The organism is Methylobacterium sp. Leaf108 (assembly GCF_001423265.1).
GTDB lineage: Bacteria > Pseudomonadota > Alphaproteobacteria > Rhizobiales > Beijerinckiaceae > Methylobacterium.
Genome location: NZ_LMND01000035.1, coordinates 1 through 55,912, shown reverse-complemented (window position 1 = coordinate 55,912; position 55,912 = coordinate 1). Strand labels below are relative to the sequence as shown.

General features: G+C 70.3%; 51 protein-coding genes and 2 pseudogenes (1 of these 53 cut by a window edge). 27 read left to right on the top strand and 26 right to left on the bottom strand.

What is annotated here, in order from left to right:
* Positions 1-1,263, bottom strand: partial view of a dihydroorotase gene (locus ASF39_RS19050; RefSeq protein WP_056286857.1) — the 5' portion only. Its footprint begins 81 nt before the window's first position; only the first 1,263 of its 1,344 coding nucleotides appear in the window; its start codon is at positions 1,261-1,263; the stop codon falls past the left edge of the window.
* Between the two features lie 4 nt (positions 1,264-1,267).
* Entirely contained in the window at positions 1,268-2,212 is a 945-nt protein-coding gene (locus ASF39_RS19045) for an aspartate carbamoyltransferase catalytic subunit (RefSeq protein ID WP_055883010.1), read from the bottom strand.
* A 307-nt stretch (positions 2,213-2,519) separates the two neighbouring features.
* Between ASF39_RS19045 and topA the strand changes: the two genes are divergently transcribed.
* Entirely contained in the window at positions 2,520-5,288 is a 2,769-nt protein-coding gene (gene topA / locus ASF39_RS19040) for a type I DNA topoisomerase (RefSeq protein WP_056286855.1), read from the top strand.
* 194 nt (positions 5,289-5,482) lie between these two features.
* Here the strand turns inward: topA and ASF39_RS19035 are convergent, their stop codons facing one another.
* Positions 5,483-5,683, bottom strand: coding sequence for a hypothetical protein (locus tag ASF39_RS19035; RefSeq protein WP_056286853.1), 201 nt, complete (start codon positions 5,681-5,683; stop codon positions 5,483-5,485).
* Positions 5,684-5,903: 220 nt separating this feature from the next.
* Between ASF39_RS19035 and ASF39_RS19030 the strand changes: the two genes are divergently transcribed.
* Entirely contained in the window at positions 5,904-7,892 is a 1,989-nt protein-coding gene (locus ASF39_RS19030; protein WP_056286848.1) for a PhoX family phosphatase, read from the top strand.
* A 117-nt stretch (positions 7,893-8,009) separates the two neighbouring features.
* On the top strand, positions 8,010-10,199 hold the full coding sequence (gene parE, locus ASF39_RS19025; RefSeq protein ID WP_082494685.1) for a DNA topoisomerase IV subunit B: 2,190 nt from the start codon (positions 8,010-8,012) through the stop codon (positions 10,197-10,199).
* Between the two features lie 251 nt (positions 10,200-10,450).
* Here parE and ASF39_RS22485 read toward each other — a convergent pair.
* Positions 10,451-10,668: pseudogene (locus tag ASF39_RS22485) on the bottom strand (porin family protein); the annotation flags it as partial.
* A 1-nt stretch (position 10,669) separates the two neighbouring features.
* A pseudogene (locus tag ASF39_RS19020) lies at positions 10,670-11,046 on the bottom strand (porin family protein); the annotation flags it as partial.
* 1,145 nt (positions 11,047-12,191) lie between these two features.
* Here ASF39_RS19020 and ASF39_RS19010 point away from each other — a divergent pair.
* Positions 12,192-13,832, top strand: coding sequence for a DEAD/DEAH box helicase (locus tag ASF39_RS19010; RefSeq protein WP_056286842.1), 1,641 nt, complete (start codon positions 12,192-12,194; stop codon positions 13,830-13,832).
* 150 nt (positions 13,833-13,982) lie between these two features.
* Positions 13,983-15,053, top strand: a complete 1,071-nt coding sequence (locus ASF39_RS19005; protein WP_055883441.1) for a GGDEF domain-containing protein — start codon at positions 13,983-13,985, stop codon at positions 15,051-15,053.
* A 6-nt stretch (positions 15,054-15,059) separates the two neighbouring features.
* Here the strand turns inward: ASF39_RS19005 and ASF39_RS19000 are convergent, their stop codons facing one another.
* Complete coding sequence (locus tag ASF39_RS19000; RefSeq protein ID WP_056287186.1) at positions 15,060-15,437, bottom strand: iron-sulfur cluster assembly accessory protein; 378 nt, start codon at positions 15,435-15,437, stop codon at positions 15,060-15,062.
* Positions 15,438-15,588: 151 nt separating this feature from the next.
* Between ASF39_RS19000 and ASF39_RS18995 the strand changes: the two genes are divergently transcribed.
* Positions 15,589-16,185 carry a Uma2 family endonuclease gene (locus ASF39_RS18995; protein WP_056286834.1) on the top strand — a complete coding sequence of 199 codons (597 nt, stop codon included), beginning with the start codon at positions 15,589-15,591 and terminating at the stop codon, positions 16,183-16,185.
* 18 nt (positions 16,186-16,203) lie between these two features.
* On the opposite strand, the gene ASF39_RS18990 is transcribed toward ASF39_RS18995, so the two are convergent.
* The 7 genes from ASF39_RS18990 to ASF39_RS18960 form a co-directional block, all read right to left on the bottom strand.
* Positions 16,204-16,584, bottom strand: a complete 381-nt coding sequence (locus ASF39_RS18990; RefSeq protein ID WP_055883435.1) for an SUF system Fe-S cluster assembly protein — start codon at positions 16,582-16,584, stop codon at positions 16,204-16,206.
* Positions 16,585-16,693: 109 nt separating this feature from the next.
* Positions 16,694-17,938 carry a cysteine desulfurase gene (locus tag ASF39_RS18985; RefSeq protein ID WP_056286830.1) on the bottom strand — a complete coding sequence of 415 codons (1,245 nt, stop codon included), beginning with the start codon at positions 17,936-17,938 and terminating at the stop codon, positions 16,694-16,696.
* Positions 17,939-18,157: 219 nt separating this feature from the next.
* Positions 18,158-19,480 carry a Fe-S cluster assembly protein SufD gene (sufD, locus tag ASF39_RS18980; RefSeq protein WP_056286829.1) on the bottom strand — a complete coding sequence of 441 codons (1,323 nt, stop codon included), beginning with the start codon at positions 19,478-19,480 and terminating at the stop codon, positions 18,158-18,160.
* Between the two features lies 1 nt (position 19,481).
* On the bottom strand, positions 19,482-20,234 hold the full coding sequence (gene sufC, locus ASF39_RS18975; RefSeq protein WP_055883424.1) for a Fe-S cluster assembly ATPase SufC: 753 nt from the start codon (positions 20,232-20,234) through the stop codon (positions 19,482-19,484).
* Positions 20,235-20,290: 56 nt separating this feature from the next.
* Positions 20,291-20,548: a hypothetical protein gene (locus ASF39_RS18970; protein ID WP_055883421.1), complete on the bottom strand. Its 258-nt coding sequence runs from the start codon at positions 20,546-20,548 to the stop codon at positions 20,291-20,293.
* Between the two features lie 10 nt (positions 20,549-20,558).
* A complete protein-coding gene (sufB, locus tag ASF39_RS18965) occupies positions 20,559-22,028 on the bottom strand; it encodes a Fe-S cluster assembly protein SufB (RefSeq protein ID WP_055883419.1) in 1,470 nt (489 codons plus the stop codon).
* Between the two features lie 69 nt (positions 22,029-22,097).
* Complete coding sequence (locus ASF39_RS18960) at positions 22,098-23,270, bottom strand: cysteine desulfurase family protein (RefSeq protein ID WP_056286826.1); 1,173 nt, start codon at positions 23,268-23,270, stop codon at positions 22,098-22,100.
* A 273-nt stretch (positions 23,271-23,543) separates the two neighbouring features.
* On the opposite strand from ASF39_RS18960, the gene ASF39_RS18955 reads away from it, so the two are divergent.
* On the top strand, positions 23,544-24,200 hold the full coding sequence (locus ASF39_RS18955) for an alpha/beta hydrolase (protein WP_055883415.1): 657 nt from the start codon (positions 23,544-23,546) through the stop codon (positions 24,198-24,200).
* 10 nt (positions 24,201-24,210) lie between these two features.
* Here the strand turns inward: ASF39_RS18955 and ASF39_RS18950 are convergent, their stop codons facing one another.
* The 4 genes from ASF39_RS18950 to ASF39_RS18935 all read right to left on the bottom strand — a co-directional run bounded on the left by ASF39_RS18950 (position 24,211) and on the right by ASF39_RS18935 (position 29,944).
* Positions 24,211-24,645, bottom strand: coding sequence for a type II toxin-antitoxin system VapC family toxin (locus tag ASF39_RS18950; RefSeq protein ID WP_055883412.1), 435 nt, complete (start codon positions 24,643-24,645; stop codon positions 24,211-24,213).
* The gene (locus ASF39_RS18945; protein WP_055883408.1) at positions 24,642-24,935 is read right to left on the bottom strand and encodes a type II toxin-antitoxin system Phd/YefM family antitoxin; all 294 of its coding nucleotides are present in this window, start codon (positions 24,933-24,935) and stop codon (positions 24,642-24,644) included. Before ASF39_RS18945 ends, ASF39_RS18950 begins: the two co-directional genes overlap by 4 nt.
* Positions 24,936-25,148: 213 nt before the next feature.
* Positions 25,149-29,204, bottom strand: coding sequence for a Pls/PosA family non-ribosomal peptide synthetase (locus tag ASF39_RS18940; protein ID WP_056286823.1), 4,056 nt, complete (start codon positions 29,202-29,204; stop codon positions 25,149-25,151).
* Positions 29,205-29,347: 143 nt separating this feature from the next.
* Positions 29,348-29,944, bottom strand: coding sequence for a histidine phosphatase family protein (locus ASF39_RS18935; protein WP_056287184.1), 597 nt, complete (start codon positions 29,942-29,944; stop codon positions 29,348-29,350).
* 121 nt (positions 29,945-30,065) lie between these two features.
* Here ASF39_RS18935 and ASF39_RS18930 point away from each other — a divergent pair, with 121 nt between their 5' ends.
* Entirely contained in the window at positions 30,066-31,085 is a 1,020-nt protein-coding gene (locus ASF39_RS18930) for a polyphosphate kinase 2 family protein (protein WP_244472475.1), read from the top strand.
* Between the two features lie 25 nt (positions 31,086-31,110).
* Here the strand turns inward: ASF39_RS18930 and ASF39_RS18925 are convergent, their stop codons facing one another.
* The 4 genes from ASF39_RS18925 to ASF39_RS18910 all read right to left on the bottom strand — a co-directional run bounded on the left by ASF39_RS18925 (position 31,111) and on the right by ASF39_RS18910 (position 35,109).
* Entirely contained in the window at positions 31,111-32,184 is a 1,074-nt protein-coding gene (locus tag ASF39_RS18925) for a hypothetical protein (RefSeq protein ID WP_056286820.1), read from the bottom strand.
* Between the two features lie 105 nt (positions 32,185-32,289).
* Positions 32,290-33,132 carry an enoyl-ACP reductase FabI gene (fabI, locus tag ASF39_RS18920; RefSeq protein WP_055883400.1) on the bottom strand — a complete coding sequence of 281 codons (843 nt, stop codon included), beginning with the start codon at positions 33,130-33,132 and terminating at the stop codon, positions 32,290-32,292.
* A 173-nt stretch (positions 33,133-33,305) separates the two neighbouring features.
* Entirely contained in the window at positions 33,306-34,253 is a 948-nt protein-coding gene (locus ASF39_RS18915; RefSeq protein WP_056286817.1) for a DnaJ C-terminal domain-containing protein, read from the bottom strand.
* A 346-nt stretch (positions 34,254-34,599) separates the two neighbouring features.
* Positions 34,600-35,109: an RT0821/Lpp0805 family surface protein gene (locus ASF39_RS18910; protein ID WP_082494683.1), complete on the bottom strand. Its 510-nt coding sequence runs from the start codon at positions 35,107-35,109 to the stop codon at positions 34,600-34,602.
* Positions 35,110-35,240: 131 nt separating this feature from the next.
* Here ASF39_RS18910 and pdxH point away from each other — a divergent pair, with 131 nt between their 5' ends.
* The 7 genes from pdxH (at position 35,241) to ASF39_RS18875 (ending at position 40,772) form a co-directional block, all read left to right on the top strand.
* Positions 35,241-35,882, top strand: a complete 642-nt coding sequence (gene pdxH, locus ASF39_RS18905) for a pyridoxamine 5'-phosphate oxidase (RefSeq protein ID WP_082494713.1) — start codon at positions 35,241-35,243, stop codon at positions 35,880-35,882.
* Positions 35,883-36,043: 161 nt separating this feature from the next.
* A complete protein-coding gene (locus ASF39_RS18900) occupies positions 36,044-36,766 on the top strand; it encodes an SDR family oxidoreductase (RefSeq protein ID WP_055883387.1) in 723 nt (240 codons plus the stop codon).
* Positions 36,759-37,841 carry a hypothetical protein gene (locus ASF39_RS18895; protein ID WP_056286812.1) on the top strand — a complete coding sequence of 361 codons (1,083 nt, stop codon included), beginning with the start codon at positions 36,759-36,761 and terminating at the stop codon, positions 37,839-37,841. The genes ASF39_RS18900 and ASF39_RS18895 overlap by 8 nt, the downstream gene beginning before the upstream one ends.
* A 5-nt stretch (positions 37,842-37,846) precedes the next feature.
* A complete protein-coding gene (locus tag ASF39_RS18890; RefSeq protein ID WP_082494712.1) occupies positions 37,847-38,299 on the top strand; it encodes an NUDIX hydrolase in 453 nt (150 codons plus the stop codon).
* Positions 38,296-38,760 carry a TIGR02301 family protein gene (locus tag ASF39_RS18885; protein ID WP_056286805.1) on the top strand — a complete coding sequence of 155 codons (465 nt, stop codon included), beginning with the start codon at positions 38,296-38,298 and terminating at the stop codon, positions 38,758-38,760. The genes ASF39_RS18890 and ASF39_RS18885 overlap by 4 nt, the downstream gene beginning before the upstream one ends.
* 186 nt (positions 38,761-38,946) lie before the next feature.
* The gene (locus ASF39_RS18880; RefSeq protein WP_055883370.1) at positions 38,947-39,201 is read left to right on the top strand and encodes a hypothetical protein; all 255 of its coding nucleotides are present in this window, start codon (positions 38,947-38,949) and stop codon (positions 39,199-39,201) included.
* Between the two features lie 128 nt (positions 39,202-39,329).
* Entirely contained in the window at positions 39,330-40,772 is a 1,443-nt protein-coding gene (locus ASF39_RS18875; protein ID WP_082494682.1) for a M23 family metallopeptidase, read from the top strand.
* A 115-nt stretch (positions 40,773-40,887) separates the two neighbouring features.
* Here ASF39_RS18875 and ASF39_RS21945 read toward each other — a convergent pair whose 3' ends face one another.
* The gene (locus tag ASF39_RS21945; protein ID WP_056286802.1) at positions 40,888-41,157 is read right to left on the bottom strand and encodes a hypothetical protein; all 270 of its coding nucleotides are present in this window, start codon (positions 41,155-41,157) and stop codon (positions 40,888-40,890) included.
* Positions 41,158-41,340: 183 nt separating this feature from the next.
* Positions 41,341-42,237 (bottom strand): ATP-binding protein, encoded by an 897-nt coding sequence (locus tag ASF39_RS18865; RefSeq protein WP_056287175.1) that lies wholly within the window; start codon positions 42,235-42,237, stop codon positions 41,341-41,343.
* Between the two features lie 213 nt (positions 42,238-42,450).
* Here ASF39_RS18865 and yajC point away from each other — a divergent pair, with 213 nt between their 5' ends.
* The 8 genes from yajC (at position 42,451) to ASF39_RS22605 (ending at position 49,448) form a co-directional block, all read left to right on the top strand.
* Positions 42,451-42,786 (top strand): preprotein translocase subunit YajC, encoded by a 336-nt coding sequence (gene yajC / locus ASF39_RS18860; protein WP_055883457.1) that lies wholly within the window; start codon positions 42,451-42,453, stop codon positions 42,784-42,786.
* Between the two features lie 78 nt (positions 42,787-42,864).
* Entirely contained in the window at positions 42,865-44,472 is a 1,608-nt protein-coding gene (gene secD, locus ASF39_RS18855) for a protein translocase subunit SecD (protein WP_055883358.1), read from the top strand.
* A gap of 132 nt (positions 44,473-44,604) precedes the next feature.
* A complete protein-coding gene (secF, locus tag ASF39_RS18850) occupies positions 44,605-45,549 on the top strand; it encodes a protein translocase subunit SecF (protein ID WP_056286798.1) in 945 nt (314 codons plus the stop codon).
* Positions 45,550-45,557: 8 nt separating this feature from the next.
* The gene (locus tag ASF39_RS18845; protein ID WP_055883350.1) at positions 45,558-45,944 is read left to right on the top strand and encodes an MTH938/NDUFAF3 family protein; all 387 of its coding nucleotides are present in this window, start codon (positions 45,558-45,560) and stop codon (positions 45,942-45,944) included.
* Positions 45,941-46,825, top strand: coding sequence for a phytoene/squalene synthase family protein (locus ASF39_RS18840; protein ID WP_055883347.1), 885 nt, complete (start codon positions 45,941-45,943; stop codon positions 46,823-46,825). The genes ASF39_RS18845 and ASF39_RS18840 overlap by 4 nt, the downstream gene beginning before the upstream one ends.
* A gap of 127 nt (positions 46,826-46,952) precedes the next feature.
* Positions 46,953-48,674 (top strand): L-lactate permease, encoded by a 1,722-nt coding sequence (locus tag ASF39_RS18835; RefSeq protein ID WP_055883343.1) that lies wholly within the window; start codon positions 46,953-46,955, stop codon positions 48,672-48,674.
* A gap of 99 nt (positions 48,675-48,773) precedes the next feature.
* On the top strand, positions 48,774-49,301 hold the full coding sequence (locus ASF39_RS18830) for a GNAT family N-acetyltransferase (RefSeq protein ID WP_056287172.1): 528 nt from the start codon (positions 48,774-48,776) through the stop codon (positions 49,299-49,301).
* A 15-nt stretch (positions 49,302-49,316) separates the two neighbouring features.
* Positions 49,317-49,448 (top strand): hypothetical protein, encoded by a 132-nt coding sequence (locus ASF39_RS22605; RefSeq protein ID WP_277996108.1) that lies wholly within the window; start codon positions 49,317-49,319, stop codon positions 49,446-49,448.
* A 16-nt stretch (positions 49,449-49,464) separates the two neighbouring features.
* Here ASF39_RS22605 and trmFO read toward each other — a convergent pair whose 3' ends face one another.
* The gene (trmFO, locus tag ASF39_RS18825; protein WP_244472474.1) at positions 49,465-50,889 is read right to left on the bottom strand and encodes a methylenetetrahydrofolate--tRNA-(uracil(54)-C(5))-methyltransferase (FADH(2)-oxidizing) TrmFO; all 1,425 of its coding nucleotides are present in this window, start codon (positions 50,887-50,889) and stop codon (positions 49,465-49,467) included.
* 105 nt (positions 50,890-50,994) lie between these two features.
* Entirely contained in the window at positions 50,995-51,969 is a 975-nt protein-coding gene (locus ASF39_RS18820) for a S1C family serine protease (protein WP_055883335.1), read from the bottom strand.
* A 304-nt stretch (positions 51,970-52,273) separates the two neighbouring features.
* Here ASF39_RS18820 and ASF39_RS18815 point away from each other — a divergent pair, with 304 nt between their 5' ends.
* From ASF39_RS18815 to otnI, 3 genes are read left to right on the top strand one after another with little or no spacing between them, the layout of a single operon-like run.
* Entirely contained in the window at positions 52,274-52,825 is a 552-nt protein-coding gene (locus ASF39_RS18815) for a sigma-70 family RNA polymerase sigma factor (protein ID WP_056287169.1), read from the top strand.
* On the top strand, positions 52,822-53,523 hold the full coding sequence (locus ASF39_RS18810; protein ID WP_056286793.1) for an anti-sigma factor: 702 nt from the start codon (positions 52,822-52,824) through the stop codon (positions 53,521-53,523). The genes ASF39_RS18815 and ASF39_RS18810 overlap by 4 nt, the downstream gene beginning before the upstream one ends.
* A gap of 36 nt (positions 53,524-53,559) precedes the next feature.
* A complete protein-coding gene (gene otnI, locus ASF39_RS18805) occupies positions 53,560-54,351 on the top strand; it encodes a 2-oxo-tetronate isomerase (protein WP_056286791.1) in 792 nt (263 codons plus the stop codon).
* 48 nt (positions 54,352-54,399) lie between these two features.
* On the opposite strand, the gene ASF39_RS21540 is transcribed toward otnI, so the two are convergent.
* Entirely contained in the window at positions 54,400-54,957 is a 558-nt protein-coding gene (locus ASF39_RS21540) for a hypothetical protein (RefSeq protein ID WP_156648552.1), read from the bottom strand.
* A gap of 287 nt (positions 54,958-55,244) precedes the next feature.
* Here ASF39_RS21540 and ASF39_RS18795 point away from each other — a divergent pair, with 287 nt between their 5' ends.
* Positions 55,245-55,727: a superoxide dismutase family protein gene (locus ASF39_RS18795; RefSeq protein ID WP_244472489.1), complete on the top strand. Its 483-nt coding sequence runs from the start codon at positions 55,245-55,247 to the stop codon at positions 55,725-55,727.
* Positions 55,728-55,912: the final 185 nt, after the last annotated feature.

The window sequence follows — 55,912 nt, the reverse complement described above, 5'->3', positions numbered from 1 at the left end:
GCGGGCCTCGTCGAAGGGCGAATTCTTGGAGCGCGACTTCAGGCGCCGCTTGTCGAGGACGTAGGGCACGTCCGGGTCGATCAGCACGAGGTCGGCCGGCGCCCCGACCGCGAGGCGCCCGGCCTCGCGCCCCAGAAGGCCCGCGGGCGCGGTGGCGAGGGCGGCGAGCAGGCGCGGCAGGGCGACGTCGCCGGTATGGACGAGGCGCAATGCCGCCCCGAGCAGGGTCTCGATGCCGAGCGCCCCGTCGGCGGCTTCCGCGAAGGGCAGGCGCTTGGTCTCCACGTCCTGCGGGTTGTGGTCGGAGACGATCACGTCGACCACGCCCGCGTTGAGGGCCGCCACCAGGGCGAGGCGGTCGTGCTCGTGGCGCAAGGGCGGCGAGAGCCGGCAGAAGGTGCGGTAGTGGCCGATGTCGCCCTCGTTGAGGACGAGGTTGTTGATCGAGGCGCCGCAGGTGACGGGCAGGCCGTCCTCCTTGGCGCGGCGCACGATCTCGACCGAGTCGGCACAGGAGATCATGGCGGCGTGGTAGCGCGCGCCGGTGAGGCGCACGAGGCGGATGTCGCGCTCCAGCATCACCGTCTCGGCCTCGCGCGGGATGCCGATGAGCCCGAGCCGCGAGGCCATCTCGCCCTCGTTCATCACGCCCTCGCCGACGAGGTCGGGCTCCTCCACGTGCTGCATGATCAGCGCCCCGAAATCCCGGGCGTAGGTGAGGGCGCGGCGCATCACCTGGGCGTTGCGCACCGCCTTCAACCCATCGGTGAAGGCCACCGCACCCGCCTCCTGCAGCAGGCCGAACTCGGTCATCTCCTGGCCCGCGAGGCCCTTGGTGATGGCGGCGGCCGGCAGCACGGTGACGCAGGCGGTGTCGCGCGCCCGGCGCAGGACGAAGTCGACGATGGCCGGCCCGTCGATCACCGGGTTGGTGTCGGGCATGCACACCAGCGTGGTGACGCCGCCCGCCGCCGCCGCCGCGCTGGCGCTGGCCAGCGTCTCGCGGTGCTCGGCGCCGGGCTCGCCGACGAAGGCGCGCAGGTCGATGAGGCCGGGGGCGAGGACGTGGCCGGCGCAGTCGATCTTTTGGAACCCCTCCGGTGCATCGGAAGCGGCGCCCCAGGTGATGTCCGCGATGCGTCCGTCGCGCACGAGGAGGTGGCCCGGCCCCTCTCGGCCGGTGGCCGGATCGACGAGGGTCGCGTCGGTGAGGAACAGGTCGCGACGCTCGTCGACCGGTGGGGTCTTGCTGAAAAGGGCCATGGCGTTATCCGTTCGGCAGATGCATCGCCAGCGCTTCCAGCACGGCCATGCGCACGGCCACGCCCATCTCGACCTGTTCGCGGATGAGCGATTGCGCCCCGTCGGCGATGTCGGAGGAAATCTCGACGCCCCGGTTCATGGGTCCGGGATGCATCACCAGGGCGTCGGGGGCGGCGAGCGCCAGCTTCTCGGCGTCGAGGCCGAAATAGCGGAAGTACTCCTTCACGCTCGGCACGAACGAGCCGTTCATGCGCTCGCGCTGCAGGCGCAGCATCATCACGATGTCGCAGCCGGCCAGCCCCTTTCGCATGTCGGTGAAGACCTCGACGCCGAAGCGGTCGATGCCGGTGGGCAGCAGCGTCGAGGGGGCGATGACGCGCACCCGGGCGCCGAGCGCCTGCAGCAGGATGATGTTGGAGCGTGCGACCCGGCTGTGCAGCACGTCGCCGCAGATCGCGATCCTCAGCCCCTCGATCCGGCCCTTGTTGCGGCGGATGGTGAGCGCGTCGAGGAGGGCCTGGGTCGGATGCTCGTGGGCGCCGTCGCCGGCGTTGACGACCGCGCAATCGACCTTGCGGGCCAGGAGATGCACGGCGCCCGCCGCATGGTGGCGCACCACGATGATGTCGGGGTGCATGGCGTTCAACGTCGCGGCGGTGTCGATCAGGGTCTCGCCCTTCTTCACCGAGGACGAGGCCACCGACATGTTCATGACGTCGGCGCCCAGGCGCTTGCCGGCGAGTTCGAACGACGACTGCGTGCGCGTCGAGGGCTCGAAGAACAGGTTGATCTGGGTGCGCCCGCGCAGGGTGGTGCGCTTCTTCTCGACCTGGCGCGACAAGGCGACGGCGTCGTCGGCCCGCGCCAGCAGCGCCTCGATGTCGGGCCGGCTCAGGCCCTCGATGCCGAGGAGGTGGCGGTGGGGAAAGGCGGGTGCGGGGGCGGTCATGGCCCGCCGATGGCTACAGGCGGGGCCGGGCGCCCGCAAGCCGGTCACGTCCGGGATCGGTCCCGTGTCCGCTGCCGCGGAACCGTGGCGGGACGGGCCGTGGAACCGCCACGTCGCACCCCGGCCGGGGCGGCGCGCATTTGACATCGCGAAAGCCTTCACCCACTTCATCGCGGCGCAAGGTCCCGGGCGTCGAGGGTGCCGCGCCCTTCCGCATCATGTCTGACGACCTTCGATTCGCCGAAGTCTCGACTCGGCGGAGAAGAAGGCTCGGACCGGGACGACATGACGAGAGGCTGAATCCGACATGAAAGTCGTCGTCGTCGAGTCGCCGGCCAAAGCCAAGACGATCAACAAGTATCTCGGTCGCGACTACGAGGTGCTGGCCTCGTTCGGCCATATCCGCGACCTGCCGGCCAAGGACGGCTCGGTGGATCCGGAAGCCGACTTCCACATGCTGTGGGAGCTCGACGACCGCGGCTCCAAGCGCGTCTCCGAGATCGTGAAGGCCCTCAAGGGCGCCGACGGGCTGATCCTCGCCACCGATCCGGATCGCGAGGGCGAGGCGATCTCGTGGCACGTGGTCGAGGCGCTCAACCTGCGCAAGGCGCTCAAGGGCATGCCCGTCGAGCGGGTGACCTTCAACGCCATCACCAAGGCGGCGGTGGACACCGCCATGCGCAACCCGCGCCAGATCGACCAGGCGCTGGTGGACGCCTATCTCGCCCGCCGGGCGCTCGACTACCTCGTCGGCTTCAACCTCTCGCCGGTGCTGTGGCGCAAGCTGCCCGGCGCGAAATCCGCCGGCCGCGTCCAGTCGGTGGCCCTGCGCCTCGTCTGCGAGCGCGAGCGCGAGATCGAGAGCTTCAAGCCCCGCGAATACTGGTCCCTCGTCGCCACCCTGGTGACGCAGGAGGGCGCGGTGTTCGAGGCCCGCCTCGTGGGCGCCGACGGCAAGCGCATCCAGCGCCTCGACGTCGGCACCGGCGAGGAGGCGGCGGCGTTCAAGCGCGACCTCGAACTGGCGACGTTCCAGGTCGGCAGCGTCGAGGCCAAGCCGGCCAAGCGCCACCCCTCCCCGCCCTTCACCACGTCGACGTTGCAACAGGAGGCCTCTCGAAAGCTCGGGATGGCCCCGGCCCAGACCATGCGGGCGGCGCAGAAGCTCTACGAGGGCGTCGAGATCGGGGGCGAGACGGTCGGCCTCATCACCTACATGCGGACCGACGGCGTCGACATGGCGCCCGAGGCCATCGCCGACGCGCGCCGCGTCATCGGCCGGGAATACGGCGAGCGCTACCTGCCGAACGTTCCGCGCAAGTACAGCGCCAAGGCCAAGAACGCGCAGGAAGCCCACGAGGCCGTGCGCCCCACCGACATGGGCCGCCTGCCCAAGACCGTGGCGCGGTACGTCGATGCCGAACAGGCAAGACTCTACGACCTGATCTGGACCCGCACCGTGGCGAGCCAGATGGAATCGGCCGAATTGGAGCGTACCACCGTCGACATCGTGGGGTCGGTGGGCCTGCGAAAGATCGACCTGCGCGCTACCGGCCAGGTGGTGAAGTTCGACGGTTTCCTCACCCTCTACCAGGAGGGCAAGGACGATGAGGAGGACGAGGACGGCAAGCGCCTGCCGCCGATGAGGGCCGGCGACCCGCTCAAGCGCGAGCGCATCGTCTCGACCCAGCACTTCACCGAGCCGCCGCCGCGCTTCTCCGAGGCCAGCCTCGTCAAGCGGATGGAGGAGCTCGGCATCGGCCGTCCCTCCACCTACGCCGCCATCCTGCAGACCCTGCGCGATCGCGAGTACGTGCGCATCGACAAGAAGCGGCTGGTGGCCGAGGACAAGGGCCGCCTCGTCACGGGTTTCCTCGAGAGCTTCTTCAAGCGCTACGTCGAGTACGACTTCACCGCCGACCTCGAGGGCCAGCTCGACCGGGTCTCGAACGCCGAGATCGACTGGCGCGAGGTCCTGCGCGACTTCTGGCGCGACTTCTCCGCCGCCATCGGCGGCACCAAGGAACTGCGCGTCACCGAGGTGCTCGACGCCCTCAACGACCTGCTCGGCGCCCACATCTTCCCGCAGAAGGCGGACGGCTCGAACCCGCGCACCTGCCCGACCTGCGGTTCGGGGCAGCTCTCGCTCAAGCTCGGCAAGTTCGGCGCCTTCGTCGGCTGCTCGAACTACCCCGAGTGCAAATACACCCGCCAGCTCGCGGCGGCCTCCGTCGACGGCGAGGGCGAGGGGTCTTCCGAGAACGGGGCTCAGCCGGGCACGCGGGTGCTCGGCAACGATCCCGTCACCGGGCTGCCCGTCACTTTGCGCGACGGGCGTTTCGGTCCGTTCGTGCAGCTCGGCGAGGCCTCCACCGAGAAGGATGCGGCCAAGCCCAAGCGGTCGTCGCTGCCCAAGGGCCTGAGCCCGTCGGCGGTGGATCTGGCCAAGGCCCTGGCGCTCCTGTCCCTTCCACGGGAGGTGGCGCGCCACCCGGTGAGCGGCGAGCCGATCCTGGCCAACCTCGGCCGGTTCGGCCCCTACGTGCAGCACGGGAAGATGTACGCCAACCTCGGGCGCGACGACGACGTGCTGGAGATCGGCGCCAACCGCGCCATCGACATCATCGTCGCCAAGGAGCAGGGCGGCGGCCGGCGCGGACCCGCCTCCGACCCCGGCCGGGCGCTCGGCGACCACCCCGAGACCGGTAAGGCGATCGTGGTGAAGTCGGGCAAGTACGGCCCCTACGTCACCGACGGCACCACCAACGCCACCCTGCCGAAGTCGCTCTCGTCCGACGAGATCGCCCTACCCCAGGCGCTGGAACTGATCGCCGCCCGCGAGGCGGCGGGCGGCGGCAAGAAGAAGGCCCCGGCCCGCAAGACGGCCACCAGAAGTGCGGCCGGCAAGGCCCCCGCCAAGACCCCGGCCAAGAAGGCGCCTGCGAAGAAGCCGGCGGCCAAGGCTGCTACGGCCAAGGCTGCCAAGCCCGAGGCCGAGGCCGCCGAAGCGGCGCCCAAGGCCACCACCGCCCGCAGGCCTGCGGCGAAGAAGCCGGCGGTGCGCAAGAAAGCGTGAACGGACGGGGCGCCCGGCTTCACCGGGGTGCCGCGAGACGACCTACCGTCCCGATCGGTCTCGGAGCCTTCGCCAATGTCTGCGGAGGCTGACCCCTTTTGTCCCCGGAGATATCCGGCTCGCGACGGGACGCACCCTCGTCCGGGTTGGTCGTTGCCGGCCGGTCGAGCCGCTGCCTTCGACAGGAGTCTGGATCAGCCGAGGATGAGGAAGACGCCGTAGCTCGCTATGAAGCCGGAAACCGAGAGGGCCGACAGGGTCAGCAGGCGCCTCGGCGTTCCGGCCGCGCCTTCGTCCTGGCCGTATTCCGGTGGGGCGAAGGCATGCCCGGCCGCAGCCGCCGTGCGCATCAGGTCGTCGTGACGGGCCGTGCTGAGTGCTGCCGACGGTGCCATGCCATCCCCCGCTCACGGTCCTGGACTACCTGGGGATGACGCGAACGGTCGAGCTTTGTTCCCAGGCCTTCCCTCATCGTGATGACCTTCCCTGCGAGGCCATCCTTCCGACCCGGCGTCATCGCACTGCCACGCAGGCGGGATACGCGGCAGGGTCGCACCGACGACCATCGCACCGGCCATCGCAGACCCCATTGGCCCGACCAAGACGGAGCCGACCATGACCGACTCGTCCCGCACCCGTTCGCAGGCGGCCGAAGACGCCGAGGACATCGGCACCAACCTTAGCCCCAACTCGACCTTCGGCGACGTGGTGGCCGCCCGCTTCGATCGGCGCGACCTGCTGCGGGGGCTGCTCGGCGTCGGCGCCATCGCGGCCGTGGTGACGCCGCGCGCGCTCGCGGCCGGCAGCGCGCGGGCGGCGGACGGTGCGGCGGCCTCGCCGTTTCCGTTCAAGGAGATCGCCGCCGGCTCTGACGACCGCCATCACGTCGCCGAGGGGCACGATGCCGACGTGCTGATCCGCTGGGGCGATCCGGTCCTGCCCGGCGCGCCGGCCTTCGACCCGCGCAACCAGTCGGCCGAGGCGCAGGGCCGACAGTTCGGCTACAACAACGACTTCGTCGGGTATTTCCCGATGCCGGGGGCGGTGGACCCGGCGGCGCACGGCCTGCTGGTCGTCAACCACGAGTACACCAACGAGGAGCTGATGTTCCCCGGCCTCGGCCGGCAGGACATCAAGAGCGTCGCCCTGGCCGGGATGACGGCCGACCTCGTCGGGATCGAGATGGCCGCCCACGGCGGCTCGGTCATCGAGGTCCGGAAGGTCGACGGGACATGGCGGGTCGTGCCGGATTCGGCCTACGCCCGCCGCATCACCGCCACGACGCCGATGACGATCGCCGGCCCGGCCGCGGGCGCGGACCGGATGAAGACGGGCGCCGATCCGGACGGCCGCACCGTGCTCGGCATGATCAACAATTGTGCCGGCGGCACAACGCCTTGGGGGACGTGGCTCACCTGCGAGGAGAACATCAACTACTACTTTTCCGGGACCCTCGCCGAGGGCTCGCCGGAGGCCGGGAACCACAAGCGCCTCGGCATCCCCGGGAACGCCTACGCCTGGGGCCGCTTCGACCCCCGCTTCGACGTGGGCGCCGAGCCCAACGAGGCCAACCGCTTCGGCTGGGTGGTGGAGATCGACCCCTTCGACCCCGCCAGCGTGCCCAAGAAGCGTACCGCCATGGGCCGGTTCAAGCACGAGGGGGCGGCCGGCATCGTCTCGAGCGCCGGCCGCTACGTGGTCTACCAGGGCGACGACCAGCGCTTCGACTACGTCTACAAGTTCGTCACCGCCGACGCGGTCGCCGCCGATGCATCGGCCAACCGCGACATCCTCGACCGCGGCACGCTGCATGTCGCCCGCTTCGACGCCGACGGGCGCGGCACCTGGCTGCCTTTGGTGTTCGGCCAGGGCCCGCTGACCCCGCAGAACGGATTCGCCAGCCAGGCCGACGTGCTGATCCAGACCCGCCTCGCGGCGGATGCGCTCGGCGCCACCAAGATGGACCGGCCCGAGGACGTCGAGGCCAACGCCAGGACGGGCAAGGTCTACGTCATGCTCACCAACAACGCCTCGCGAAAGCCCGACGACGTGAACGCCGCCAACCCGCGCGGCGACAACCGCTTCGGCCACATCGTCGAACTCACCCCCGACGACGGCGACCATGCCGCCCCCGGGTTCGCCTGGGAGATCCTGGTGCGCTGCGGCGATCCTGCGATCGCGGCGGTGGGGGCGACCTTCTCCTCGGCCACCACCAAGGACGGCTGGTTCGGCATGCCCGACAATTGCGCGGTGGATTCACAAGGGCGGCTCTGGGTCGCCACCGACGGCAATTCCGCTTCCCGCACCGGGCGCAACGACGGCATCTGGGGACTCGAGACCGAAGGGGCGGGACGCGGCACCGCCAAGCACTTCTTCCGCGTGCCCAACGGCGCCGAGATGTGCGGCCCCTATTTCACCCCCGACGACACCACCTTCTTCGTGGCCGTGCAGCACCCCGGCGAGGCCGACGAGGACGATCCGAAGGCCAAGCCCGCCACCTTCGAGGCGCCCTCGACCCGCTGGCCCGACTTCGACGAGGGCATGCCGCCGCGCCCGGCGGTGGTGGCGATCACCCGGCGCGGGGGCGGCCGGGTCGGAAGCTGAGGCGCCGTCGGGAGGACGTTAACGGAAACGGCGCAAGCTGATCTAAACCGTGAAGTGGCCCGCCCCGCCCCGGGTGCGCCGCTTCACGTTTCCGTTTCGTTCCAGTATGGTCGCGCGATGACTCAACGTGAGACGCCCCGTCAGGCTCCCCAGGCCGAAGCCGTCGGCCGGCCGGTGGATCTCTTCGCTCCGGCACCCCCGCGCGCCCGGTCGCCGGCGGCCGCCCGCACGCCGTTGCCCAAAGCTCCGCAGGACGGCAAGGTTTCGCAGGACGGCAAGGTTTCGCAGGACGGCAAGGCTCCGCAGGACGGCAAGGCTCCGCAGGACGGCAAGGCTCTGTTGGACATAAAGGCTCCGCAGGACGCGGCGGAAGCCGGCTACGACGCCTCCTCCATCGAGGTGCTGGAGGGGCTGGAACCCGTCCGGCGCCGGCCGGGCATGTACATCGGCGGCACCGACGAGCGCGCCCTGCACCACCTCTTCGCCGAGGTGGTCGACAACGCGATGGACGAGGCGGTGGCGGGCCACGCCAGCTTCATCGAGGTCGAACTGGAGGAGAGCGGCCACCTCGTGGTCACCGACAACGGCCGCGGCATCCCCGTCGACCCGCACCCGAAGTTTCCGGGCAAGTCGGCGCTGGAGGTCATCATGACCACGCTGCATGCCGGCGGAAAGTTCGATTCCAAGGTCTACGAGACGTCCGGCGGGCTGCACGGCGTCGGCATCTCGGTGGTCAATGCCCTGTCCGACCTCCTCGAGGTCGAGGTCGCCCGCGGCCAGACCCTCTACCGCCAGACCTTTTCGCGCGGGCACGCGCAGGGCGGCCTGGAGACGGTGGGCCGGGTGCAGAACCGGCGCGGCACGCGGGTGCGCTTCCACCCCGACGCGCAGATCTTCGGCGCCCTCCGGTTCGACCCGCGCCGGCTGTTCAGGATGGCCCGCTCCAAGGCCTACCTGTTCGGCGGCGTCGAGATCCGCTGGCGCTGCGCGCCCGCCCTTCTGGAGGGGATCGACGACGTCCCGGCCGAGACCGTGCACCGTTTCCCCGGGGGCTTGCGCGACTATCTCGCCCGCGATCTCGAGGGCAAGGAACTCGTCACCGACGGGATCTTCTCGGGGAAGGTCGCCAAACCGGGAGGTCACGGCTCCCTCGAATGGGCGGTGGCCTGGATGGTCGTGGACGACGGCGTCTCGGCCTCCTACTGCAACACCATCCCCACCGCAGAGGGCGGCACCCACGAGAGCGGCCTGCGCGTCGCCCTGCTGCGGGCGCTGCGCGAGCACGCCGAGCGGGTCGGCCAGGCCAAGCGCATGGCCCATGTCACCACCGACGACGTGATGGCCACCTGCGCCTCGATGCTCTCCGTCTTCATCCGCGAGCCGGAGTTCCAGGGCCAGACCAAGGACAAGCTCGCCACGGTGGAGGCCTCGCGCATCGTCGAGACGGCGATCCGCGATGCCTTCGATCATTGGCTCGCCGCCTCCCCGGCCCAGGCCAACAAGCTGCTCGACTGGGTGATCGACCGGGCCGAGGAGCGCCTGCGCCGCCGCCAGGAGAAGGAGGTCGCGCGGAAATCCGCCACCCGCAAGCTGCGCCTGCCGGGCAAGCTCGCCGATTGCTCCAAGGCCGGCATGGCCGGCTCGGAGATCTTCATCGTCGAGGGCGATTCCGCCGGCGGTTCCGCCAAGCAGGCCCGGGATCGGGCGAGCCAGGCGATCCTGCCGCTGCGGGGCAAGATCCTCAACGTGGCGAGCGCCAGCCGGGACAAGATGGGCGCCAACCAGCTCATCTCCGACCTGACCCAGGCGCTCGGCTGCGGCACCGGCTCCGCCTACCGGGGCGAGGACCTGCGCTACGAGAAGGTCATCATCATGACCGACGCCGACGTCGACGGCGCCCATATCGCCTCGTTGCTGATCACCTTCTTCTACCGGCAGATGCCCAAGCTCATCGACAAGGGCCACCTCTACCTCGCGATCCCGCCGCTCTACCGGCTGACCCACGGCGCCAAGACGGCCTATGCCCGTGACGACGCCCACAAGGCGCAGGTGATCAAGACCGTGTTCAAGGGCGCCAAGGTCGAGATCGGCCGCTTCAAGGGCCTGGGCGAGATGATGCCGGCGCAATTGAAGGAGACCACGATGGACCCAGGGAAGCGCACGCTCCTGCGCGTCGCGGTCCTGGAGGACGCCCGCGCCTCCACCGGCGACGCCGTCGAGCGCCTGATGGGCAACAAACCCGAAGCGCGCTTCGCCTTCATCTCCGAACGCGCCGCCTTCGCGGACGGGGCGGAACTCGATATCTGAGGCGCGCCGGAACACCTCTCCCCAGTCGTGGGGAGGGTGTCCCGATGCGTTGTCGTCCGACAACGAAAAAGCCCGGCCGCGAGGCCGGGCTTTTTGACGTTCTGTCGTCGAACCTCCCCCGCCGGACGTGCCGGCGAGGGAGCGTTCGGATCCTAGTAGGAGCCGAACTTGTAGTTCAGGCCGGCGCGGACGGCGACGAACTCGGTGCCGTTGCTGCGGTTGGAGAAGCCGGGCTGGCGGTAGNTCGGATCCTAGTAGGAGCCGAACTTGTAGTTCAGGCCGGCGCGGACGGCGACGAACTCGGTGCCGTTGCTGCGGTTGGAGAAGCCGGGCTGGCGGTAGGTGACGCCGTTGGTGTCGAAGGCGTAGACGCCGGCGTTGCGGTTGTTGTTCTCGAGGTTCACGTACAGGCCTTCGACCTTGAGCGTGACGGCCGAGGACTTGAAGAAGTTCAGGAAGGAGTCGGTGGNCGCCGGCGTTGCGGTTGTTGTTCTCGAGGTTCACGTACAGGCCTTCGACCTTGAGCGTGACGGCCGAGGACTTGAAGAAGTTCAGGAAGGAGTCGGTGGGGAGGGCGTACTCGATACCACCGCCGGCGGCGTAGCCGGTGCGGAAGTCGTCGTTGCCGCGGAAGCCGCCGAACGAACGCTCGTTGCTGCCGGCGCCGTAGGCGAAGCCGCCGGTGCCGTAGAACAGGACCTTGTCGAAGGCGTAACCGATGCGGCCGCGCACGGTGCCGAAGTAGTCGAGGCTGGCGGTGCCGCGGGGATCGACGAAGGTGACGCCGGGGGTGGCGGTGAAGCCGGGGGTCAGGATGGAGTTGGTGCGGTTACGACCGAAGTCGACGNCCGTAGAACAGGACCTTGTCGAAGGCGTAACCGATGCGGCCGCGCACGGTGCCGAAGTAGTCGAGGCTGGCGGTGCCGCGGGGATCGACGAAGGTGACGCCGGGGGTGGCGGTGAAGCCGGGGGTCAGGATGGAGTTGGTGCGGTTACGACCGAAGTCGACGTACTGGGCGTCGGCCTCGACGCCGACCACCAGGCCCGAGCCCGGGGTGAACTGGTAGTTGTAGCCGACCTGGCCACCGCCGGTGAAGCCCTCGTTGGAGCTGTTGGAATAGGCGACCTGCGACGGGCCCACACCACCGGTGACGAGGTTCGGGAACACGTTGTCGTAGACGTTGCGGTCCTGCTTGCCGGTGTCGAAGCCGTAGCCGGCGTTGATACCGAAGTAGAAGCCCGTCCAGGTGAAGACCGGGACCGGAACGAAGACCGGCGGCGCGGCGCGGCGCGGAAGGTCGGCGGCCGAAGCGACGGCGGTGAGGCCGGCCAGAACGGTCGAGGCGAGAAGCAGTCTTTTCATGGTGTCCACTGGTCCTGGGATTGGCGAAAGCCGCCGCGCTTGTAGGTCCTGGCAGCCGCGAGGTCTGTCGCTTTCCTGCAACAAGGCCTCTGATACGGCCTCACCCGTCAATGAACGGTAAAGGTTAGCCCCAGTTGGGCGATGGGCCTGACCGTCCGTGCGTTCGCGCACATCACGCCGATCTTCACGATCGCCGCCGTGCTACAGCCTGTCACACCGCTTGAATGCTTGCTTAAGTTAACGAATTGGCAGGATCGTGCTGGTCGGGACGCGTTTCCCCGGGGGGCGTGACATCTCCCGTCCGAGGTCGGCCTGTCGGCCGTGCGGGTCCGCATGACCGGAAGACCGGCCGGACGTGCCGGTCGCGGTCACCGGAGGGCTTGGCGCAAGGCCCTGCCGCAGATCCCGCTGCGGGAGAAATCGGCATGGGGAGGTTGCGGATAACCCCGTCCCGGCGGGCAGCGCCGATTGACACGCTGTCCCAAGGCTCTAGATGTCCACGCGATGCGCCCGTGCGGCGTTGGGCGAGGCCGACGACCGGGCCGGGGCTCATCGTCGCCATCTGTGACGCTACCCTCCGCGCCGGTCCCTCGATCCACTTCCCGCGCGCAACGGTTTTTTAGAACGATATGTCCTTTGCCGACCTCGGACTGAGCGACAAGGTCCTCCAGGCCGTCACCGCCGCCGGCTACACAGAGCCGACGCCGATCCAGGCCCAGGCCATTCCGCATGTGCTCGCCCGGCGCGACGTGCTCGGCATCGCCCAGACCGGAACCGGCAAGACCGCCGCCTTCACCCTGCCGATGCTGACCATGCTCGAGAACGGACGCGCCCGCGCCCGCATGCCGCGCACGTTGATCCTGGAGCCGACCCGCGAACTCGCCGCCCAGGTGGTGGAGAACTTCGAGCGCTACGGCACCAACCACAAGCTCAACGTGGCGCTCATCATCGGCGGCGTGTCGTTCGGCGACCAGGACGCCAAGCTGATGCGCGGCACCGACGTGCTGATCGCCACGCCCGGCCGCCTGCTCGACCATTTCGAGCGCGGCAAGCTCCTCCTCACCGGCGTCGAGCTCCTCGTCATCGACGAGGCCGACCGCATGCTCGACATGGGCTTCATCCCCGACATCGAGCGCATCGTGAAGATGGTGCCGTTCACGCGCCAGACCCTGTTCTTCTCCGCGACGATGCCGCCGGAGATCGAGCGGCTGGCCGACGTCTTCCTGCACAACCCGCAGCGGATCGAGGTGGCCCGGCCGGCCTCCACCGCCGCCACCATCGTCCAGAAGCTCGTGGCGGTGGGCGCGGAAGGTCACGAGAAGCGCGAGGTCCTGCGCAAGCTCATCCGCGGCGAGGCCGAGCTCAACAACGGCATCATCTTCTGCAACCGCAAGCGCGACGTGGCGCTGCTGCAGAAGTCGCTGGCCAGCCACGGCTTCAACGTGGCCGCCCTCCACGGCGACATGGACCAGCGCGCCCGCACCATCGCGCTCGACGGCTTCCGCTCCGGCGAGGTGCCGCTGCTGGTGGCCTCCGACGTGGCAGCGCGCGGCCTCGACATCCCGGCCGTGAGCCACGTCTTCAACTTCGACGTTCCGCACCACCCGGAGGACTACGTCCATCGGATCGGCCGCACCGGTCGCGCCGGCCGCGCCGGTCACGCCTTCACCCTGGCGAGCCGGGCCGACGAACGCTCGCTCCACGCCATCGAGGCGCTGATCGGCCAGCCGATCCCCTGGGCCGAGGGCGATCTCGCCACCCTGCCGGAAGCCACCGGCGAGGAGGCGGAGCCCCGCAGCCGCCATCGCGGCAAGGCCGCCGATGCCCCCCGGCGCGGACGAGGCGGCGCGGCCAAGCGCTCCGAACCTTCGCGCTCCGAACCTTCGCGGTCCGAGCCTTCGCGGTCCGAGTCCTCCGATGCCGACATGCCCCGCTCGTCCCGCGGTCGCCGCGCATCGAAGCCCAGCATCGAGGTCGTCGAGGCGCCGGCCGCCGACGTGCAAGCCGTCGCGGAGGTCGAGCGCGACCGCAAGCCCCGCGAGGCCCAGCCCCGCCGTCGCGAGGCCCAGCCCCGCGAAGCCCAGCAACCCCGCGAGCCACGGCCCGCGGCCGCCGCTCCCCGGCAGGAGCGTGTTCGCGACGAGCGCCGCCCCCCTGCCGCCGCCCGCCGCCGCAACGAGGATGAGGACGGCGATTCGCCGGTGGGTCTCGGCGCGCACGTGCCGGCCTTCCTGCTGAGGCCCGCGCCGGTCAAGCCGCGCAAGGACTGAGCGCGACCCATATCGCTCCCCGCCCGATGCGGCGGGGAGAAGCTTGGCCGGTCGCCTTAACGCGATCTCCACCATCGTCCCACATCCTGAGGTCGACTCGAGACACGGCTCACCAACGCGCCGGATCGTCGTCAGCGGATGGTCGAGCGGATGAGCAGCGCCCCCCATGGAGACCGGGAACGAACCTTCGCCCTGGCCGAGCGGGCGAACGAACTGATGCGCGATTACGGTTCCTCCGCCACGCCACGCGCCTACACGGTCTGGTACACCTACGTCGCGGGGGCGCAGCCCCTCATGAACGATGCCATCAAGCGTCTCACCGCGCAGCAGGGCAACCTCACCGACACCGACATCGACTCCCTCTACGAGACCTATCTCGACGGCCGCCGCCTCTCCACCGAAGCCGAGCGGACGAGCACCAACGTGCTCGCCGAGATCGAGGGCATCATGGAGGTGCTCGACCTCTCCCTCGGCTCGACCGCGCAGTACGGGGAATCGCTCAAGGCCCTGTCGATCGACCTCGACGGCTCCGGCCTCAACCGCACCCGCGTGCGCGAGATCGTGGCCGCCCTGGTGACAACCACCCGCGAGGTGTCGGCCAACAACCGCACCCTCGAGGCGCGCATGCGCGACAGCCGCGGCGAGATCGAGACCCTGCGCGAGGCGCTGGAGGCGACCCGGATCGAGAGCCTCACCGACTCGCTCACCGGGCTGGCCAACCGCAAGCACTTCGAGGATTCGCTGGGCAAGCTCGTGGAAGGTGCCGCCCGCCAGGGCGCGCCGGCCAGCCTCGTCGTGATCGACGTCGACTTCTTCAAGCGGTTCAACGATCTCTACGGTCACCTCACCGGCGATCAGGTGCTGCGGCTGGTGGCGATCGTGATGCGCGAGCACGTCAAGGGCCGGGCGACCCTGGCGCGCTTCGGCGGAGAGGAGTTCGGCATCCTGCTGCCCGAGACCGATCGCGCCGCGGCGGTGGAGATCGCGGAAAAGGTCCGCACCAGCGTGATGGGCCGCGAACTCGTCAAGCGGTCCACCGGCGAGTCGCTGGGTAAGATCACGATCTCGCTCGGGGTGGCGACCGCCCGCAGGGGAGAGACGCCGGCCTCGCTCCTGGAGCGGGCCGACATCTGCATGTTCCTAGCCAAGCGCGACGGCCGCAACCGCACGGTGGACGACACCGCCGCGCCCGAATCCCTCGACTTGCCCGACGTGGCCTGACGCCGGTCAGGCGAAGGCGCGCATCATCTCCGGATTGACCGGCGTGATCGCCACGGACTCGCCGCAGCCGCAGGCCGAGGTCTGGTTCGGGTTGTTGAACACGAACTGGGACGACAGCTTCGAGGTCTGGAAGTCCATCTGCGTCCCGAGCAGGAACAGCAGCGCCTTGGGGTCGACGAACACGGTGACGCCGCGATCCTCGACCTTGTCCTCGCCGGGGTTGGGGCCGTCGGCGTATTCCATCGTGTAGGACATGCCGGCGCAGCCGCCGTTCTTCACGCCGACGCGCAGGCCGGCGATGGGCCGGTCGGCATCGGCGATGATCGCCTTGATGCGGTCTGCGGCCGCGTCGGTCAGCGACAGGACCTGGAACTTGGAAGCCATGGTGTCTCTCCGGCAGCCGGGTTCAAGGTCCGGGCGGTTGAGGGTGATCGTCCATCCCGCAAGATAAGGATCGCGGATGGCGCGGTCCACTGCCGTGATGCGGCAGACGTCGCCGCCTTGTGGTATCGTCCACCCGTGGTGGGAGGACCTTATGGCAGACGCCGCGCGCCGAATCATGACGCCAGAGGAATTCTTCGCCTGGCAGCGCGACCAGGACGAACTCTACGAACTCATCGACGGCCATCCCGTACCCCGGCACCGCATGATGACGGGGGCGAGCCTGCAGCACGACCAGGCGACGGTGAACATCATCATCAGTCTGGGAACGCAACTGAAGGGCACACCCTGCCGGCCGACGACAGCCGATGTCGCGATCCGCACCAGCATCATGGACCTTCGACGGCCCGACGTGATGGTGGAATGCGCGGCTCTGGTCCCCGACACCTACGAGGCCCGGGAACCGAAACTCGTCGTCGAAGTGGCCTCGCCGTCGACGACGGCCGTCGACCGGGCGCGCAAGCTCGAAGAGTACAAGCGCCATCCGACGCTTGCCTACATTCTGCTCGTCGAGACGCTGAAGCCCCAGGCCCTGCTCTATGCCCGCCAGGGGGATGTCTGGGCGATTGCAACCTTCGAAGGCGTCGACGCGATCATCGACCTTCCCGCCATCGGCGCGCGGCTCGCGCTCGCCGAGGTCTATGAGGGTCTGACCTTCGCGCCGCGGCGCAACGTGGCGACGGGCGCCTGAGGCCGACCCTCGCGGCGGTCACCACATGTCCAGCGCGATCCTGGCCTCGTCGGACATGCGGCTCTGGTCCCACGGGGGATCGAAGACCATGGTGACGGCACAGGATTGGACGCCCGGCACGGCGGCCACCGCCGTCTCGACCCAACCCGGCATCTCGCCGGCCACCGGGCAGCCCGGGGCGGTCAGCGTCATGTCGATGGCGACCTTGCGGTCGTCGGCGATGTCGACCTTGTAGATCAGGCCGAGCTCGTAGATGTCGGCCGGGATCTCGGGATCGTAGACGCTCTTCAAGGCCGCGACGATGTCGTCGGTCAGGCGGTCGAGCTCCTCGGGCGGGATCGCCGAGGCGGTGGCGATGGCGGGGGTGTTGGCCCCGCCGGTGATGGCGGCGTCGCTCATGGTCCTGTCCTCGTGAGGTCGCGGATCGTTTGTCGATCCGCGCCGTCCGCCGCATGCGCGGCGGCGCGCTGTCGCGCGTATGGCGGGCCTGCCGCCGGGATGTCGAACGTCAGGCGAACATCATCTCGGCCTTGGCCAGGGCCTCGGCGAGGACGTCTACCTCGTCACGGGTATTATACAGCCCGAACGAGGCGCGACAGGTGGAGGTCGCGCCGAACCGGGTGAGCAAAGGCATGGCGCAATGGGTGCCGGCCCGGATCGCCACGCCGTAGCGGTCGATCACGGTGGCGATGTCGTGGGCATGCGCGCCCTTCATCTCGAAGGCGATGACGCCGCCCTTGCCCTTGGCGGTGCCGATCATCCGTACGGAGTTCATCGCCCCGAGGCGCTCCTGCGCGTAGGCGAGCAACGAAGCTTCGTGCGCCGCGATCTTTTCGCGGCCCAGGGTCATCATGAACTCCAGCGCCGCGCCGAGGCCCACCGCCTCGACGATCGCCGGCGTGCCCGCCTCGAACCGGTGGGGCGGGTCGTTGTAGGTGACGAAATCCTCCCCGACCGTGCGGATCATCTCGCCGCCGCCCTGGTAGGGCGGTAGCCGCTCCAGCCATTCCTTCTTGCCGTAGAGCACACCGATACCCGTCGGTCCGTAGACCTTGTGGCCGGTGAAGACGAAGAAGTCGCAATCGAGCGCCTTCACGTCGATGCGCCCGTGGACCGCGCTCTGGGCACCGTCGAGGAGCACCGGCACGCCGTGGGCATGGGCGATGCGCACGATCTCGGCCGCGGGCGTCACCGTGCCGAGCACGTTCGACATGTGGGTGATCGCCACCATCCTGGTGCGGGGCGAGAACAGCTTCTCGTACTCTTCGAGCAAGAAGTTGCCCTCGTCGTCCACGGGCGCCCACTTGATCACCGCACCGCGCCGCTCGCGCAAGAAGTGCCAGGGCACGATGTTGGAATGGTGCTCCATGATCGAGAGGATGATTTCGTCCCCCTCCCCGATCTGGCCCATCAGGCCCATGGACGAGGCCACGAGGTTGTAGGCCTCCGTGGCGTTGCGGGTGAAGACGATCTCGTCGGTGGACCCGGCGTTGAGGAACTGGCGCGTGGTCTCGCGCGCGCCCTCGAACCCCTCGGTGGCGGCGTTCGCCATGAAGTGCAGCCCGCGATGGACGTTGGCGTAGCCCGTCTCCATGCAGGCCACCATCGCGTCGATCACCGCGCGCGGTTTTTGCGACGAGGCCGCGTTGTCGAGATAAACCAGGGGCTTGCCGTAGACCTTCTGGGCGAGGATCGGGAACTCGGCCCGGATCGCCTGGACGTCGTAGGGGGCGGATGGAACGGGTGCGTTCATGTCTCGACTTTCCAAAACAGGAGTCGGGTGACGAACCCACCCTGTCCCTCATCCCGAGGCGCTGCAAAGCAGCCTCGACCGAGGGCTCCAGAACCCGCCGCGCGAACGGGGGACCTCCTGCGAGGCCTCCGCTGCGCTTGGGCACCTCAGGATGAGGTCGCGGGGTGGGTCGGGCATCCGCAGATCGGCCTCGCTTTCGAGGTCGGTCTGCGATTTTCTTTAGCCCCGCGCTTTCAGCCACGCCTCGACGGTGCCGATCAGCGCTTCGCGCGCGCCCTCGTGGCTCACCGACTCGATGGCGGCGCCCAGAAACGCCTGCACGAGCAGGCTCTCGGCTTCCGCCTTCGGCAGCCCGCGCTGCATGAGGTAGAACAGGAGGTCGTCGTCCAGGGCGCCGCAGGTGGCGCCGTGGCCGCAGGCGACGTCGTCGGCGAAGATCTCGAGCTCGGGCTTGTTCATCATCTGGCCCTCGTCGGACAGGATGAGGCAGGCCGACATCATCTTGCCGTCGGTCTGCTGGGCCGCCTGCTGGACGATGATCTTCCCCTGGAACACGCCGGTGGCGGCCCCATCCACCACGGTCTTGAACAGCTCGCGGCTGATTCCTCCGGTGGCGGCGTGGTCGGCGAGGAACGTGGTGTCGGCGAGCTGCTTGCCGTTGAGCATGGCAGCACCATTGACCACCGCGCGGCCATCGGCTCCCGCGAAGTTCAGGTAGACCTGATGGCGCGAGAGCACGGCGCCCACCACCACGTTGGCGGTCTCCACCGCCGAGGCGGCCCCGAGCTTGACCGACAGCGTCGACAGCGCCACCGCCTCGCGCCCTTCCGCGTTGAGGCGGGCGTGCCGGAAAGTGGCCCCATCGGCCACCACCACGTCGACGGCGTCGTTGAGCTGGTAGGCGACGCCGTCCGGTCCCTCGTGGCTCTCCAGGATCAGCGCCTCGGCACCCTCCCCCAACGTCACCAAGACCCGGGTGGCGGTGGAATAGGCGTCAGGCCCGGTGCCGACGAAGCGCAGGTGCAGCGGCGCCTCGACCTTGGCTCCGGCCTCCACCGCGATCAGCGCGCCATCCGCCAGGAAGGCGGTGTTGAGCTGATAGATCGCGTTCTCCGAGGCCTGGCGCACGGGCGTCAGCTGGTCGAGGAGGGCATGCCCCTCCGTGAGGGCCCGCGTCAGCGGCGTCACGGTGATGCCGGCCGGGATGCGTCCGAGGTCGGATTCCGCCTCGATCAGGTGTCCGTTGACGAACGTGAGCCGGACCGCCTCGATCCCCGCAAAGCCCTTGGCCTCGGCGGACGCCGCCTTGGCGACCTCGGCCGATGGCATTTCCGCCGGATGGGCGGCATCGCGGAACGCGGAGCGCAGGTCCGTATACTTGAAGGCTTCGACCCGCCGGGTCGGCAGGCCCACCGCCTCGAAGTAGCGGAACGCCTCCTCGCGGGCGATCGACACGCCCGTGGGGTACTTCATCTTCGTGGCTTCGAAGAGCTTCGACAGGCCGGTCTCGGCCGCGGTGCGGAGCGGAGTGATGTCGGCCATCTCAGGCGGCCTCGCCCGTGCGGTACTCGGCGTAGCCGGAGGCTTCGAGGGCCTTGGCCAAGTCCTTGTCGCCGGACTTCACGATGCGCCCCTGCGACATGACGTGGACCACGTCCGGCACGATGTAGTCGAGCAGGCGCTGGTAGTGGGTGATGACGAGGAAAGAGCGGCCCTGCGCGCGCAGCGCGTTCACGCCTTCCGAGACGATGCGCAGGGCATCGATGTCGAGGCCGGAATCGGTCTCGTCGAGCACGCAGAACTTCGGCTCGAGGAGCGCCATCTGCAGGATCTCCATGCGCTTCTTCTCGCCGCCGGAGAACCCGACGTTGAGGGCGCGCTTGAGCATCTCCTTGTTGATCTCCAGCTTCTCGGCAGCCGCGTTCACCTTGCGGATGAAGTCGGGGGTCGAGAGCTCGCCCTCGCCGCGCGCCCGGCGCTGGGCGTTGAGGGTCGCCTTGAGGAAGGTCATGGTGCCGACGCCGGGAATTTCCAGCGGGTACTGGAAGGCGAGGAACACGCCCGAGGCCGCGCGCTCGTCGGGGCTCATCTCGAGGATGTTGACGCCGTCGAGCAGGATCTCGCCGCTGGTGACCTCGTAATCCTCCTTGCCGGCGATGACGTAGGACAGGGTCGACTTGCCCGAGCCGTTCGGCCCCATGATGGCAGCGACCTCGCCGTCGTTCACGGTCAGATTGAGCCCGTTGAGGATCTGCTTGTCCTCGATGGCGACGGTGAGGTTCTTGATTTCGATCATTGAAGTTTAGTCCCGATTTCGATGCATGACGCCGACGCGCGAATGGGGTCGAAGCGTCAGAAGAATTTTTGAAGAGCCGCGATCACGGCGACAGCAGCGCCAATAATCGCACCAAGCTTCACGGTCATTCGGAGTTCGAGTTCACGCAACGATGCGTCGATCTCTTTCTTCAGTTCGTTCAAATCCGCCTTGGTGGCGGAGTCAGCAAGGATCATGTCCCGCGCCAACTCGGCATGAGCAATGGCCTGCTCGCGCCCGACACCCACCTGTTCGAGGCGCTGGGTGAACTTGAGGGTGTCGAACGCGAAGGCCATGGCGTCCTCGTCAGCCCACCGAGCCTTCGAGGCTGATCGAGATCAGCTTCTGGGCCTCGACGGCGAACTCCATCGGCAGCTGCTGCAGCACGTCGCGGACGAAGCCGTTGACGATGAGCGCGGTCGCCTCCTCGTTGGAGAGGCCGCGCTGCTGGCAGTAGAACATCTGGTCTTCCGAGATCTTCGAGGTGGTGGCCTCGTGCTCGAACTGCGCGGAGGAGTTCTTCGACTCGATGTACGGCACGGTGTGCGCGCCGCACTGGTCGCCGATCAGCAGCGAATCGCAGTTCGTGAAGTTGCGCGCGCCCGTGGCCTTGCGGTGCGCGGACACCAGCCCGCGATAGGTATTCTGCGAACGGCCCGCGGAAATCCCCTTCGAGATGATCCGGCTGGTGGTGTTCTTGCCCAGATGGATCATCTTGGTGCCGGAATCGACCTGCTGCATGCCGTTCGACACCGCGATCGAGTAGAACTCGCCCCGCGAATTGTCGCCGCGCAGGATGCAGGACGGGTACTTCCAGGTGATCGCCGAGCCGGTCTCGACCTGCGTCCACGAGATCTTCGAGTTGGCGCCGCGGCAATCGCCGCGCTTGGTCACGAAGTTGTAGATGCCGCCCTTGCCTTCGTTGTCGCCGGGGTACCAGTTCTGCACCGTCGAGTACTTGATCTCGGCGTCATCGAGCGCCACGAGCTCGACCACGGCGGCGTGGAGCTGGTTGTCGTCGCGCTTCGGGGCGGTGCAGCCCTCGAGGTACGAGACGTAGGAGCCCTTGTCGGCGATGATCAGCGTGCGCTCGAACTGGCCGGTGTCGCGCTCGTTGATGCGGAAATAGGTCGACAGCTCCATCGGGCAGCGCACGCCCGGCGGAATGTACACGAACGACCCGTCGGAGAAGACCGCCGAGTTGAGCGTCGCGAAGAAGTTGTCCGTCACCGGCACGACCGAGCCGAGATACTTCTTGATGAGGTCCGGGTACTCGCGAATGGCTTCCGAGATCGGCATGAAGATCACGCCGGCCTTCGACAGCTCGGCCTTGAAGGTGGTGGCCACCGAGACCGAGTCGAACACCGCGTCGACGGCGACCCGGCGCTCGGGGGCGATGCCCTCCAGCACCTCGACCTCGCGCAGCGGAATGCCGAGTTTTTCGTACGTTTTCAGAATTTCTGGATCGATTTCATCCAAGGACATGGCGGCAGGCCGCTTCGGGGCCGCATAGTAATAAATATCCTTGTAGTCGACCTTGTCGTAGGAGACGCGGGCCCAGTCGGGCTCCTGCATGGTCTGCCAGCGCTTGTAGGCGTCGAGGCGCCAGGCCAGCATCCACTCGGGCTCTTCCTTCTTGGCCGAGATGAAACGGATCACGTCCTCGGAGATGCCCTTCTCGGACTTCTCCATCTCGATGGTGGTCTCGAACCCGTACTTGTACTGGTCGAGGTCGATCGAGCGGACCCGGTCGATGGTTTCCTGCACTGCAGGCATGGGACGTCTCCTGACCGCCCCGGCTTCAAGGGCCGGGGGTTTGCAAACGGATGGCGTGGACGGCGGCGATCATGCCGCGCGACCCTGCCGGTGATATAGGGCGGCGATGAGCCGTTCTAAGGTGACAAGGGCGCGCGTGACGTCGCTTTCCACGCTGTTCCACCCGAGACTGACGCGCAGCGCCCCCGCGGCCAGCGCAGGGCCGACGCCCATCGCCGCGAGCACGTGGGAGCGTGCGACCTTGCCCGATGCGCAGGCCGAGCCCGACGAGACCGCGAGCCCGGCGAGATCGAGGGCGATGATCGCGGACTCCGCCGTGAGACCCGGCACGGCGAACTGAAGCGTGTTGGGCAGGCGTGGCGCGCCCTGGCCGAACACCACGAGGTCCGGCGCCAGGGCGTACAGGCCCGCCTCGATCCGGTCGCGCCAAGCCGGCACGACGTCCGCGTTCGCCGCCAGCCGTTCGCCCGCGAGCCGGGCCGCCACGCCGAGGCCGACGATCCCCGGCAGGTTCTCGGTGCCCGCGCGCAGGCGCCCTTCCTGACCGCCGCCGCGCAGGAACGGGCCGTCGAGGCCGACGCCGTCCCCGAGCACGATCGCCCCGACCCCCTTGGGGGCCGCGAACTTGTGGCCCGACAGCGTCAGCGCATCGAGACCCGCCGTATCGACCGGGATCTTGCCCACCGCCTGGACCGCGTCGCTGTGGACGAGGGCGCGCCCGTGGGCGCGGGCGAGCGCAATCACCGCGTCGAGGGGCTGGATCACCCCGGTCTCGTTGTTGGCGGCCTGGACGGAGACGAGCACGTCCTCGCCGCACCACTCCGCGAGCGCCGCTTCCAGCGCGTCGAGGCGGATGAGACCGGCGGCGTCCACGGGAATCACCCCGACCCGGGCGGGCGCGAAGCGGTGGCCGTGCAGGACGCAGGGGTGCTCGGTGGCGCCGATTAGGAGCCGGGTCGGGGCGATCCCGTCCCGGCGCACGAGGGCGCCGGACAGGACCGCGTTGGCCGCCTCGGTCCCGCCGCTCGTGAACACCACCCGCTTGGCGGCCGCCCCGACCAGGGCCGCCACCGCGGCGCGGGCCTCCTCCAGGGCGGCGCGGGCGGCGCGGCCCTCCGCATGGATCGAGGACGGGTTCCCGGGCATCGCCAGGGCGCGCGCCACCGCTGCCGCGACCTCCGGGTGAACCGGCGAGGTCGCGTTGTGGTCGAGATAGGCCCGGGGAAGACGGGAAGCCTGCATCGCGGTCCGAACCGACAAATCCTTGCTTTCGACCCCCGCGACCATGCTAAGGCCCGCGGGACACCACCGACGGTCCGTTTCTGCGGACATCGGCGACCGAACGGCCCCACGGACGGGGCCTGTCCAGTCTAGAACGATTCCAATCGTCTGGAATTATTCTAAGCGTGCTTTTAGGAACGTCGCCCCGCGAGTCAAGGCGGGGCGCCGCCGCGCCTCGCGTCCGGGCTACGGCGTCGTTCCCCGGCGGCGGCGACAGGAGTTGTGAGAAGAGCCATGCCCGAAGTCATCTTCACCGGCCCGGCCGGACGTCTCGAAGGACGCTACCAGGCCCCCAAGAGGAAGGGCGCCCCCATCGCCATCGTGCTGCATCCGCACCCGCAGTTCGGCGGCACGATGAACAACCAGATCGTGTACAACCTGTTCTACACGTTCGCGAACCGGGGCTTCGCGGCCCTGCGCTTCAATTTCCGCGGTGTCGGCCGCAGCCAGGGCAATTTCGACCACGGCACCGGCGAGTTGTCGGACGCGGCCTCCGCCCTCGACTGGGTGCAGGCGGTCAACCCCGAGGCGCGGGCCTGCTGGATCGCCGGCGTCTCCTTCGGCTCGTGGATCGGGATGCAACTCCTGATGCGCCGGCCCGAGATCGAGGGCTTCATCTCGATCGCGGCCATGGCCAACCGCTACGACTTCACCTTCCTGGCGCCTTGCCCCTCCTCGGGCCTGTTCGTCCACGGCTCCGAGGACCGGGTCGCCCCGGCCCGCGAGGTGATGCCGGTGATCGAGAAGGTGAAGACCCAGAAGGGCGTCATCATCGAGCACCAGATGGTGGAGGGCGCCAACCATTTCTTCGATGGCAAGGTCGACGAGTTGACCCAGACGGTGGACACCTACCTCGACAAGCGGCTGGGTCCGAAGGATCAGGTGGGGTGAACGACGGCGGTCAGGCCGGTGTGTCGCGCCAGGGGTTGAGCAGGACGGCGCCCGTCCGCGCGTAGTCACCCGTGTCGCGGGTGACGAGCGTGAGCCCGTGATGGATGGCCGTCGCCGCAATGATCAGGTCGGGCTGAGAGAAGGTATGGCCGGTCTTCCGGCCTTCCTCGACCAGAAGCCGCCACCGGAACATCACGTCCTCGGTGATCCCGAGAACCCGTCCCTCGAAAAGGGGCCGGACCTTCAACGCGAGCCAGTCGTTCAGCTCGGTCCGGCGCCCGATGTCGGCGACGCGCTCGATGCCGAAGCGGATCTCGGCGAGCGTTGCCGTGCTGACGTAGAGCCGGTGGAGGGGTTCTCCGGCGACGAAGGCGATCACCTTCGCTTCGGGCCTCGGGCGTCTCAACTCCGATAGGACGTTCGTATCGAGCAACCAGCCTGTCACAGGACCACGTCGCGTACGGGCATGACGGTCCGGTCCGGCTCGATATCGACCTCGCAGTGTGGTGAGGCCTGCATCGCGGCGACGAGCGCCTCGCCGGTGCGATCCCCCTTCAAGCTGTGAAACTCTTCGACGGAGATGACCACGACCTCGTCACGTCCATGCACCGTGACGTGTTGTGGACCTTCACTGCGAACGCGGCGCACGAGTTCGCTGAACCGGGCCTTGGCATCCTGTAGCGGCCAGCGCCCGGACTGGCGTACTGAATCGAAGGAGCCGAGCGATCTGGTCATAACGACCAGATTATCACGGCCCGGATGATCGGCCAACACGACGCCCTGGGGTCCGATCACCTCTCTCCCCGTCGCAGGACTGCGCGCTGTACCCGCTTGCCAGTCGCTCCAAAACCGTCTTTCGCCCCTGTGCCTGTATCGACCGTCATCATGTGACGGCACGGATCTGGTTCCGCCGATGGTGAGGCCACCCGTCCGCGGCTGGTCCGTCTCTCATGCCGCCCCGTGCACCACCGGCACCGCCGGCGCGCCCTCCCATTCCGAATGCGCGGGGATCGACTCGCCCTTCATGACGATGGTGAGCGGGCGCAGGCGTGCGTAGTCGCCGACCTTGGTGTCGTAGAGGACCGTCGAGAAGGCGCCGACCGAGACGCCCGTGCCGACCACCACCCGGCCGACCTTCATGATCCGGTCCTCGTAGAGGTGGGTCTGGAGCGCCGAGGTACGGTTGATCGTGCAGTAGTCGCCGATGGTGACGCAGTCGAACTCGGTGATGTCGGTGGTGAGCATGCACACGCCCTTGCCCACCTTCACGCCGAGCAGCCGCAGCATCCACGGCAGGAACGGGGTGCCCTGGAGGTGTTCGAGCAGCACCTTGCCGGCCAGCCCCCAGTAGAGCACCGCCACGGCCTCGGTGCGCATCGCCCACCACGACCACATCGGCTGCATGCCGGGCTTGTAGACGCCCATGAGCAGCCATTTCACCGCGATGACGGTGAAGGACTGGATGAAGGCGATGGCGACGCTGACCGCGACGAAGCTGACGGCGAGCCCGGTCCAGTCCTGCGCCAGGATCGCCGGGTAGAAGTAGAAGTCGATCGCCGAGATCGCCAGGGTGATGAACAGCATCGGCGAGAACGAGGTCGAGAGCGCCTCGAAGGCGCCGCGGCGCAGCTTGGGGCCCCACCCCGGCTCGTAGGTTTGGGCGAGCGAGCCGAGGTCGACCCGCTGGCGCGAGGGCAGCTTGATCGGTGGCGAGCCGAACCAGGTGTCGCCCGGCGCCATCATGGCGTTGGCCGGGGGCTTGGACTTGATGCCGATCAGCACGTCGTCGGGGATGATCGCCCCCGGCGGCACCACCGCGTCGTTGCCCACGAAGACGCGCGCCCCGGTGCTCACCTCGTGCAGGTGCATCCAGCCGCGGCGGATCTCCTCCTCGCCGAACACCACCTCGTCGGCGATGAAGTTGCGCGCGCCGATGTCGGCGAGGTCGTAGCGGCCGGCCAGATTGGTGGAGATCTCCGCCCCCTGCCCCATCCGGGCGCCCATCAGCCGGTACCAGGTCCGCATGTAGACGGTGGCGAAGAGCGAGGAGAGGGTCTCCAGCGTCACCTCGGCGGCCAGCGCCACCAGCCACTTGCGCAGGTAGAAGCCGCTGTGGATCGAGTGGGTGCCCGACGAGACCCGCGGCAGCACCACCCAGCGGATGCCCGCGATCAGGAGCACCGTGCCCGCCGTCATCAGCATGGCGGTGGGCCAGGTCAGCAGGGGCAGGTACCAGTGGTAGTCGATGTCGGTGAGCGTGCCGAGGGAATCGCTCATCTGGTCGAAGATGTAGAAGGCCGGGAAGATCGGCAGCAGGCCCACGGCCGGGATCGCCGCGAGGAGGAAGGCGTAGACCAGCGCGAAGCCGGCTCGGCGCCGGGCCGAGGCCGGCGCCGCCTCGGGCAGGGCGGAAGGGTCGGCCATGCCGACCTTGGCGCCGGGCGATCCGTCCCAGATCTCGGCCGGCCCGACCACCGTGCCGGTGGGGACCGTGGTGAGGTCGGCGATCTCGGCGTGGTCGCCGATCACCGTGCCGGGGCCGATGACGCAGGAGGTGCCGATGGCGACGTCGCGGCCGATGCTGACGGTGCCGATGACGAGTTCGTCGCCCACCACCTCGGCGTTGGCGACGACGAGGCGCCCGCCGAGCGACGCCCCGGCGCCGATGCTGAGGAGATCGGGCGCACCGACCTCGATGTCGGAGATCAGCGCGTCCCGGCCGATCCTGGCGCCGAGCAGGCGCAGGAACAGGACGATGGCCGGCGAGCCCTGCAGCCACTTGATGTGGACCAGCGGCACCAGGCGCTGAGTCAGCCACCAGCGGTAGTAGTAGACGCCCCAGAGCGGATAGCGCCCCGGCTTTGTGCGCCCGAGGATCAGCCATTTGGCCGCCACGGCGATGCAGGCGGTGACCGCGTTGATGCCGACGTACACCAGCAGCATCACGGCGAGTTCGCCGAAGAATCCCATGCCGCCGCCGGTGAGCAGCAGGTAGGTGACGAAGATGCCGAGCCATTGCGCGGTGGCGAGCGCGATGACGAAGGGCAGCGCCGCGGCCTGGGCCAGCCCGCACAGGGCGCGCCGCAGGAGGGGCGGCGGCGCGAAGGACAGGTCGCGCGCCGCCATCTGCGTACCGGCCCCGCCGGTGCGGACGATCAGCGCGTCGGCGATCGCCCGCAGGGTACGCCGGGCATAGACGTCCTGCAGGGTGATCGCGGCCAGAGCCGGCGCCTCGCGCACGGCGCCCACGAAGCGGGCGGCCAGCAGCGAATGGCCGCCGAGGTCCGTGAAGAAATCCGCCTCGAACGGGATCGCCTGGTTGCCGAAGACCTGGGTCGCGGCCGCCAGCAGGGCGGCCTCGGTCTCGTTGGCGGGCGGCTCCTGCTCGCCCGAGACGTCGGCGACGGTCAGGGTCGCTGCCCGCAGGGCCTTGCGGTCGACCTTGCCGGAGGTCAGGCGCGGCAGCACCTCCACCACCTCCACGTGCCCGGGCACCATGTAGGGCGGCATCTGCTCTAAGAGCGTCCGGCGCAGCTGCCCGGTATCGATGACGCCGCCGCGCTCGGGCACCAGGAAGGCCACCAGTCGGTCGATGCCGTCGTCGGCGCGCAGCACCACCGCCGCCTGGTTGATGCCGGCCTGCGCCTGGATGCGCGATTCGATCTCGCCGAGCTCCACCCGGAAGCCGCGAATCTTGACCTGGTCGTCGATGCGGCCGTGGAAGACGATGCGGCCGGCGCCGTCGAGGGAGACGGCGTCCCCCGAGCGGTAGAGGACCGGATCGATGCCGCCCTCGGAAAACGGATTGGCGATGAACTTCTCCGCCGTCAGCTCGGGCCGCTGGAGGTAGCCCTCCGCGACGCCGGGGCCGCCGATCAGCAGTTCGCCCTGCTGGCCGTGCCCCAGGAGGTCCAGGGCCTCGCCCACGACGTAGACCGAATAGTTCGGGATCGGGCCGCCGATGGTGACGGGCTCGCCCGGCCGCATCTCCGCGGCCGTGGCCACCACCGTCGCCTCGGTCGGCCCGTAGGTGTTGAACAGTTTTCGCGACCCCGTCGCCCAGCGCGCGATCAGGGGTTCCGGCAGGGCCTCGCCGCCCAGCAGGATCAGGCGCACCGTGGGCAAATCGTGCGAGAGCATCGCGAGCAGGGTCGGCACGGTGTCGAGGACTGTGACGCCGCCGCGCGCGATCAGCCCCGGCAGCGCCTCGACGTCGCCCATCATCGCGGGCGAGGCCACGAACAGGGTCGCGCCCACGAGATAGGGGACCCAGATCTCCTCCATCGAGAGGTCGAAGGCCACCGAGGCGCCCTGGAACACCACGTCGTCCGGGCCGATGCCGTAGAGCGCGTTTCCCGAGCGCAGGAAGTGGCAGATGTTGGCGTGGCTGATGACGATGCCCTTGGGCACGCCGGTCGAGCCCGAGGTGTAGATGAGGTAGGCCGGGTGTCCCGAGGTCAGGCCGGCGGCCCTGGCATCGGCGGGGGGCGCGTCCGCCGGGGTGGCGGCCAGAAGTGCCGCCACGGTCAGGGCCGGGGCGGCGTCCGGGGCCTGTCCGGCGAGGGCGTCCGAGACCAGCAGGGCCTTGGCCGCGGCGTCGGCCAGGCAGATCCCGACGCGGTCGGCGGGGGCCTCGGCGTCGAAGGGCAGCCAGGCCGCACCCGACAGGGTGATGCCGATCTGCGCCACCAGCAGCTCCGGCCCGCGGGCCATCCACAGGCCGACCACGTCGCCGGGGCCGATGCCGCAATGGGAGAGCCCCCTGGCGATGGCGCCCGCCTGCGCGGCGACCTCGGCATAGGAAAGGTTCGGATGGCGGCCGTCCGCCCCGTGCCGCGCACCGTCGACGAGGGCCGGATGGCCCGGCCGCGCCCGCGCGCTGGCGAGGAAGATCTCGGCCAGGACCTCGTCGCGGATCAGGTCGGGGCGGGCCTCGCCGTGCAGGACGGCACGGCCGGTGATGGGCGCCGATACCGTCCGGCTCGTCTCGGCGAGGTCGCTCATCCGCTGCTCCGCTCGACAACCACCGGATGTCCGGCGGCGTCCACTGGTCGTCCGGGCCGTGCCCCGTCAAGGGCGCCACGACCCCCGGCGCCGCGCGTCTAGCACGTTTGCACGTCGCTCCAGAACCAAAGGTGAGGCGGGATTCAGGCCCAGCGCCAGCCGGTGCGATCGAGCACCAGCACGCCGCCCTGGCGGATACCGATGCGCGGCGCCTGCCCGATGCCGAGATAGCCGAGGCTCACCAGCACGGCCCGCGCGATGCCGCCGTGGGCCACCATCACCGTGGTGCGGTCCAGTGCCGCCAGGGCGGGGGCGACACGCTCGGCGAGCATGGCGTAGCTCTCGGCCCCCTCCCCCGGCGGCCGGTAGCCCCAGCGGTCGCGGTCGCGCGCCAGCGCCCTGGCGCGGTCCCAGCGCCGGATCTCCGACCAGGTCGAGCCTTCCCAGGCGCCGAAGCTGATCTCCTTGAGGCGGTCGTCGGTGCGGTAGGCGGCGGGGTCGAGGGCGAGGTGGCCGCGCAGGGCCTCCATCGTCCGGCGGGTGCGCGCGAGCGGGCTCGCCACGTAGTCCGCCCCGTCGAGGGCGTCGCCGGCGACGCCGCGGAGGCGGGCGGCGGCCTCGGCGGCCTGGCGCAGCCCTTCCGCGTTCAAGGCGATGTCGCGCTGGCCCTGCAGCCGCCCTTCCGCGTTCCAGTCGGTCTGGCCGTGGCGGACGAAATAGATCGTCGGGCGCACGCTCACGGCGCCGGTCGCCCGTCCCGAACGCCGGAACGGCCGGGCGCGATTCCGGAACGGCCAAGCCTGTCGGTCGTTGTCACCCTCGCGTCCCTCTTCGATTCTCGCCACCGACGCGGTGATGGGGGTGAGCGCGAGTCTCATGATGTCGGGCCGGTGCGGCAAGCGCCAAACCGGCCTCATCAACGTGAAAGCCGACCCCATGCCGCGACAGGGTGATGCATCGCACAAACACGGCAGGCCGGGCGGCAAGCCGCCCTCCTCCGCGGAATGGGCGCGGGCGATGGCGCGCGAGGCCGCCCTGGCGCCGGACGCGATCCCGGCGCCGGCGGTGGTGCCCGCGGTGCCCGGCAGCGTCCTCGCCTGGCCCGGCCGGCGTTTCGACCTCGCCACGGTCGACCCCGATGCCGACGGCGGCCTCGACAAGGCCGAGGCCAAGGCGGCGCTCGGCGCCGAGCGCGAGCGCATCCGCACCCTGCAGGAGCGGCTCTACGCCGAGCGCCGGCAGAGCTTGCTCGTGGTGTTCCAGGCCATCGACACCGGCGGCAAGGACGGGACGATCCGCTCGGTGTTCGAAGGCGTGAACCCACAGGGGTGCCGGGTGTGGTCGTTCAAGGTGCCGAGCTCGGAGGAGCGCGACCACGACTTCCTGTGGCGCTACCACCACAAGGCCCCCGGCCGCGGCATGATCGGCGTGTTCAACCGCAGCCATTACGAGGACGTGCTGGTGGTGCGGGTGAAGGATCTCGAGCCGGAGGCGGTCTGGCGCCCGCGCTACGGGCTCATCAACGCCTTCGAGCAGATGCTGACCCTGTCGGGCACCACGGTGCTCAAGTTCTTCCTGCACATCTCCAAGGACGAGCAGAAGGAGCGCCTGGAGGCCCGTATCGCCGACCCCGAGAAGCACTGGAAGTTCGACGCCGCCGACCTCGTGGAACGCCGCTCCTGGGACGCCTACCAGACCGCCTTCGGCGACGCCCTCGGCCTGTGCTCGACGCCCTACGCGCCGTGGCGGGTGGTGCCGGCCAACCGCAAGTGGTTCCGCAACCTCGTCATCGCCCGCACCATCGCCGACACCCTCGAGGCGATGGACCCGCATTATCCCGACGCGCAGGAGGGTATCGCGGGGCTGACGGTGCCGGATTGAAGGACGCACCCAGATGGACGTGCGGCTATCCGATCGCGTGACGCGGCTTCAGCCGCACGAGGCGGGCCGGCAGCATCCGGTCGATCGCATGTCCGATCCGGGCGCTGTGGCGCTGGTAGAGGAGGCCGGCACCGATCATCGCGAGCCCGATCAGGGACAGGCCGAAGGGAAACAACAGCGAATCCGCGAAGACCCGATGGGAGAGGTGACCGAGATAGATGGCGAGTCCGATCGCGCCGAAGAGGGCGTAGACCCGCCGCGAGAGAAAGATCGAGACCGCGACGAGGCCGGCGTTGAGGAGAGCATAGAACGCTCTTGCGACCTCGCTCGACGAACCCTGCGCCGTGAGCGCTCCCCAGAACGTCGCGATTCCGGCGAGGTGCAGCCAGAACGCGTAGTCGGCGCGGCTCTGGCGCAGGTCGACCGTCCAGGCGAAGACGATCAGGCCGAGCCCGAACCACAGGGAGATCGCGCGGCGTGTCTCCCAGTCGCTTTGCGAGTTCGCGATCCAGACCGCGATGTCCATCGAGACGAACCAAAGCGTCACCGCCGCGACCATCGCGAGAAAGCCGAAGCGGTGGAAGCGCAAGGCGAGGGCGGTGGCGGCGAGGGTCGCGATCTCCATCGGGAGCCAGCCCGCCTTGATCCAGAGGAAGAAATCCCGGTAGTTCCCCGGCCTGTCGGCCGTCCCCCATCCCCCGCTCTCCTGGATGCCGTAGACCGCGAGCGGCGTCATCGCGACGGCACAGGTGATGAGGAGGCCGCCGGGGATCTGCAGTTTGCGGACATGCCAGAGATGGCGGCCGGCGGCCACGAAGGCGGCGGCGTAGACGAGCGCGGTCGCGGTGAGGGCCGGGCCGCCCATGAGGCCGAAGGCGAGGGTCGAGAACAAGCCCATCGCCGCCATGACGACCAGCGCCCCGGCATACCAGAGCACGTGGGCGAGATCGAAGACCGCCCGCGCAGCCCCGGCCGAAGCGGCGAGCGCGAACGCCGGAACGGCCTGCGACGCGTAGAAGGCAGCGAGCGTCTCGGCCTGGTCGGGGGTGATGATCCCGGCCTCGGCCGCCGCCTCGAAACGCGATGGGATGGCGCTCATGTCGGAGTTCCGCGGCTGTCGGACCTCCGGCTTACGCCGCCGGCCCTCGGACGAACGCGCGAAACCGCACTTCCCTCGCCAACGATCGGCGAAGACCGTCCTCGCTCAATCCTTGTCGAGCGACAGGTCCGGCGCGTCCGGGTTCTTCATCCCCACCACGTGATACCCGGCGTCGACGTGCAGGATCTCGCCGGTCATGCCGCGGGACATGTCGGAGATGAGGTAGCTCGCGGTCTCGCCGACCTCGTCGATGGTCACGGTGCGGCGCAGGGGGGCGTTGTACTCGTTCCACTTGAGGATGTAGCGGAAGTCGCCGATGCCCGAGGCGGCCAGCGTCTTGATCGGCCCGGCCGAGATCGCGTTGACGCGGATCTTCGAGGGACCGAGGTCGGCGGCGAGGTAGCGCACCGAGGCCTCCAGCGCCGCCTTGGCCACGCCCATCACGTTGTAGTGCGGCATCCATTTCTCGGCGCCGTAGTAGGTCAGCGTCAGCAGCGAGCCGCCGTTGGGCATCAGCTTCTCGGCGCGCTGGGCGATGGCCGTGAACGAGTAGCAGGAGATGAGGAGCGACTTCGTGAAGTTGCCCTCCGAGGTCTCGACGTAGCGCCCGGTGAGCTCGTCCTTGTCGGAGAAGGCGATGCAGTGGACGACGAAGTCGATCCCCTCGGGGAACACCTCGGCGGCGGCGGCGAACACCGCGTCGATGGAGGCCGGGTCGGTGACGTCGCAATGGCCGACCACATGGGCGTCGAGCTCGCGCGCCAGGGGCTCGACCCGCTTCTTGAGGGCGTCGCCCTGGTAGGTGAAGGCGAGCTTGGCGCCGTGCGCGTGCGCGCTCTTGGCGATACCCCAGGCGATCGAACGGATGTTGGCGACACCGAGCACCAGGCCGCGTTTGCCGGCCAGGAGTCCGCCGACGTGATCGTGAACCGGGTTCGTATCCGCCATGAATCACCTGATCGAGGGGCCGCGGCGCATCCGGGCGGACCTCCCGCTGGTGGGCCCCCCGGAGGACCGGACGGCCCTTGCGCGAGAGGCATCCTTAGCGGACGCCCGCGGGCGACGGAAGTCCGCCCGTCGCGGTGAACCGGCAATCGGGCGAACCCGGTCGCCCCGCGCGCTCACGCCTGTCCGGCGTCGGCCCGGGCCTGGCGACGGGCGCGGGCGTAGTCGGTCAGGGCCGCGTCCTCGGCGGCGGGCAGGGCGACGGCGGTGGTGGCCAGGAGGTCGCCGCGGCTGCCGTCCTTCCTGGGCAGACCCTTGCCCTTGAGGCGGAAGGTCCGGCCCGAACTCGTCATCGCGGGCATCTTCATCTCCACCGCCCCGGTCAGGGTCGGCACCCGGATCGCCCCGCCGAGGATCGCGTCCTCGAGCGGCACCTCGACGGTGGTGCGCAGGTCCGCCCCCTCCATCCGGAAGGCGGCGTGCGGCAGGATGCGGATGGTGAGGAGCGCGTCCCCGGGCTCCGCGCGCGGGCCGCCGGGCTGGCCGAGCCCGCGCAGGCGGATCACCTGGCCGTCGCTGACGCCCTTGGGCACCATCACGTCGACCTCGCGCCCACCCGGCAGGCCCAGGCGCAGCTTCTCCTCGCTGGCGACCTGCTCCAGGGTGACGCTGAGCTCGGCGGCCACGTCCTCGCCACGCTGGGCGCCCCCGCGCGCCGCACCGGGGCCCGGCCCGCCGCCGGTGCGGAACGCCTCGCCGAACAGGTGCGAGAAGATGTCTTCGCCGATCCCGCCACCGCCACCGCCGCGCGAGCGGGCGGCGCTCTCGAAGTCGAACCCGCCGGGGCGCGCGCCCTGGCCGCCGCCGAAGCCGCCGAACCCCTCGAAGCCGGTGGCACGGGGCTTGCCGTCGGCGTCGATCTCGCCGCGGTCGAACTGGGCGCGCTTGGCCGCGTCGCCCAGGATCTCGTAGGCGGAATTCGCCTCCGAGAACCGGTCCTTGGCCTTGGCGTCGCCGGCGTTGCGGTCGGGGTGATAGGTCTTGGCGAGCCGGCGATAGGCCTTCTTGATGTCGGCTTCGCTGGCGCCCTTGGGCACACCCAGCACGTCATAGGGATTGCGCATCGTCGCTTCTTGAATCTCTGTGCCGTTGGAAGACGGGCCGACCGCGTCGAGAGAGGGGCTGCCCGTCCAACTCCCGGGGAAGTCCGTACCACGGACCTCAGCCGGGAGGTGGGAAGCGTGTTGCTTCCATGCAACGGTCCCGACGCCAGAATTCACCCGTCGCGGCGCGGGCGTCAACCGGGCCGGTAAAACCCGGCCCCGCGCCTCAGGCGCCGGTCTTGCCGGATCAAGGGGCCTGCGCGCCGGCCGTGCCGGATCGAGGAGCCTGCGCCTCAGGCGCCGGCCGTGCCGGATCGAGGGGCCTGCGCCTCAGGCGCCGGTCTTGCCGGATCGAGGGGCCTGCGCCTCAGGCGCCGGCCTTGGCGGCCCGCAGGCGCCGCAGCTCCCACTCGCCGCCCGACAGCTTGCAACCGGTGCCGCGCACGAAGCGGCTCTTCTGCGGCGCGATCACCGAGGCGAGGAAGTCGCGGCAGACGAAGTCGCCCGCGACATAGGGAAGCCCGGTCGGGTTCACCGCCCCGCGCAGCCGCGTCTCCGGGTTGTCCCATTTCACCGGGCGACCGTTGCCCTGGGGATCGAGGGCGACGGTGAGCGCCGCGTGGGCCCGGCGCCAGTCCTCGGTGCCGAGATCGCCGCCGAAGCTCCTGGGCTGCTTGTCGATGCTGCCCGTGCTGACCGGATCGGCGACCGTGGCCGGCTCCTCGGTCTGGAAGGTGATCAGCGGCAGGCCGCAGCCCACCAGCGGCAGCACCGACAGGCCGATCCCCACGCTCGCGACGAGACGCCAGGGCCTCCGGCGTGGATCGGGGGACGGGTTCGGGCTATGGAACTTGGACCGATCGTTACGCACACGCATCACACCTGATCTCAACGACACCGGACGCCGGCGCCTGCCGCGAGCCTGGTCCCCACATTCGTCGTCGTGGCATCGATCGTCCGGGCCCCGCGCCCGCTCGGTCGATGCCCTGCCCTTGCGAGATGAACACGATGAGCCACGACTACAGCCCGGATGGGTTAACGTTCGGTGAGTCGGACGCGGAGGATTTCACCCTGCGCGACGACCCCTGGGCGCTGTTCTCGCAATGGATGAGCCAGGCCGAGCGCTCCGAGCCGGAGGATGCCAACGCCATGGCGCTCGCCACCGCCGGCACGGACGGCCTGCCCGACGTGCGCATGGTGCTCCTGAAGGGCGTCGATCCTCGCGGCTTCGTGTTCTACACGAACGTCGAGTCCGCCAAGGGCGGCGAACTGGGCGAGAACCCGCAGGCCGCCATCGTGCTGCACTGGAAGAGCCTGCGCCGGCAGGTCCGGGCCCGCGGCCCGGTCGGCCCGGTCTCGGCCGAGGAGGCCGACGCCTATTTCGCCAGCCGCGCCCGGGTCAGCCGCATCGGCGCCCACGCCAGCCGGCAGTCGCGGCCCCTGCCCGACCGCGCCACCCTGGAGGCCGAGGTCGAGGCCCTGTCCGCCCGCTTCGGCGAAGGACCGATCCCCCGGCCGGCGAACTGGACGGGTTTCCGCATCGCGCCGGTGGCGATCGAGTTCTGGGAGAACGGCCCGTTCCGCCTCCACGACCGGGTGCGCTTCACCCGCGCCGGCGACGGCTGGGAGCGCGCGCGCCTCTATCCGTGAGGAGCGCCCGCCGCCGTGCTGCGGCGCGGGATCGACCCTGGATTTCCCGCGCCCCGCGGCTTAGACCTGTGCGGCGCGGCGGCGAACCGGGACGGGAGCGGCCGCCCGCGATCCCATGAGGAACGGCCTTGGCCACATCCGTCAACGAACGTCGGCGCGTCATGCTGCTCACGGGGGCGAGCCGGGGCATCGGCCACGCCACCGTGAAGCGCTTCTCGGCCGCCGGCTGGCGGGTCATCACCTGCTCGCGTCATGCCTTCCCCGAGAACTGCCCGTGGGAGATGGGTCCCGAGGACCATCTCCAGGTGGATCTGGCCGACCCCGAGGACACCATGCGCGGCATCGCCGAGGTCGCCGGGCGCCTGGCCGACGAGGGCGGCCTCCTGCACGCCCTCGTCAACAACGCCGGCATCTCGCCCAAGGGCGCCAACGGCGACCGCCTCGGCGCCATCGCCACCGAGTTCGGCGACTGGCGCAAGGTGTTCCAGGTCAACGTGTTCGCGCCGCTCCTGCTGGCGCGGGGCCTGTGCGACGAGCTCACCCGCGCCAAGGGCTCCATCGTCAACGTCACCTCCATCGCCGGCTCGCGCGTCCACCCCTTCGCGGGGGCGGCCTACGGCACCTCGAAGGCGGCCCTGGCCGGCCTGACCCGCGAGCTCGCCAGCGATTTCGGGCCGCTCGGCGTGCGCGTCAACGCGATCTCCCCCGGCGAGATCGACACCGCCATCCTGTCGCCGGGCACCGACAAGATCGTGGCCGGCATCCCGCAGCGGCGGCTCGGCACGCCGGACGAGGTCGCCAAGGCGATCTACTTCCTGTGCACCGAGGCCTCGTCCTACGTGAACGGCGCCGAACTGCACATCAACGGCGGACAGCATGTCTGACCGCGGCGCCCTCGCGCTGCTGGCTGTCCTGATGTCCACCGCCGGCGCCCTCGCCGAGCCCACCGTCACCCTCCTCGACCTGCCGTTCGCGGCCCGCGCCATGCGCGGCCCCGGCAGCGCGGTCTCGGTCTCCGTGGCGACCTCGGGCCTCCTGACCCTGGCGCGTCCCAAACGTTCGGACCCCAAGGCGACGCTCGGCGCCGAGCCGGAGGACGCTCCCGTGACGGTGGTGTGGGGGGACGGCGGCGGGGCCGCCCTCAGCCTGCGGGACGGGCGCATCGAGACGACCCTGATCGGGGCCGAGGCGATCGAGGGCCTGATCGCGGCCGAGACGCCGCGGGGCGCTCTGCCCGGCTCGCGGGGGGCGGTGCTGGGGCCCGTCAGCGCCCACCTCGTCGCCGGCGCCTCCGGGCCCTCCCTGACGATCCGCGAACGCCAGCCGGTGGCCATGAGCGCCGAGCCCAAGGCCGTGCCGATCGCCACCCATCCGGTCGAGGCCGGATCCGGCGGCGCCTTCGCGCCCGCGCGTCCGCACGCGGCGCGGGCCGGCGCGGCCACCCTCGTGTTCGGCGTCATCGCGCAGGGCGACGGCGCGGTGCTGGCGGCGGTGGGCAAGACCGGCACTGGCTGGGAGGTGCTGGGACGGACGCCGCCGCAGGCCGGGGGGGACCTCGACATCGCGGCCGTGGCCGCCTCCGCGGGCGACGGCCCCGTCCGGGTCGCCACCGTGCTGGCGCCGGGCGGTCGCGGCCTGCTCCAGCTCTGGGCCTGGGAGGCGGGCGCCTTTCGCCTCCTCGGGGAAGCGCCGGGCCTGACCGACCGGGGAGCGGGCGCGGCACAAGCGGATCTCGCCGTCCTGGTGGATACCGACGGCGACGGCCGCCCCGAACTCGCGCTGGCCTCGTCCGACCGCGGTGCCGTCGTCGTCCTCGACCTGACGGACGGGTTCCGCGAGGGAGCGCGCATCGCCCTGCCGGCGCCGGCCGGGTTCGGCCTGTCCGCCCTCGGGCGCGGCCCCAAGGCCCCGCTCCTCGTCGGGCTCGCCGACGGGCGCGTGGCGGTGATCGCCCCGTGAGCGAGGTGGACGCACGTCTGTTCCCGACCCGGCCCTTCGTGGGAGCCTCCATCGCCGTGCTGCGCGAGGGCCGGGTGCTGCTGGCCGCCCGGGCCAACGAACCCCTGCGCGGGGTCTGGACCCTGCCCGGCGGCCTCGTGGAGCCGGGCGAGACCCTGGCATCGGCCGCCTTGCGCGAACTGCGCGAGGAGGTCGGCGTCGAGGCCGAGGTCCTGGGTCCCCTCACCCCCACCGAGATCATCCTGCACGGGGCCGACGGGCGCTTGCGCCACCATTACGTGATCCATCCCCATGCCGCCCTGTGGCGCGGCGGCGAGCCGGTGCCGGGCCCCGAGGCGCTCGGTGTCCGCTGGGCCACCCTGGCCGAGGTGGCCGGCCTCGAGACCACGCCCGGCCTCGCCGAGACCCTGGGCGAGGCGTTCGCGCGCCGGGCCGCAGGCGGGGCGGAACCGCGGTGAGGAACCCGCTGGCGCTCGCATGCGTGGCGGCCCTGAGCCTCGCCCTGGCGGTGCCCGCGCCCGTCATCGCCCAGGCGCGCCCGCCGGCCCGCCAGGCGCCCAAGCCCGCCGACAATAGGCCCGCCGAGAAGGAGCCGCCGCCGTCGGCCGAGCCGCCGGCGGCCCCCTACGACCGCGACCTGATGCGGCTCTCCGAAATCATCGGCGCCCTGGCCTTCCTGAGGGGACTGTGCAAGGCGCCCGACGCCGGCGAATGGCCGACCCGGATGGCGGCGCTGATGGAGGCCGAGGGCGTGACGCAGGGCCGCCGCGAGCGCCTCGCGGGCGCCTACAACCGCGGCTACCGCGGCTATGCCCTCACCTACCGGGTCTGCACGCCGGCGGCGACCCTGGCCGCCGACCGCTTCGTGACCGAGGGCGAGCGCCTGTCCCAGTCCCTGGCCGGACGGTTCGGCGGGTGAGCGAAGTGCGAGGCCGGGCGCTGTGGCGCCCGTGCCACATGGCGGTACCGTCAACACGATCCGCGCAATTCGAGCCTCGGCGTTAACCCCTTCGCAATTCCTGGCTTCCCGGCCTTCGCGACCCGGCCTATGGTTTCCGCACCGGCCGCCGACCCGTCAGGCGGCGCGAAACGATGTGGCGACCCCATGCAGACCGAAACCGCCCCTTCCCCCTTCGAGGCCGACATCGACGACAAGCGCGCCGCGCTCGGCTACGTCTCGGAAGCGTTCGCGGAAGGCTGCCTCGATGGTCTCGACGGGGACTGCATGGCCCAGGCCGCCCTGTTCGCGGCCTTCCAGGAACTGGTCACCACCTACGGTGAGGAGGCGACCGCCCGCTACGCCGAAGGGTTTCCCGAGCGCATCCGCGCGGGCGGGTTCACCACGACCCCGCAGCACTGAGAACCCGATCGGGGCGGAAATGGGGTCGGCAGGAACGGTTGCTTAACCTGAATCCCGTTTGAATGACGTCATCAAGTTGCGTCAGGCTAACGGGTGCGTCGATGCGGGTTCGCGGGACTGGTCGAGGGATGAAGACGCTGTCGCGCTTCGCTCTCATCGGAGTGATCGGCAGCGGAGCTGCCGCCTGCTCATCGGATGCTTCGCGACTGGGGGACCCCTTCGGGAATCCCTTCGCTTCCTCTTCCAGCGAGCCCGCCGCCACCGGCAGCCTGCCCGAGGAAGGGCCCAGCGCCCCGATCCGCACGGGCCGGGTCGAGTCCGAGGCCCTGGCCTCTCCCGGCATGCGGATGTCGCCCCGCCCGACGGCGACGGCACCGCTGTCCCCCTCGACGCGGGTCGCCTCCGCCGAGCCGATGGCGCCCGTGTCGGGGGGCATGGTCTCGGGCCTGAACCCCGACGCCGGCCGGACCGCGACGCGCCCCGCCCCGCCGCCGATGTCCCTCTCGCCCAAGGCGGCCGAGAAGGTCGTCGACAAGGCCGCCGAGAAGCGCGCCGCCGAGGCCGCCCGCAAGGCGGCCGAAGTCGAGAGGCTCGCCGAGGCCAAGCGCCTGGTCGAGGCCAACCGGCTCGCAGACGAGAAGAAGCTCGCCGAGGCGCGCAAGATCGTGGCCGACCGCAAGCTCGCCGAGGCCACGGCGGCCCGCAAGGCGGCCGAGACCAAGGCGGAGACCGCCAAGGAAGTCGCCAAGGACGCGGCCAAGGACGCGGCGGCCAAGAAGCACGTTCGGCCCGGCCAGGCCGTGGCCAAGGTCGAGCCGAAGGACGCCAAATCCGAGACGAAGACCGACAAGACGGTCCGCAAGATCGAGATCAAGGCCGAGCCGAAGGTCGAGGCGAAGTCGGATTCGGGCAAGTCGGATCCCGCCAAGTCCGATCCCGCCAAGGCGAAGGCCGAGGCCGCGCGCAAGTCCGCCGAGGCCGAGGCCAAGCTCGCCCGCGCCGAAGCCGCCAAGGACGCCGCCCGCAAGGCCGCGGAGGCCAAGACGGCCTCCGCCGAGGCCAAGACGGCCGCGGCCGAAGCCAAGACCGCTGCCGCCGACGCCAAGGCCGCCGAGGCCGCCGCCAAGGCGACGCCGGTGAAGGTGGCCGCCGTGGCGCCCGCCGAACCCGCCACCACGGCTTCGGTCGCCCCGGCCGCGTCAGACCAGTCGTTCCGCTGGCCGGCCAAGGGCCGCGTCATCACCGGCTACGGGTCCTCGGGCAACGAGGGCATCAACATCGCGGTGCCCGAGGGCACGCCGGTGAAGGCGGCCGAAGACGGCACCGTCGCCTATGCCGGCTCGGACGTGAAGGGCTACGGCAAGCTGGTGCTGGTGCGCCACTCGAACGGCTACGTCTCGGCCTACGCCCACAACGGCGAACTCGACGTCCGCCCCGGCGAGAAGGTCAAGCGCGGCCAGACCATCGCCAAGTCCGGCGCCACCGGCAACGTGACCTCGCCGCAGCTGCACTTCGAGATCCGCAAGGGCGCGACCCCGGTCGACCCGATGCCGCATCTGGCCAGCAACTGACAATCGCCCCCGGCCCTCGGTGGCCGGCGACGACAGTCGAGAAGCCTCCGAACGGGTCCGTTCGGAGGCTTCTCGCCGTTTGCCTCGGGCCTGAGGCCGGTCCGGCGAGCCGATCCTAATCGTCGTCGTCGTCGTCGTCGCGGGAGCGCCGCCGCTCGCGGCCACGATCGTCGCGGTCGCGGTCGCCGAACCGCCGGTCGCGATAGACCTCGCCGCCGCGATACCGGCGCTGGCCGTAGCCTCGGCCGCGGTCGTCGTCGTCGTCATCCCCGACCAGGACGATCGGACGGGTCGCGATCCCGTTCGCGGTGCCGGCGTCAAACGCGGGGTGGGCCGCCGTCGTCGTCAGCAGGGCCAGGATGGAACAGGCGAAGAGACGTCTCACGGATCGCGATCTCCTTTTGCGGTGGTTCGTGGGGGAGAGGGGACCACGGCGCCGATGAACCTGCCCTGAGTCCCTCCTCATGCCATTTCCGGTTGATCACGTCGTGATGCGGACATGGGCTTCGCTCAGGCGCCGCCCGGGCTCGGTGATACGGTTCACGCTTGATGCAAGCGGCAAACCGTATCACCCCAGCGTCTGCCCCAGCCGCCCCGCCAGGTCCTGGATGTACTGGAACGCCGCGCGCCCCGAGCGCGAACCGCGGGTGGCGGCCCATTCCAGCGCTTCGGCCCGGACCGTGGCCGGGTCCGCCCGGAGGCCGTGTTGCGCCACGTAGGCGTCGATCATGGCTAGGTAGTCGTCCTGGCTGCACTTGTGGAAGCCGAGCCAGAGGCCGAAGCGGTCGGACAGGGAGACCTTCTCCTCCACCGCCTCGCCGGGGTTGATGGCGGTGGAGCGCTCGTTCTCGACCATGTCGCGGGCCAGCAGGTGGCGGCGGTTGGAGGTGGCGTAGAACAGGACGTTTTCCGGCCGGCCCTCGATGCCGCCGTCGAGCGCGGTCTTGAGCGACTTGTAGGAGGTGTCGTCCCCGTCGAAGGACAGGTCGTCGCAGAACACGATCCAGCGGTGCGGGTCGGCCCGCAAGGCCGCCATCAGGTCGGGCAGCGCCTCGATGTCTTCGCGGTGGATCTCGACGAGTTTGAGGGGGCGCTCTCCTTGCGAGCGGGTTGCGTTGATCTCGGCCTGGACGGCCTTGACCAGCGACGACTTGCCCATGCCGCGCGCACCCCAGAGCAGGGCGTTGTTGGCGGGCAGGCCGTCGGCGAAGCGTCGCGTATTGGCCATCAGCGTGTCGCGGGCCCGGTCGATGCCGGTGAGCAGGCCGATGGCGACACGGTTCACCCGCGGCACCGGCATCAGCCGGCGCTCGGCCCCCCACAGGAAGGCGTCGGCGGCGGTGAGGTCGGGGGGCGGCGACCCTGCGGGGGCGGCGCGCTCCAGGGCCGCGGCGATGCGTTCGAGGAGGGGCAGGAGCCGGGCGGCGAGCGCATCGCCGGGATCGTTCGACAGTGAGGCGGTCATCGTGTGGCGTCCGTGGCGCCAGGCACCCTGGCGGAAAGCCGCCTCCTTAGCGGGTCGCACCTCGGAAATCACCGGCGCCATCGCTCGGCCGGACGGGCGGCGTTGCTTTCGGGTCCCCCGTGGCTATAGTCCGCGCGCTTTTCGACCGGCCCGGCCGCCCGCCATCGGCGCGCCGCGTGGCCGGCTGTTCCCATTCATGAGGAGTACCGCGTGCTGATCACCCCCGCCTTCGCGCAAGCGGCCGGCCCCGCCGCCGGTGGAGCGGACATCGCCTTGCAGGTGGTGCCGTTCGTCCTCATCTTCGTCATCATGTACTTCCTGATCCTGCGGCCGCAGCAGCGGCGGGTGAAGGAGCATCAGGCCCTGGTGAAGAACGTGCGCCGCGACGACACCATCGTCACCACCGGCGGCCTCGTCGGCCGCGTCACCAAGGTCTCCGACGAAGCCTCCGAACTCGAGGTCGAGATCGCGCCCAACGTGCGTGTCAAGATCGTCCGCACGATGGTCTCGGAAGTCCGGGTCAAGGGCGGTCCGGTCAAGGCCGCCTGACGTTCGGCGGTCTTGAGACAGAGCCTGAGGATGCCGGCGTAACGCCCGGCATCGCCAAGAAGACAACGGAACGGGCGGATGCTGCGCTTCTCGCGAACAAAGATCGTCACGACCCTCGCGATCATCTTGATCGGGTTGAGCCTGGCCGTGCCGAGCTTCTTCTCGCCCGAGCAGCGCAAGGGCTTCATGGCCTCGCTGCCGAGCTGGTTCCCGAGCTGGATCGTGCCGACCCGGGCGATCGTGCTCGGGCTCGACCTTCAGGGCGGATCGCAGCTCCTGCTCGAAGTCGACCAGAACGACCTGATCTCGTCGCAGGCCAAGGGCCTTCGCGACGACGTCCGGCGTATCCTGCAGACGGAATCGGTGCGCGCCGAGGGCGGTATCCAGCTGCTCCCGCGCGGCGTCCAGGTCCGCATCTCGGATGCCGCGGCCCGCGCCAAGGTCATGCCCAAGCTGCAGGAACTGTCCCTGCCGATCTCCAATCCGCTGGTGGGCCAGAGCGGCGGTCGCACCGTCGACGTGACCGAGCAGCCCGACGGCCTCATCCGCCTCGTCCTGACCGACGCCGGCATCGGCGATCGCACCCGCCGGGCCGTCAGCCAGGGCATCGAGGTCATCCGCCGCCGCATCGACAGCACCGGCACGCTTGAGCCCTCGATCCAGCAGCAGGGTGCCGACCGCATTCTGGTCCAGGTCCCGGGCGAACAGGACCCGCAGCGCCTCGAGACGCTGGTCGGCAAGACCGCCAAGCTCGAATTCCGCATGCTGTCCGACAGCCCGTCGGGCGACGTCGACCTGCTGCCGTCCCGCGACGAGAAGGGCGCGAGGGTCCCGGTCGAGCGCCGGATCATGGCCGAGGGCGGCGATCTCACCGACGCGCAGCCGGCCTTCGACCAGCAGACCCAGGAGCCGATGGTCAGCTTCAAGTTCAACCTGAAGGGCGCCCAGCGCTTCGGTCAGGCGACCTCGGAGAACGTCGGCCGCCGCATGGCGATCGTACTGGACAACGAGGTCGTCTCCGCCCCGCGCATCAACACCCCGATCACCGGCGGTTCGGGCCAGATCACCGGCAACTTCACGGTCAAGGACGCCAACGAACTCTCGGTGCTGCTCCGCGCCGGCGCCCTGCCCGCCAAGTTCACCGCCGTCGAGCGTCGCGTCGTCGGCCCCGGCCTCGGCAAGGATTCGATCGAGGCCGGCAAGTGGGCGACGCTGGCCGCCGGCGTCCTCGTCATCGCCTTCATGTTCGCCACCTACGGCGTGTTCGGCTTCTTCGCCAACATCGCGCTCATCGTCCACGTCGGCCTCATCCTCGGCCTGATGTCGGTGCTCGAGGCGACCATGACCCTGCCCGGCATCGCCGGGATCGTGCTCACCATCGGGACGGCGGTGGATTCGAACGTGCTGATCTACGAGCGCGTGCGCGAGGAGGTGCGGGCGGGCCGCTCCATCGTCTCGGCCCTGCAGGCGGGCTTCGACAAGGCGTTCGCCACCATCATCGATTCGAACTCGACCATGGCCATCGCCGCCGTGATCCTGTTCTTCCTCGGTTCGGGCCCGGTGAAGGGCTTCGCCGTGGTGTTCATCCTCGGCATCCTCACCACCGTCATCACCGCCGTGACCCTCACGCGCATGATGATCGCACTGTGGTACAACTACGCCCGGCCCAAGGCCCTGCCGTTCTAGACGGCGGACTGCTTCCTCGGGCAGGGGCCTGCCTCTGCCGGGACGCCGCGCCGTTCTGACCCGCGGGCGTTTCGCCCCATTGATGGAGGAGGGGCACCGCCCACATCCTCGCTGACGGACTCGAGACCGACCATGCGCCTGCTCCGCCTCTGGCCCGATGAATCGCACTTCGACTTCATGCGGTTCCGGCGTTTCACCTTCCCGCTCTCGGCCTTCATGTCGGTGGCGACCGTGGTCCTGTTCCTGACGATCGGGCTGAACTTCGGCATCGACTTCAAGGGCGGCACCCTCGTCGAACTGCAGGCGAAGTCGAAGACGGCGGACGTGGCGGCCGTGCGCCACACCGCCAACGGTTTCGGCTTCGGCGAGACCGAAGTCCAGGAACTCGGCGGCGAGGGCCAGATCCTGGTGCGCTTCCCGCTCCAGCCCGGCGAGCAGGGGCAGACCGCCGTGATGCAGAAGGCGCACGCGGCCTTTGACGCCGATTTCGAGTTCCGGCGCACCGAGACCGTGGGGCCGCGCGTCTCGGGCGAACTCGTTCAGTCGGGCACCCTGGGCGTCGTGCTCTCCGTCCTGGCGGTGCTGCTCTACCTGTGGTTCCGGTTCGAGCGGGAACTGGCGCTGGGCGCCATCGTCGGCACGCTCCACGACATCGTGCTCACCATCGGCATCTTCGTGATCTCCCGCATCGAGTTCAACATGACCTCGATCGCCGCGATCCTCACCATCGTCGGCTACTCGCTCAACGAGACCGTCGTGGTGTTCGACCGGACCCGCGAGCTCATGCGCCGCTACAAGACCATCCCCACCGTCGAACTGCTCAACCTGTCGATCAACTCGACGATGTCGCGCACCGTGATGACCGGCACCTCGGCCTTCCTGTCGCTGCTGGCCCTGGTCCTGTTCGGCGGCGAGGCGATCAACGGCTTTGCCGTGGTCATGCTCGCGGGCGTGGTGATCTGCACCTATTCGGCGATCTTCGTCTCGACGCCGGTGCTGATCTACCTCGGCCTGATGCTGTCGGGGGTGAAGGCCCAGGCGCGGCCGACCACCCGCGTGCCGCAGGCGGCGGAGTAGCCGGGGCCATGGCGTCCGGCAGCCTCCTCGACGGCTTCGTCCCCGGTCGCCACCTCATCGACGCCTACGGTAACGGTGGCTTCCGCTTCGCCGAGATGTCGCATCGCGGTTCCATCCTGATGCTGCCCTCCGGCGTCAGGGCCTGGGACGTGGCGGACGCCCGCACCATCGACCGCGACGCCCTGCGCCCGGTCCAGCTGGCGGCCGGCGAGGTCGAGCTCCTCCTGGTGGGCACCGGCCTCGACATCGTGCCCCTGCCCGAACCGCTCCGGCGCTGGCTCAAGGACGCCGGGGTCGGCCTCGACGTGATGCAGACGGGGGCGGCGGCGCGCACCTACAACATCCTGATGGCCGAGAACCGCAAGGTCGCCGCCGCCCTGGTGGCGGTGCCATGACCACGAAAGCCGAGACCGCCGGTGCCGCCGGCGAGGGCCTGGCCTTCGCCTTCCGGCACTGCGAGGACCTGGTCCGCGAAGGCGACCCCGACCGCTATTTCGCCACCCTGTTCGCCCCGGCGGCGTTCCGGCCGCATCTGTTCGCGATCTATGCCTTCAGCCTCACCATCGCCCGGGTGCGCGAGGCGGTGACCAACCCGATGGCCGGCGAGATCCGGCTGCAATGGTGGCGCGACGCCCTCCAGGGCGAGGCCCGCGGCGACGTCAAGGCCAACCCGGTGGCCGCCGCCCTCGACGACGCCATCGTCAAGCGCCGCCTCGGGCGACAGCCCTTCGTCGATCTCATCGATGCACGGGTGTTCGACCTCTACGACGATCCGATGCCGCGGGTGAACGACCTCGAGGGATATTGCGGCGAGACCGCCTCCTCGCTCATCCGGCTGGCCAGCCTCGTCCTGTGCGACGGGGCCGAGCCGGGGGGAGCCGCTGCCGCCGGCCATGCCGGCGTCGCCTACGGCGTCACCGGCCTGCTGCGGGCTCTGCCGTGGCACGCCCGCCAGGGCCAGGTCTACGTGCCCGCCGACATCCTCAGGCCCTACGGCGTCACCCGCGAGGACATCGTCACCGGCCGCGGCGGGCCGGGGCTCCTGCGCGCCACCGCCGACCTGCGGGCGCTGGCCCGGCGCCACCTCGACGCCCACGCCGCCGGCCTGGCCGGCCTGGCGCCGGCCGCACGCGCCGCGTTCCTGCCGGTCGCCCTGGTCGAGCCCTACCTCGCCGCGATGGAGCGACCGGGCTACGTGCCTCTCAACACCGTCGTCGCAATCCCGCGCTGGCGCCGCCTGTGGCGCCTGTGGCGGGCGGCGCGCAGGGCGCGCTGAGGCGCCGGCGGGACAGGTGCATACAATTTCCTCCCCGGCGAACATCCGTCGTTGAGCCGCATAACCTCCTCTGGTAGCACCCCGACCGGCGCCGCGAGGACGGCCCGCGTCGGGAGGAGTCACGGCTTTGCAAACCTGGAATCAAGTCTACGATCCGTTCGGGAGCCCATGGCTCTCGACCTTCGCAGCCTCCCTGCCGGTCATCGCGCTGCTCGGCATGATCGCCAGCGGCAAGGTCAAGGTGCACATCGCGGCGGTGCTCTCGCTGGTGATCGCGCTCCTCGTCGCCATCGTCCTGTTCGGCATGCCCACCGACCTCGCCCTGCGCGCCTCGGCCTACGGCGTGGCGCTCGGCCTGTTCCCCATCGGCTGGATCATCCTCAACGTCATCTTCCTCTACCGGCTCACGGTGGAGAAGGGCTGGTTCGCGATCCTGCAGCAGTCGGTGGCGGGCATCACCACGGACCGGCGCATCCAGCTCCTGCTCGTGGCCTTCGCCTTCGGTGCCTTCTTCGAGGGTGCCGGTGGGTTCGGCACCCCGGTGGCGGTCACCGGCGCCATCCTGATCGGTCTCGGCTTCTCGCCGCTGGCGGCTTCCGGCCTCTCGCTCATCGCCAACACCGCACCCGTCGCCTACGGGGCGCTGGGCGCCCCCGTGGCCGGCCTCGCCTCCGTCACCGGCTACGACCCCTACGTGCTCGGCGCGATGATCGGGCGGCAGCTGCCGTTCTTCTCGGTGATCGTGCCGTTCTGGCTGATCTGGGTGTTCGCGGGCTTCCGCGGCATGATCCAGGTGTGGCCGGCCATCGCCGTCTGCGGCGTCTCCTTCGCGGTGGCCCAGTTCGCGATCTCGAACTACATCAACCCCTGGATCGTCGACATCGGCGCTTCGCTGATCTCGATGGGCGCCCTCGTGCTGTTCCTCAAGGTGTGGAGCCCGGCCACGCCCTGGACCTCGCCGGCCCTGCGCGGCAACGACCCCTCCATCGGCTACATGGCCGAGCGCCGCCCGGCGGCCCTGGGTGCGGGCGTGCCCGGCGCCGAGGTGCCGAGCTTCAACGCGGGCACCCGCACCGCCACCTCGCGCGAGATCTTCATGGCCTGGGTGCCGTGGATCATCCTCTCGGTGATCGTCGCGATCTGGGGGACCGGCTGGTTCAAGGGCATCGTCAACCCGATCTTCACCTGGAAGTACGAGGTGCCGGGTCTCCACAACGTCATCATGAAGGTGCCGCCGGTGGTGGCGACGGCGCACCCCGAGGCGGCCGTCTTCAACTTCACCTACATGTCCTACACCGGCACCGGCGTGCTGTTCGCCTCGATCATCTCCGGCCTGCTGATGCGGTTCTCGCCCTGGCGCCTGGTGACGGCCTATCTCGAGACGATCTGGGTCCTGCGCTACTCCATCATCACCATCGCGGCGATGCTGGCGCTGGGCGTGCTCACCCGCTACGCGGGCGTGGACGCCACCCTGGGTCTGGCGTTTGCCGGCACCGGCATCCTCTACCCGTTCTTCGGCACCCTGCTCGGCTGGCTCGGCGTGGCGCTGACGGGCTCCGACACGGCCTCCAACGTGCTCTTCGGCGGCCTCCAGAAGATCACGTCGGAGCAGCTCGGCCTGTCGGGGATCCTGATGGCCTCGGCCAACTCGTCGGGCGGCGTCATGGGCAAGATGATCGACGCCCAGTCGATCGTCGTCGCCTCCACCGCCACGGGCTACTACGGGCAGGAGAGCAAGATCCTGCGGTTCGTGTTCTGGCACTCCATCGTGCTCGCCTGCCTCGTGGGCGGCCTCGTGATGCTCCAGGCCTACGTCTATCCGTTCACCGCGATGGTGATCCACCCGTAAGGGCATGGCCCGCCCCGGTCCGCCCGGGCGGGCCACGACCGAGGGGAAGGCGGACGAATCCGCCTTCCCCAAACCGCGGCCATGCCCCACATGGACGCCATGTTCTTCAAGACCCTCGCCTCGCGCTACACCTTGGCCAATCTGCCCGTCGTCGAGACGGAGCGGTTGAGGATCGCGGGCCTCGTGCCCGCCGACGCGGGCGCCGTCCAGGCGATCACCGCCGATCCGGCCATCACCGGCGCGGTGGACTTCCTGCCCGACCCCTTCACCCTCGACCATGCCCGGCGCCTCGTCGGCGGCAAGAAGCCGATCAAGGACCGCTTCCTCGGCGTGCGCCGCAAGGACGGCGTGTTCGTCGGGATCGTCGGCACGCACCTGCGCGGCGACCAGGCCGTCGAGATCGGCTACTGGATGGGCGGCGCCCATCGCGGCCAGGGTTTCGGCAGCGAGGCGGTCTCCGGCGTGCTCGGCCTGCTGCGCGAGCGCTTCCCCCATCGCATCGTCGTCGCCGAGTGCAGGCCCGAGAACACGGCCTCGCTCGGCCTGCTGCGCAAGGTCGGCTTTCGCGATACCGGCGACGAGGGCCACCGGCCCGGCCGGCGCATCTACGTGATCGAACCGAGTTGAGGGATCGCGGCTGCGATGACGCTGTCCCTGCAGATCGCGGCTGTAGCCGCGGCCCTCATCGTCGGCGGGCTGGCGGCGCTCAAGCTGGCAGCCGACAGCTTCGACCGGCGCCATCCTCCGCAAAGCCGGTTGCCTCCGCAGGACTGATGCCGACGGGCGGGGGCTATTCCGCCGCCACCCTCGCCGGCGCCCATGAGCCGGTCCAGCCCGCCAGGTCCGCCCGCGCCCGGTCGGTGAGTGCGCGCTTCTTGGCCACCGCCTTTTCCGGCCCGCGCAGGCGGCGGCCCTCCTCGCCCTTGATCGCCTCGGTGAGCGGCGGAAACAGGCCGAAGTTGACGTTCATCGGTTGGAACGAGCGCGGGCTGCCCGCTTCCTCGACGCCGATGTGGCCGCCGGTGATGTGGCCGATGAGGGCGCCAAGTGCCGTGGTCGCGGGCAGGGGCGGCAACGTCCGTCCCTCGATCTCGGCCACCGCGAACAGGCCCGCCACGAGGCCGGTGGCGGCGCTCTCGACATAGCCCTCGCAGCCGGTGATCTGGCCGGCGAACCGCAGGCGCGGCTCGGCCTTCAGGCGTAGCGTCGCGTCGAGCAGGCGCGGGCTGTCGAGGTAGGTGTTGCGGTGCAGGCCGCCCAGCCGGGCGAACTCGGCGTTCTCGAGGCCCGGGATGGTCCGGAACACCCGCACCTGCTCGGCATAGGTCAGCTTCGTCTGGAAGCCGACCATGTTGTAGAGGGTCCCCAGCGCATTGTCCTGGCGCAGCTGCACGATGGCGCAGGCCTTCACGGTGGGGTCGTGCGGGTTGGTGAGGCCGACGGGCTTCATGGGGCCGTGGCGCAGGGTCTCGGGGCCGCGCTCGGCCATGACCTCGATCGGCAGGCAGCCGTCGAAATACGGCGTCGAGGCCTCCCATTCCTTGAAGGCGATCTTGTCGCCGCCGATCAGCGCCTGGATGAAGGCGTCGTATTGCGCGCGGTCCATCGGGCAGTTGATGTAGTCGGCACCGGTGCCGCCGGGCCCGACCTTGTCGTAGCGCGACTGGAACCAGGCCTTGCCCATGTCGATGGACTCGCGGTGGACGATCGGCGCGATGGCGTCGAAGAAGGCGAGCGCCTCCGAGCCCGTCAGCCCGCGGATCGCTTGCGCCAGGGCCGGCGACGTCAATGGCCCGGTGGCGACGATCACCCGACCCCACTCGGCCGGCGGCAACCCGTCGATCTCCTCGCGGGCGATGGTCACCAGCGGGTGGTCTTCGAGGGCGGCGGTGACGGCCCTGGCGAACCCCTCGCGGTCGACGGCGAGCGCCCCGCCCGCCGGCACCTGGTGCGCGTCGCCCGCGCGCAGGATCAGCGATCCGAGGGTGCGCATCTCCTGGTGCAGCAGGCCGACGGCGTTGCCGTTGGCGTCGTCCGAGCGGAACGAGTTCGAGCAGACGAGTTCTGCGAGATCCTGGCTCTGGTGCGCCTCGGTGCCGCGCACGGGCCGCATCTCGTGGATCACGACCGGATGGCCGCTCTGCGCGATCTGCCAGGCGGCTTCCGAACCGGCGAGCCCGCCGCCGATGATGTGGATGGGGTGCGTCATGGCCACGGGATAGCTCCCTCGCCGGACCGGGGCAACCGCCGCTCCCTTCCCCGACCCCGTCACGTCTCCAGTGCAGGCCGCCGGCTGCGTCAGTGCAGGCCGCCGGCTGCGTCAGTGCAGCTGCGGGCTCACGAGGAAGCGTTCGCGGTTGCCCGAGGTGACCGAGAGCTTGAGGGTCTTGCCGTCGCGCTGGACGGTGAGCGGTACCCGCACCCCGGCCTCGCCGAGCGCCCAGACCTGGCGGAAGAACCCGGCCAGGTCCGCCACCGGCTCGCCGGCCACGGCGACGATGGCGTCGCCCGCCCGCAGGTCGGCGCTCTCGGCCGGGCCGTCGTCGGCCAGCCCCATCACCACCACCGAGCCCTCGCCTTCGCTGGCATAGAGGCCGAGCCAGGGCCGGGCCGGCCGGTCGACGCGCCCGCGCCGGGTGAGGTCGTCGAGGATCGGCGGCAGCAGGTCGATGGGCACGATCATGTTGATCGCCCGGGGTCCGCCGGTGCCGCCCTGCTGCAGCTGCAGCGAGCCGATGCCCAGGAGCTGCCCTTCGGCCCCCAGCATCGCGGTGCCGCCCCAGTGCGGATGGGAGGGCGCGGTGAAGACCGCGTCGTCGAGGAGGTATTCCCAGTAGCCGGCGAACTCCTGCCGGGCGACCACCTGGGCCGCGACGCTGCGCTGGCGCCCGCCGGCCCCGGCCACCACGGCCTTGTCGCCGACCTTGATCGCATCCGAGCGCCCGAGAGCCAGGACGGGCAGGCCGAGCTCTCCCAGGGCCTGGACGAGGCCGAAGCCCGTGACCGCGTCGTAGCCGACCACGTGGCCGGGCAGCGAGCGGCCGTCGTGGGTGGTCAGCCACACGGTCTCGGCCTCCATCACCAGGTAGCCGATGGTGAGCACCAGGCCGTCCTCTCCGATCACCACGCCGTTGCCGGCCCGCTCGGTGCCCAGGGTCTCGGCGGAGAAGGCCTCCGGCGGCACCCGCGTGGAAAGCGAGACGACGGCGGTGAGCGCCCGCTCGAGGTCGTATCCGTAATCCGCAGCCTTGGGCTGCACGGCGGCGGGAATCTTCCAGTCTCCCTGCGTGGCCATGCCGTTTCGTCTCCCTGCCCGATCCCGCCGATTTGTCGTCCGATCCCCCAAGGTAGGTCGCCGGTCGCCGCAGCGACAGGCGCGCCGCCGACGCGGCCCCGGAAAATTCCATTGCCGGCCATCGACCGCGCCCATGCCGCCCACACCGGATCGGCGGCGGGACGGTGGCGGGAGGGCCACGCTTGCCCTACCTTGACCGTGACGACGAAGCCGGACACGAGACGGCCGGCGGCCGTGGCAAGTCCGGGTCGTCCGATCGCGCCCGGCGAGGCCGATCGTCGTGTGGGAGAGGATGGTTCGCCCCGTGCGTGACGATGCCACGCTGCTCCGGCTGATGAGCGCGGTCGCGCAGGGCGACGCGCAGTCCCTCAAATCCCTCTACGATCTCACCGCGCCGAAACTTTACGGTGTGATCTCGCGTATCCAGAGGGATCGCGCCGCGGCCGAGGACGTCCTCCAGGACGTCTACCTGCGGGTCTGGCAGAGTGCGGGATCGTACGACCCCCAGTCCGGCAGGCCGCTCGCGTGGTTGTGCGCCATCGCCCGCAACCGGGCGATCGACGTCGTCCGCCGGAAGGGCGAGGTCCAGGGGCCGGTGACCGAGGACGGGGAGGACTGGGTGGAACGGCTCGCCGACCCTCACGACAGCGAAGGCGCGATCCTGGGCCGGGACGCCCTGCGCGCCTGCCTGCAGCGCCTCGACGAGACGCAGCGCGACTGCATCGTGCTCGCCTATTGCGAGGGCTATTCGCGCGAGGAACTCGCCGCGCGCTACGACCGGCCGGTCAACACCATCAAGACGTGGCTGCACCGGGGGCTCGCCGCCCTGCGCGGCTGCCTGGAGCCGGCCTCGTGACCGGGGGGCCCGACGACGAGCGCGACCTGCGGGCGGCCGAATACGTCCTGGGCACCCTGCCCGCCGCGGAGCGGGCCGCCCTCGACCTCGAACGCACCCTCGATCCGGCGACGGAGGCGGCCGTGCGCGGTTGGGAGCGGCGGCTGGCCCCGCTCGATTCCGTCGGTCCGGACGTGGTGCCCGATGCCGGGATCTGGCCGCGGATCGCCGCGAGCCTGCCCGGGCGGCGCCCGACGTCGGCCGCCAACGACAACCGCGTCGCCGCCCTCGCCCGCCAGGTCCGCCTCTGGCGCGGCACCGCGCTGGCCGCTGGTGGCCTCGCGGCGGGCCTGGCGCTGTTCGTGGCGGTCGGCGCCTGGCCCGTGGGTCGGGGGGAGCCGCGCTACGTCGCGGTGGTCAGCCGCAGCGGCGAGTCGCCGGCCCTCATCGTCAGCGTCGATCTCGCCGCCGGCACCGCGCAGGTGCGGCCCGTGGCGGCCGAGACACCGGACGGGCGCAGCCTCGAACTCTGGTACGTGGAGGGCGGCGCGCCCAAGACACTCGGGGTGATCGGGGGATCCGCCCGCAGGGTGACCCTGCCGAAGGGAGAGGCGAACCCAGACGGGCTCTTCGCCGTATCGGTGGAGCCACCGGGCGGCTCGCCCACCGGCCAGCCCACCGGCCCGGTGATCTACTCGGGCAAGCTGATCCGCGATTAGGACTCCACCCCCCCGTCCGCACCGGAGGCGATCCCGATGCCGCGCTTTGCCGCCAACCTCACCTTGATGTTCACGGAGCATCCCTTCCTCGACCGCTTCGCGGCGGCGGCGCAGGCGGGATTTTCAGCGGTGGAATGCCTGTTTCCCTATGCCGAGGCGCCCGGGGCGATCGCCGCGCGCCTCGCCGAGCATCGCCTGGAACTCGCCCTGTTCAACATGCCGCCCGGCGATTGGGCGGCGGGCGAGCGCGGCCTCGCCGCCCTGCCCGATCGCTTTGACGAGATGGCGCAGGGCGTCGAGACGGCCCTCGCCTACACGCTCGCCACGGGGACGCGGCGCCTCCACCTGATGGCCGGCCTCGCCGACCGGCGGGATGCGGCGGCATCGGGCGCCTACCGCCGCGCCCTGCGCCATGCCGCCGGCCGGCTTGCGCCCCACGGCATCGACCTCCTGATCGAACCGATCAACCGGCGCTCGATGCCGGGCTATTTCCTCGACGACGTCGAGGCCGCCGCCGACCTCGTGCGGGAGCTGCAGGGAGAGGGGCTGGCCAACCTCAGGCTCCAGTTCGACGTCTTCCACGTGCAGATCCTGCACGGGGACGTGACGACGCGGCTCGCCCGGCTTCTGCCGCTGATCGGCCATGTCCAGGTGGCGGGCGTACCGGCCCGCAACGAGCCCGGTACCGGCGAACTCGACGACGGCTTCGTCTTCTCCGAGCTCGATCGCCTGGGCTACGACGGGCTCGTCGGCTGCGAGTACAACCCGCGGGCGGGGACCCTGGCGGGACTGGGCTGGTTCGCGCCCTGGCGGGACGCCACTGGCTGACGCCGTCACGATCAGGCGACCGGCTCGCCGCAGCGGGCCGGTAAAAGGTCAATCGTCGGCGTCCTCCCCCTCGTAGGGGGCGTAGCTGCGCAGGCGGCGGCCGTCCGGCAGCTCGATGGTGCGCGAGCGGATCACGAGGTAGCCGGCCTCTTCCGCCGCCCTGATCCGGGCCAGGCGATCCCCCCTCCCGTCGTCGCGGAACCGACCGACCGGCGGCACCTCGGCGAGGATGCGCCGCCGTGACGGCGCGACTGCGACGGGCGCGCGGCGCAAGGGGGGCTGGGCGAGCCGTTGCCGGCGCGCATCCCGGTTCGGGCGAGAGGCCTGCCGGGGCCGAACGGCCCGCGTGTCCGCACGGGTGGCCCGGGGAGCGGGCGCGGCGGCGGCGGGTGCGGCCTCCGCCTGCGGTGCGACGGGTCGAGAGGGCGTGGCCGGCGTGGGAGCGGGCCGTACCGGACCCGCCTGGGCCGGGCCGTCCCGCGACGGCGGGTCGGTCCACGGCCGCTCGCCGCTCGACGGCGCCTCCGACTGCGCGAGCGCGGCCGGCAGGCCGAGGAGGAGGCTCGCCGCCGCCAGTCCGAAACGCCAACTCGGTCGGATCGTCATCGCGCGGCCCCCGGGCTGTCTCGAAGCGGTCGCCGGAACCCGATGTGCCCCTGTGCCGTCCTGGGCGTCGACCTTAGGGAGTTCGGGCCGTCGCGTCCAGAATCGCGGGCGCGGGGCCTCCGGGCGTTGCCCTCGCCCGACCGTGGAGCCACATGAGCGACCCGTGGCGGCCACCGGCCCGGGCGCTGCGCCGATGCGGACAGGAGAAGACATCCATGATGACACACGCCATGCCGACGGTCGTTCGCGGCGCCCTCGGCGCTGCCTTCGCAGCCGGGCTGGTCGCGATGCCCGCCCTGGCCCAGACGCCTCCGCCCGCGATCCCCACCGTCGAGAGCGACGTCGTCGACGGCAAGGGCGAGGCCATCGGCCGGATCGTGATCCGCGACGGGGCCAACGCCCTGGTGCTGCGCCTCACCATCCGGCCGGGCGGGCTGCCGCCGGGCTGGCACGGCCTGCATTTCCATGCGGTGGGCGATTGCTCGGACCCCGAGGGCTTCGCGAAATCGAAGGCCCATGTGAACCACGACCAGAGCAAGCACGGCCTGCTCAATACGGACGGGCCCGACGAGGGCGACCTGCCCAACGTCCATGCCGCCGCCGACGGGTCCGTGAACGCCGAGGTGTCGAGCGATACCCCACTGACCGGCGAAGGCGGGCTCAAGGACGGGGACGGGTCGGCCCTGGTGATCCATGCCAACGAGGACGATCACACCACGCAGCCGATCGGCGGTGCCGGCGCGCGGATCGCCTGCGCGGTCATCAAGTAGGACGCGCTGAGGCGTCCCGCGCCTCGCGGGACGCCTCAGCGCGGGCGTCGCCCCACCGAGACGACGTTGCCGCCGCCGTGCGCCTTGCGCTCGGGCAGGGCGCCGGTGACGGCCTTGACGATGCCGTCGGTGTCGAGGCCGGCCTGGGCGTACATGCGCTCGGGGGTGTCGTGGTCCTGGTAGAC

What these genes read in the sequence shown, in the direction of transcription:
- ASF39_RS19045 (WP_055883010.1), bottom strand. Translation starts at nt 2,212, where the DNA reads ATGACCGCCCCCGCACCCGCCTTTCCCCACCGCCACCTCCTCGGCATC.
- topA (WP_056286855.1), top strand. Translation starts at nt 2,520, where the DNA reads ATGAAAGTCGTCGTCGTCGAGTCGCCGGCCAAAGCCAAGACGATCAAC.
- ASF39_RS19035 (WP_056286853.1), bottom strand. Translation starts at nt 5,683, where the DNA reads ATGGCACCGTCGGCAGCACTCAGCACGGCCCGTCACGACGACCTGATG.
- ASF39_RS19030 (WP_056286848.1), top strand. Translation starts at nt 5,904, where the DNA reads ATGACCGACTCGTCCCGCACCCGTTCGCAGGCGGCCGAAGACGCCGAG.
- parE (WP_082494685.1), top strand. Translation starts at nt 8,010, where the DNA reads ATGACTCAACGTGAGACGCCCCGTCAGGCTCCCCAGGCCGAAGCCGTC.
- ASF39_RS19010 (WP_056286842.1), top strand. Translation starts at nt 12,192, where the DNA reads ATGTCCTTTGCCGACCTCGGACTGAGCGACAAGGTCCTCCAGGCCGTC.
- ASF39_RS19005 (WP_055883441.1), top strand. Translation starts at nt 13,983, where the DNA reads ATGAGCAGCGCCCCCCATGGAGACCGGGAACGAACCTTCGCCCTGGCC.
- ASF39_RS19000 (WP_056287186.1), bottom strand. Translation starts at nt 15,437, where the DNA reads ATGGCTTCCAAGTTCCAGGTCCTGTCGCTGACCGACGCGGCCGCAGAC.
- ASF39_RS18995 (WP_056286834.1), top strand. Translation starts at nt 15,589, where the DNA reads ATGGCAGACGCCGCGCGCCGAATCATGACGCCAGAGGAATTCTTCGCC.
- ASF39_RS18990 (WP_055883435.1), bottom strand. Translation starts at nt 16,584, where the DNA reads ATGAGCGACGCCGCCATCACCGGCGGGGCCAACACCCCCGCCATCGCC.
- ASF39_RS18985 (WP_056286830.1), bottom strand. Translation starts at nt 17,938, where the DNA reads ATGAACGCACCCGTTCCATCCGCCCCCTACGACGTCCAGGCGATCCGG.
- sufD (WP_056286829.1), bottom strand. Translation starts at nt 19,480, where the DNA reads ATGGCCGACATCACTCCGCTCCGCACCGCGGCCGAGACCGGCCTGTCG.
- sufC (WP_055883424.1), bottom strand. Translation starts at nt 20,234, where the DNA reads ATGATCGAAATCAAGAACCTCACCGTCGCCATCGAGGACAAGCAGATC.
- ASF39_RS18970 (WP_055883421.1), bottom strand. Translation starts at nt 20,548, where the DNA reads ATGGCCTTCGCGTTCGACACCCTCAAGTTCACCCAGCGCCTCGAACAG.
- sufB (WP_055883419.1), bottom strand. Translation starts at nt 22,028, where the DNA reads ATGCCTGCAGTGCAGGAAACCATCGACCGGGTCCGCTCGATCGACCTC.
- ASF39_RS18960 (WP_056286826.1), bottom strand. Translation starts at nt 23,270, where the DNA reads ATGCAGGCTTCCCGTCTTCCCCGGGCCTATCTCGACCACAACGCGACC.
- ASF39_RS18955 (WP_055883415.1), top strand. Translation starts at nt 23,544, where the DNA reads ATGCCCGAAGTCATCTTCACCGGCCCGGCCGGACGTCTCGAAGGACGC.
- ASF39_RS18945 (WP_055883408.1), bottom strand. Translation starts at nt 24,935, where the DNA reads ATGACCAGATCGCTCGGCTCCTTCGATTCAGTACGCCAGTCCGGGCGC.
- ASF39_RS18940 (WP_056286823.1), bottom strand. Translation starts at nt 29,204, where the DNA reads ATGAGCGACCTCGCCGAGACGAGCCGGACGGTATCGGCGCCCATCACC.
- ASF39_RS18925 (WP_056286820.1), bottom strand. Translation starts at nt 32,184, where the DNA reads ATGAGCGCCATCCCATCGCGTTTCGAGGCGGCGGCCGAGGCCGGGATC.
- fabI (WP_055883400.1), bottom strand. Translation starts at nt 33,132, where the DNA reads ATGGCGGATACGAACCCGGTTCACGATCACGTCGGCGGACTCCTGGCC.
- ASF39_RS18915 (WP_056286817.1), bottom strand. Translation starts at nt 34,253, where the DNA reads ATGCGCAATCCCTATGACGTGCTGGGTGTGCCCAAGGGCGCCAGCGAA.
- ASF39_RS18910 (WP_082494683.1), bottom strand. Translation starts at nt 35,109, where the DNA reads ATGCGTGTGCGTAACGATCGGTCCAAGTTCCATAGCCCGAACCCGTCC.
- pdxH (WP_082494713.1), top strand. Translation starts at nt 35,241, where the DNA reads ATGAGCCACGACTACAGCCCGGATGGGTTAACGTTCGGTGAGTCGGAC.
- ASF39_RS18900 (WP_055883387.1), top strand. Translation starts at nt 36,044, where the DNA reads ATGCTGCTCACGGGGGCGAGCCGGGGCATCGGCCACGCCACCGTGAAG.
- ASF39_RS18895 (WP_056286812.1), top strand. Translation starts at nt 36,759, where the DNA reads ATGTCTGACCGCGGCGCCCTCGCGCTGCTGGCTGTCCTGATGTCCACC.
- ASF39_RS18880 (WP_055883370.1), top strand. Translation starts at nt 38,947, where the DNA reads ATGCAGACCGAAACCGCCCCTTCCCCCTTCGAGGCCGACATCGACGAC.
- ASF39_RS18875 (WP_082494682.1), top strand. Translation starts at nt 39,330, where the DNA reads ATGAAGACGCTGTCGCGCTTCGCTCTCATCGGAGTGATCGGCAGCGGA.
- ASF39_RS18865 (WP_056287175.1), bottom strand. Translation starts at nt 42,237, where the DNA reads ATGACCGCCTCACTGTCGAACGATCCCGGCGATGCGCTCGCCGCCCGG.
- secD (WP_055883358.1), top strand. Translation starts at nt 42,865, where the DNA reads ATGCTGCGCTTCTCGCGAACAAAGATCGTCACGACCCTCGCGATCATC.
- secF (WP_056286798.1), top strand. Translation starts at nt 44,605, where the DNA reads ATGCGCCTGCTCCGCCTCTGGCCCGATGAATCGCACTTCGACTTCATG.
- ASF39_RS18845 (WP_055883350.1), top strand. Translation starts at nt 45,558, where the DNA reads ATGGCGTCCGGCAGCCTCCTCGACGGCTTCGTCCCCGGTCGCCACCTC.
- ASF39_RS18840 (WP_055883347.1), top strand. Translation starts at nt 45,941, where the DNA reads ATGACCACGAAAGCCGAGACCGCCGGTGCCGCCGGCGAGGGCCTGGCC.
- ASF39_RS18830 (WP_056287172.1), top strand. Translation starts at nt 48,774, where the DNA reads ATGTTCTTCAAGACCCTCGCCTCGCGCTACACCTTGGCCAATCTGCCC.
- ASF39_RS22605 (WP_277996108.1), top strand. Translation starts at nt 49,317, where the DNA reads ATGACGCTGTCCCTGCAGATCGCGGCTGTAGCCGCGGCCCTCATCGTC.
- ASF39_RS18820 (WP_055883335.1), bottom strand. Translation starts at nt 51,969, where the DNA reads ATGGCCACGCAGGGAGACTGGAAGATTCCCGCCGCCGTGCAGCCCAAG.
- otnI (WP_056286791.1), top strand. Translation starts at nt 53,560, where the DNA reads ATGCCGCGCTTTGCCGCCAACCTCACCTTGATGTTCACGGAGCATCCC.
- ASF39_RS21540 (WP_156648552.1), bottom strand. Translation starts at nt 54,957, where the DNA reads ATGACGATCCGACCGAGTTGGCGTTTCGGACTGGCGGCGGCGAGCCTC.
- ASF39_RS18795 (WP_244472489.1), top strand. Translation starts at nt 55,245, where the DNA reads ATGCCCGCCCTGGCCCAGACGCCTCCGCCCGCGATCCCCACCGTCGAG.